Origin of the sequence: Hymenobacter negativus, assembly GCF_016056375.1 — a bacterium.
In the GTDB taxonomy this organism is placed as follows: Bacteria; Bacteroidota; Bacteroidia; order Cytophagales; family Hymenobacteraceae; genus Hymenobacter; species Hymenobacter negativus_A.
In genome coordinates this window covers 171,802-227,990 of sequence record NZ_JAEDAE010000003.1, presented here as the reverse complement: position 1 = coordinate 227,990, position 56,189 = coordinate 171,802, and the positions used below count along the sequence as shown (strand labels likewise).

Annotated in this window: 53 protein-coding genes and 1 tRNA gene (2 of these 54 only partly in view); 23 read left to right on the top strand and 31 right to left on the bottom strand. The window is 64.0% G+C overall.

The features are described 5' to 3' along the window. From I7X13_RS08955 to I7X13_RS08925, 7 genes are all read right to left on the bottom strand, one after another. On the bottom strand, positions 1–5 hold the 5' portion of the coding sequence (locus I7X13_RS08955; protein WP_198075469.1) for a radical SAM protein. It extends 982 nt beyond the left edge of the window; the window shows 5 of its 987 coding nt (coding positions 1–5); the start codon lies at positions 3–5; its stop codon lies beyond the left edge, outside the window. A gap of 110 nt (positions 6–115) precedes the next feature. After that, entirely contained in the window at positions 116–889 is a 774-nt protein-coding gene (locus I7X13_RS08950; protein WP_198075223.1) for an endonuclease III domain-containing protein, read from the bottom strand. Positions 890–1,033: 144 nt separating this feature from the next. After that, positions 1,034–1,750 carry an OmpA family protein gene (locus I7X13_RS08945; RefSeq protein WP_198067705.1) on the bottom strand — a complete coding sequence of 239 codons (717 nt, stop codon included), beginning with the start codon at positions 1,748–1,750 and terminating at the stop codon, positions 1,034–1,036. Between the two features lie 221 nt (positions 1,751–1,971). Further along, positions 1,972–2,214 carry a YMGG-like glycine zipper-containing protein gene (locus I7X13_RS22035; protein WP_394368582.1) on the bottom strand — a complete coding sequence of 81 codons (243 nt, stop codon included), beginning with the start codon at positions 2,212–2,214 and terminating at the stop codon, positions 1,972–1,974. A gap of 218 nt (positions 2,215–2,432) precedes the next feature. Next, a complete protein-coding gene (locus I7X13_RS08935; RefSeq protein ID WP_211531895.1) occupies positions 2,433–3,179 on the bottom strand; it encodes an OmpA family protein in 747 nt (248 codons plus the stop codon). Positions 3,180–3,291: 112 nt separating this feature from the next. Then, positions 3,292–4,200 carry an acetyl-CoA carboxylase, carboxyltransferase subunit beta gene (gene accD, locus I7X13_RS08930; RefSeq protein WP_198067703.1) on the bottom strand — a complete coding sequence of 303 codons (909 nt, stop codon included), beginning with the start codon at positions 4,198–4,200 and terminating at the stop codon, positions 3,292–3,294. A gap of 172 nt (positions 4,201–4,372) precedes the next feature. Next, the gene (locus I7X13_RS08925) at positions 4,373–5,419 is read right to left on the bottom strand and encodes a class I fructose-bisphosphate aldolase (RefSeq protein ID WP_198075221.1); all 1,047 of its coding nucleotides are present in this window, start codon (positions 5,417–5,419) and stop codon (positions 4,373–4,375) included. A gap of 189 nt (positions 5,420–5,608) precedes the next feature. On the opposite strand from I7X13_RS08925, the gene I7X13_RS08920 reads away from it, so the two are divergent. Continuing rightward, positions 5,609–6,637, top strand: a complete 1,029-nt coding sequence (locus tag I7X13_RS08920) for an OmpA family protein (RefSeq protein WP_317191553.1) — start codon at positions 5,609–5,611, stop codon at positions 6,635–6,637. A gap of 103 nt (positions 6,638–6,740) precedes the next feature. After that, the gene (locus I7X13_RS08915; RefSeq protein ID WP_198075219.1) at positions 6,741–8,174 is read left to right on the top strand and encodes a hypothetical protein; all 1,434 of its coding nucleotides are present in this window, start codon (positions 6,741–6,743) and stop codon (positions 8,172–8,174) included. Positions 8,175–8,259: 85 nt separating this feature from the next. Here I7X13_RS08915 and I7X13_RS08910 read toward each other — a convergent pair whose 3' ends face one another. From I7X13_RS08910 to I7X13_RS08875, 8 genes are all read right to left on the bottom strand, one after another. Continuing rightward, positions 8,260–11,031, bottom strand: a complete 2,772-nt coding sequence (locus I7X13_RS08910) for a TonB-dependent receptor (protein WP_198075218.1) — start codon at positions 11,029–11,031, stop codon at positions 8,260–8,262. Positions 11,032–11,757: 726 nt separating this feature from the next. Beyond that, positions 11,758–12,765 (bottom strand): MBL fold metallo-hydrolase, encoded by a 1,008-nt coding sequence (locus tag I7X13_RS08905; protein WP_198075217.1) that lies wholly within the window; start codon positions 12,763–12,765, stop codon positions 11,758–11,760. 186 nt (positions 12,766–12,951) lie between these two features. Then, on the bottom strand, positions 12,952–13,593 hold the full coding sequence (locus I7X13_RS08900; RefSeq protein ID WP_198067698.1) for a hypothetical protein: 642 nt from the start codon (positions 13,591–13,593) through the stop codon (positions 12,952–12,954). After that, positions 13,593–14,423: a metallophosphoesterase family protein gene (locus I7X13_RS08895; protein WP_198067697.1), complete on the bottom strand. Its 831-nt coding sequence runs from the start codon at positions 14,421–14,423 to the stop codon at positions 13,593–13,595. The genes I7X13_RS08900 and I7X13_RS08895 overlap by 1 nt, the downstream gene beginning before the upstream one ends. Positions 14,424–14,567: 144 nt before the next feature. Then, positions 14,568–15,269 (bottom strand): SGNH/GDSL hydrolase family protein, encoded by a 702-nt coding sequence (locus tag I7X13_RS08890; protein ID WP_211531893.1) that lies wholly within the window; start codon positions 15,267–15,269, stop codon positions 14,568–14,570. 78 nt (positions 15,270–15,347) lie between these two features. Further along, positions 15,348–16,190 carry a maleylpyruvate isomerase N-terminal domain-containing protein gene (locus I7X13_RS08885; protein WP_198067696.1) on the bottom strand — a complete coding sequence of 281 codons (843 nt, stop codon included), beginning with the start codon at positions 16,188–16,190 and terminating at the stop codon, positions 15,348–15,350. A gap of 1 nt (position 16,191) precedes the next feature. Beyond that, complete coding sequence (locus I7X13_RS08880; RefSeq protein WP_198067695.1) at positions 16,192–17,154, bottom strand: SIMPL domain-containing protein; 963 nt, start codon at positions 17,152–17,154, stop codon at positions 16,192–16,194. Positions 17,155–17,255: 101 nt separating this feature from the next. Continuing rightward, positions 17,256–18,395 (bottom strand): cystathionine gamma-synthase, encoded by a 1,140-nt coding sequence (locus I7X13_RS08875; protein ID WP_198075216.1) that lies wholly within the window; start codon positions 18,393–18,395, stop codon positions 17,256–17,258. A 186-nt stretch (positions 18,396–18,581) separates the two neighbouring features. Here I7X13_RS08875 and I7X13_RS08870 point away from each other — a divergent pair, with 186 nt between their 5' ends. The 16 genes from I7X13_RS08870 to I7X13_RS08795 all read left to right on the top strand — a co-directional run bounded on the left by I7X13_RS08870 (position 18,582) and on the right by I7X13_RS08795 (position 31,274). After that, positions 18,582–19,313 (top strand): TVP38/TMEM64 family protein, encoded by a 732-nt coding sequence (locus I7X13_RS08870; RefSeq protein ID WP_198075215.1) that lies wholly within the window; start codon positions 18,582–18,584, stop codon positions 19,311–19,313. A gap of 109 nt (positions 19,314–19,422) precedes the next feature. Next, a tRNA-Arg gene (locus tag I7X13_RS08865) sits at positions 19,423–19,496 on the top strand. Positions 19,497–19,853: 357 nt separating this feature from the next. Further along, a complete protein-coding gene (locus tag I7X13_RS08860; RefSeq protein ID WP_198075214.1) occupies positions 19,854–20,816 on the top strand; it encodes a coproporphyrinogen III oxidase in 963 nt (320 codons plus the stop codon). A 20-nt stretch (positions 20,817–20,836) separates the two neighbouring features. Beyond that, on the top strand, positions 20,837–21,538 hold the full coding sequence (locus I7X13_RS08855) for a hypothetical protein (RefSeq protein WP_198075213.1): 702 nt from the start codon (positions 20,837–20,839) through the stop codon (positions 21,536–21,538). Between the two features lie 313 nt (positions 21,539–21,851). Beyond that, complete coding sequence (locus I7X13_RS08850) at positions 21,852–22,685, top strand: universal stress protein (protein WP_198075212.1); 834 nt, start codon at positions 21,852–21,854, stop codon at positions 22,683–22,685. A 27-nt stretch (positions 22,686–22,712) separates the two neighbouring features. Further along, positions 22,713–23,654, top strand: a complete 942-nt coding sequence (locus I7X13_RS08845; protein ID WP_198075211.1) for a universal stress protein — start codon at positions 22,713–22,715, stop codon at positions 23,652–23,654. Between the two features lie 43 nt (positions 23,655–23,697). Further along, positions 23,698–24,111 (top strand): spore germination protein GerW family protein, encoded by a 414-nt coding sequence (locus I7X13_RS08840; protein ID WP_213019050.1) that lies wholly within the window; start codon positions 23,698–23,700, stop codon positions 24,109–24,111. 48 nt (positions 24,112–24,159) lie between these two features. Then, a complete protein-coding gene (locus tag I7X13_RS08835; RefSeq protein ID WP_198075209.1) occupies positions 24,160–24,426 on the top strand; it encodes a hypothetical protein in 267 nt (88 codons plus the stop codon). Between the two features lie 181 nt (positions 24,427–24,607). Further along, entirely contained in the window at positions 24,608–24,943 is a 336-nt protein-coding gene (locus I7X13_RS21740) for a cation:proton antiporter domain-containing protein (protein ID WP_198075208.1), read from the top strand. Next, on the top strand, positions 24,886–26,205 hold the full coding sequence (locus tag I7X13_RS21735) for a cation:proton antiporter domain-containing protein (protein WP_198075207.1): 1,320 nt from the start codon (positions 24,886–24,888) through the stop codon (positions 26,203–26,205). The genes I7X13_RS21740 and I7X13_RS21735 overlap by 58 nt, the downstream gene beginning before the upstream one ends. Before the next feature lie 117 nt (positions 26,206–26,322). Then, entirely contained in the window at positions 26,323–26,622 is a 300-nt protein-coding gene (locus I7X13_RS08820; RefSeq protein ID WP_198075206.1) for a TrkA C-terminal domain-containing protein, read from the top strand. Positions 26,623–26,860: 238 nt separating this feature from the next. Beyond that, positions 26,861–28,318, top strand: coding sequence for a BON domain-containing protein (locus tag I7X13_RS08815; RefSeq protein WP_198075205.1), 1,458 nt, complete (start codon positions 26,861–26,863; stop codon positions 28,316–28,318). 34 nt (positions 28,319–28,352) lie between these two features. Beyond that, positions 28,353–29,180 carry a universal stress protein gene (locus tag I7X13_RS08810; RefSeq protein WP_198075204.1) on the top strand — a complete coding sequence of 276 codons (828 nt, stop codon included), beginning with the start codon at positions 28,353–28,355 and terminating at the stop codon, positions 29,178–29,180. A gap of 67 nt (positions 29,181–29,247) precedes the next feature. Next, complete coding sequence (locus I7X13_RS08805) at positions 29,248–30,096, top strand: universal stress protein (RefSeq protein ID WP_198075203.1); 849 nt, start codon at positions 29,248–29,250, stop codon at positions 30,094–30,096. A gap of 60 nt (positions 30,097–30,156) precedes the next feature. Next, complete coding sequence (locus I7X13_RS08800) at positions 30,157–30,417, top strand: hypothetical protein (protein WP_198075202.1); 261 nt, start codon at positions 30,157–30,159, stop codon at positions 30,415–30,417. 83 nt (positions 30,418–30,500) lie between these two features. Continuing rightward, entirely contained in the window at positions 30,501–31,274 is a 774-nt protein-coding gene (locus I7X13_RS08795; protein ID WP_317191552.1) for an MlaE family ABC transporter permease, read from the top strand. Positions 31,275–31,349: 75 nt separating this feature from the next. Here I7X13_RS08795 and I7X13_RS08790 read toward each other — a convergent pair whose 3' ends face one another. Then, positions 31,350–32,204 carry a universal stress protein gene (locus tag I7X13_RS08790; protein WP_198075201.1) on the bottom strand — a complete coding sequence of 285 codons (855 nt, stop codon included), beginning with the start codon at positions 32,202–32,204 and terminating at the stop codon, positions 31,350–31,352. A 677-nt stretch (positions 32,205–32,881) separates the two neighbouring features. Between I7X13_RS08790 and I7X13_RS08785 the strand changes: the two genes are divergently transcribed. The 4 genes from I7X13_RS08785 (at position 32,882) to I7X13_RS08770 (ending at position 37,650) form a co-directional block, all read left to right on the top strand. After that, on the top strand, positions 32,882–34,492 hold the full coding sequence (locus I7X13_RS08785; RefSeq protein WP_198075200.1) for a sensor histidine kinase: 1,611 nt from the start codon (positions 32,882–32,884) through the stop codon (positions 34,490–34,492). Next, complete coding sequence (locus I7X13_RS08780) at positions 34,470–35,522, top strand: response regulator (protein WP_198075199.1); 1,053 nt, start codon at positions 34,470–34,472, stop codon at positions 35,520–35,522. The genes I7X13_RS08785 and I7X13_RS08780 overlap by 23 nt, the downstream gene beginning before the upstream one ends. 179 nt (positions 35,523–35,701) lie before the next feature. Further along, a complete protein-coding gene (locus I7X13_RS08775) occupies positions 35,702–36,640 on the top strand; it encodes a coproporphyrinogen III oxidase (protein ID WP_198075198.1) in 939 nt (312 codons plus the stop codon). Between the two features lie 53 nt (positions 36,641–36,693). Beyond that, the gene (locus I7X13_RS08770) at positions 36,694–37,650 is read left to right on the top strand and encodes a 1-phosphofructokinase family hexose kinase (RefSeq protein WP_198075197.1); all 957 of its coding nucleotides are present in this window, start codon (positions 36,694–36,696) and stop codon (positions 37,648–37,650) included. A 46-nt stretch (positions 37,651–37,696) separates the two neighbouring features. Here I7X13_RS08770 and I7X13_RS08765 read toward each other — a convergent pair whose 3' ends face one another. The 4 genes from I7X13_RS08765 to I7X13_RS08750 all read right to left on the bottom strand — a co-directional run bounded on the left by I7X13_RS08765 (position 37,697) and on the right by I7X13_RS08750 (position 42,292). After that, the gene (locus tag I7X13_RS08765; RefSeq protein ID WP_198075196.1) at positions 37,697–38,584 is read right to left on the bottom strand and encodes a universal stress protein; all 888 of its coding nucleotides are present in this window, start codon (positions 38,582–38,584) and stop codon (positions 37,697–37,699) included. A gap of 14 nt (positions 38,585–38,598) precedes the next feature. Continuing rightward, positions 38,599–39,486: a universal stress protein gene (locus tag I7X13_RS08760; protein WP_198075195.1), complete on the bottom strand. Its 888-nt coding sequence runs from the start codon at positions 39,484–39,486 to the stop codon at positions 38,599–38,601. 175 nt (positions 39,487–39,661) lie between these two features. Next, complete coding sequence (locus I7X13_RS08755; RefSeq protein WP_198075194.1) at positions 39,662–40,681, bottom strand: 2-hydroxyacid dehydrogenase; 1,020 nt, start codon at positions 40,679–40,681, stop codon at positions 39,662–39,664. A gap of 93 nt (positions 40,682–40,774) precedes the next feature. After that, positions 40,775–42,292, bottom strand: coding sequence for an amidohydrolase family protein (locus I7X13_RS08750; protein WP_198075193.1), 1,518 nt, complete (start codon positions 42,290–42,292; stop codon positions 40,775–40,777). A gap of 234 nt (positions 42,293–42,526) precedes the next feature. On the opposite strand from I7X13_RS08750, the gene I7X13_RS08745 reads away from it, so the two are divergent. Further along, positions 42,527–44,389, top strand: coding sequence for a pyruvate kinase (locus I7X13_RS08745; protein ID WP_198075192.1), 1,863 nt, complete (start codon positions 42,527–42,529; stop codon positions 44,387–44,389). A gap of 36 nt (positions 44,390–44,425) precedes the next feature. Here I7X13_RS08745 and I7X13_RS08740 read toward each other — a convergent pair whose 3' ends face one another. The 11 genes from I7X13_RS08740 to I7X13_RS08690 form a co-directional block, all read right to left on the bottom strand. Beyond that, positions 44,426–45,370 (bottom strand): radical SAM protein, encoded by a 945-nt coding sequence (locus I7X13_RS08740; protein WP_198075191.1) that lies wholly within the window; start codon positions 45,368–45,370, stop codon positions 44,426–44,428. Positions 45,371–45,424: 54 nt separating this feature from the next. Further along, the gene (locus I7X13_RS08735; protein ID WP_233454723.1) at positions 45,425–46,171 is read right to left on the bottom strand and encodes an ABC transporter ATP-binding protein; all 747 of its coding nucleotides are present in this window, start codon (positions 46,169–46,171) and stop codon (positions 45,425–45,427) included. Next, on the bottom strand, positions 46,168–46,821 hold the full coding sequence (locus I7X13_RS08730) for a hypothetical protein (protein WP_198075190.1): 654 nt from the start codon (positions 46,819–46,821) through the stop codon (positions 46,168–46,170). Before I7X13_RS08730 ends, I7X13_RS08735 begins: the two co-directional genes overlap by 4 nt. Next, positions 46,814–47,434 (bottom strand): hypothetical protein, encoded by a 621-nt coding sequence (locus I7X13_RS08725; protein WP_198075189.1) that lies wholly within the window; start codon positions 47,432–47,434, stop codon positions 46,814–46,816. The genes I7X13_RS08730 and I7X13_RS08725 overlap by 8 nt, the downstream gene beginning before the upstream one ends. Positions 47,435–47,461: 27 nt before the next feature. Continuing rightward, positions 47,462–48,223 (bottom strand): ABC transporter permease, encoded by a 762-nt coding sequence (locus I7X13_RS08720; RefSeq protein ID WP_198075188.1) that lies wholly within the window; start codon positions 48,221–48,223, stop codon positions 47,462–47,464. 89 nt (positions 48,224–48,312) lie between these two features. Further along, complete coding sequence (locus tag I7X13_RS08715; protein WP_198075187.1) at positions 48,313–49,179, bottom strand: ABC transporter permease subunit; 867 nt, start codon at positions 49,177–49,179, stop codon at positions 48,313–48,315. Then, on the bottom strand, positions 49,145–50,377 hold the full coding sequence (locus tag I7X13_RS08710) for an ABC transporter substrate-binding protein (protein ID WP_198075186.1): 1,233 nt from the start codon (positions 50,375–50,377) through the stop codon (positions 49,145–49,147). The genes I7X13_RS08715 and I7X13_RS08710 overlap by 35 nt, the downstream gene beginning before the upstream one ends. 144 nt (positions 50,378–50,521) lie before the next feature. Then, entirely contained in the window at positions 50,522–53,518 is a 2,997-nt protein-coding gene (locus tag I7X13_RS08705; protein ID WP_233454722.1) for a TonB-dependent receptor, read from the bottom strand. Positions 53,519–53,664: 146 nt separating this feature from the next. Then, complete coding sequence (locus I7X13_RS08700) at positions 53,665–54,348, bottom strand: TIGR04282 family arsenosugar biosynthesis glycosyltransferase (protein ID WP_198075184.1); 684 nt, start codon at positions 54,346–54,348, stop codon at positions 53,665–53,667. A 299-nt stretch (positions 54,349–54,647) separates the two neighbouring features. Further along, on the bottom strand, positions 54,648–55,958 hold the full coding sequence (locus tag I7X13_RS08695) for a BNR repeat-containing protein (RefSeq protein ID WP_198075183.1): 1,311 nt from the start codon (positions 55,956–55,958) through the stop codon (positions 54,648–54,650). A 29-nt stretch (positions 55,959–55,987) separates the two neighbouring features. Beyond that, positions 55,988–56,189, bottom strand: partial view of a family 43 glycosylhydrolase gene (locus I7X13_RS08690; protein ID WP_198075182.1) — the 3' portion only. It continues 1,952 nt past the right edge of the window; 202 of the gene's 2,154 nt are visible here — the last part of the coding sequence; its start codon lies off the right edge, out of view; it ends in the stop codon at positions 55,988–55,990.

The following is a 56,189-nucleotide window of genomic DNA, read 5'->3' as shown; positions in this document are numbered from 1 at the left end:
CGCATGGCGGTAGCGCGGACTTTTAGTCCGCGCATGAATTGATTTTTAATTGCGAGCTACCGAGCAGGCACCTGAATAGTTTTCAACTCGCGGACCAAAAGCCCGCGCTACAAAATTAATGCGGCAGCTTGCCCCAGGCCGCGGCGTCCCACTTAGCCGGCGTGGCCGCCAGCGCCTCGGCCGTGGCTTCGCCAAAATGCTCCTGATAGTAGTTGCAGAAGCCCTTAAGCGGGCAGCGGGCGCAATTGGGCTTCAGGAAAAAGCAAATCTGCTGGCCGTGCCAGTAATTGTGCTTGTGGAAGTTGAACAACGTTTCGGCATCGGCCGGCAGCAGGGCCAGCAACACACCATGGGCCTTCTCCACCGATACCTTAGGCCCCAGAAAACCCACCCGCTGCGCCACGCGGTGCACGTGCGTATCCACCGGCAGCACCGGCTTGTGGTAATTGAAAAGCAATACCAATGAAGCTGTTTTCAGGCCGATACCGGGCATATCGGTGAGCCAGGCCATGCCCTTTTCGGTAGGCCAGTCGGCCAGGAAATCCAGGTCGAACGGCCCGCCCGTTTCGGCCCGGATGCGGCGCAGGATTTCCTGAATGCGAGGCGCTTGGGTATCGGGCCAGCGCGTAGTCCGGATGGCGTGGGCCAGCTCCGGCGTGGGCGCGGCCTCCACCCCGGCCCAGTCGCCGAAGGCTTCCAGCATGCGGTCGTAGGCCAGCTCCTCATCGGCGTGGGTGGTGCGGTGCGAGAGGACCGTGGAAATGAGCTCGCGCATGGGCGTGCGGCGCGGCTCGGGCGGCAGGTGGCCGTAGAAATGGTCGAGAATCTGGTGGTCGGCCCAGGCTTTTTCGGCGGCGGGCGAGGCGTAGGTAGCGTCGGGAGAAGGCATGACGGGTTTACCGTTTAGCTCCGGGCAAAGTTGCCCAATTTCTACCGCATTGCCTCCGCGCTGTTTCATTGGCATAAAAAAAGGCGACCAAGCTGGTCGCCTTTTTAGTTGAATACCGGCGGCTCTTACACCACCGGCTTTGTCTTACAGCTGGCCTTTTTTAGCGGCTTTCTGCATTTTTTCGTTGGCGAAGATGGCTACTTCTACGCGACGGTTGGCAGCTTTGCCGGCGGCGGTGCTGTTGTCGCCCACGGGCTGGCTCGAACCGTAGCCTTTGGCCGTGATGCGGGCAGCATCTACGCCCTGGCCCTGGATTTCATTCGACACAGCCTGAGCCCGACGTTCCGACAGGGGCTGGTTGATGGCATCCGAACCCGAGCTGTCGGTGTGGCCTTCGATTACGACGTTGGTATCAGCGTATTTTTTCAGCGTGGTGGCCAGCTGGTCGATGTTGCCGGCCGCTTCCGGGGTCAGGCTCGACGAGTTAGTGTTGAACAGAATGCCCGAAGCGAAGGTGATTTTGATGCCTTCGCCCACGCGCTCTACGGTAGCGCCTTCTAGGTCGCGGCGCAGCTCAGCGGCGGCCTTGTCCATTTTGCGGCCGATGAGGGCACCAGCGGTACCACCTACCACGGCACCAATGATAGCGCCTTTGGCCGTGCCCGACTTACCGCCAATCAAACGACCAGCTACGCCACCAGCCACTGCACCGCCCAGGCCGCCAATGATGCCGCCTTTGAGGGTTTTGCTCATGCCTTTCGGCTTGTCAGTCGAAACGGTAGTGGTCTGGGCTTGCGCGAAGTTGTTTACCAGCAGCAGCAGGGCGAACAGGAACGCAAGGGATGAACGAAGAAATTTCATGTTTGAAAAAGGGTTTGGATAAAAAATGCCGGCCAGAAAGCACGGCTCGTGAATTGGCCGGCAAGTACGCTATTTGCAACCACCTTGCCAAACTATCCGGAACCGGCAGGGCCTTTGGCCCGTCCAACCCGGCACTTGGCTCGTTTAATCATAAAAAAAGGCCCCGCCGGGTGGCAAGGCCTTTTTTTATGATGTTGGCGCAACGTTGCGATGCACCAGAATTACTTCTTGTTTTTGTAGTTATAGTAACGGGCCGGGTCTTTCTTCTTGTCTTTGTTGCGGCCAATCAGGCCACCGCCAATGACGCCGGCAGCACCGCCAATCAAGGCACCTTTGCCGCCGCCGATTACAGCGCCCGTTACGGCACCCGCACCGCCACCAATGGCGGCACCTTTGGCTTTATTGCTCCAGCCCTTCTTGGGAGTTTGGGCCTGAACACTGGCGCCGGCTAATACGAAGAACATCAAAAGCAAAGCGAATACTACGCGCATGGATTTCATGATTCGGGAGGTTAAAGTTAAGTGGGAGGGATTATGGGATTTCAACGCACACCCAAAGGGTAGGGTTGCTAAAAAATCAAAACCTCGCGCTGACTTCTAATTTACCAGTCATAAAAAAAAGGCCGTCCCCGAGGAGACGGCCTTTCAACTTTTTCCGGCTGTTAGGGCCGGGCTTATTCTGCTTACAGACGGCCCTGCTCAGCAGCTTTTTTCATCTTCTCGTTGGCGTAGATGGCCACTTCTACGCGACGGTTGGCCTGCTTGCCTTCGGCGGTAGTGTTGTCGCCCACGGGCTGGCTCGAACCGTAGCCCTGGGTGGTAATGCGGCTCGAAGCCACGCCTTTGGCAATAGTGGAGTTAGCCACGGCCTGGGCCCGGCGCTCCGAAAGGGGCTGGTTGATGGCATCCGTACCCGAGTTGTCGGTGTGGCCTTCAATCAGCACGTTGGTGTCGGGGTATTTCTGAAGCACGGCAGCCATCTTGGTGATGTCGGCTTCCGAAGCCGGCCGCAGCGTGGCGGAGTTGGTATCGAACAGAATGCCCGAGTCGAAGGTGATTTTGATGCCTTCGCCCACGCGCTCCACACGGGCGCCTTTCATGTCGTTTTGCAGCTCGGCAGCGGCTTTGTCCATCTTGCGGCCGATGATGGCACCCGTGGTACCGCCAGCGGCAGCGCCTACGATGGCGCCAATGGCCGTGCCTTTGCCGCCGCCCAGCAGGCCGCCTACCACGCCGCCCAACACGGCGCCACCGCCGGCACCCAACAGGCCGCCTTTGGCCGTTTTGCTCATGCCGGTTTTGCGGGCGCCGGTGCCGTTGTTAGTCGAGAGGTCAGGCTGGGTGGTGCTGGCTTGCTGCGAAGTGGCGCAGGAGCTGAATAGCAGCACGAAAGCCATCAGCACAGAAAGAAGGGATTTGGAGGTGTTCATGTGAAAATGAGGGATTGGTGAAGTTGTTTTCGGCCCTTATACGGAAAAACCCGTCCCAGGGCTGGAAACGGGTTTTTCAAGAAGTGTGCCGAAAACGAAAAAGGCCTTTTCTTTATTGCTGGGCGGCCTTAGTGGTGGCGCGGCGCGGCGCGGGGGCACTGGCCGCTGCGGCGGGTGCGGGCTGCAGCATGCCCAGCAAATCGGCTAGGCGCTGCTTCAGTTCGCGGCGGTCCACGATGAAATCGAGGAAGCCGTGCTCCAGCACAAATTCGGCGCTCTGGAAGCCCTTGGGCAGGTCCTTGCCGATGGTTTCCTTGATAACGCGCGGCCCGGCAAAGCCGATGAGTGCGCCGGGCTCGGCAATGTTGAAGTCGCCGAGCATGGCAAACGAGGCCGTGACGCCGCCCGTGGTGGGGTCGGTCAGCAGGCTCACGTAGGGCACGCCGGCTTCGGAGAGCAGGGCCAGCTTGGCCGAGGTTTTGGCCATTTGCATGAGCGAGTAGCCGGCTTCCATCATGCGGGCGCCGCCGGAGCGCGAAATCATCAGGAACGGCGTGCGGTTCTGGCGGGCAAAGTCGATGGCGCGGGCAATTTTCTCGCCCACCACCGAGCCCATCGAGCCGCCGATGAACTTGAAATCCATGGCCGCCACCACCAGCGGCTGGCCGGCGCTCAGGCCGTGGGCGGTGCGCACGGCGTCTTTCAGGCCGGTGTTGCGCTCGGTGGCCGCCACGCGCTTGGGATACTCTTTGGTATCGACAAAATGCAACGGGTCGGCGGAGGTAAGATTGGCATCCAACTCCGTGAATTCGCCCTGGTCGAAGAGGAATTCGAAGTAGTCGGCAGCGTCGATGCGGTCATGGTGGTTGCAGTTGCCACACACGTACAGCAGGCGTTTATGCTCGGCCATAGTGGCCACCGTTTTGCATTCAGGACACTTGTACCAGAGGCCGTCGGGCGTCTCTTTTTTCTGGTCGGTGGGGGTCACAATGCCCTTTTCTACGCGCTTGAACCAGGCCATTTTTTAGTTGCTAGAAGCTGGGGCCGAGGCCCGACAGCTGATATTTTTTGGGAAGAAGAGCCGCAAGCTTCGGGCTTGCACAGACTAATACAGGGCGTCAAAGATAAGCCATAACCAACGCCTCATTTTGCAAAGAAAGCGGCCGGCGCGTGCGCCGGGCAACGGGCCCAGGTTAGGCCAGGCCGATGCGGTCGTCAAGATATACGTCCTGAATAGCATTGAGGAGGGCCACCCCCTCTGCAAAAGGCCGTTGGAAGGCTTTACGGCCCGAAATTAGCCCCTGCCCGCCGGCGCGCTTGTTAATGATGGCCGTGCGAATGGCCTCTTCGCGGTCGGTTGCACCGTGGCTTTCGCCGCCCGAATTGATGAGGCCAATGCGGCCGGCGTAGCAATTCAGCACCTGGTAGCGCGTCAGGTCGATGGGGTGGTCGGTGCTGAGCGTGTCGTACATGGCCGGGAAGGTTTTGCCGAATTTCAGGGTGGAGAAGCCGCCGTTGTTTTCTGGCAGTTTCTGCTTGATGATGTCGGCCCCCATGGTCACGCCAAGGTGGTTGGCCTGGCCGGTGAGGTCGGCGGCGACATGGAAGTCTTTATCCGCCGTCTTGAAGGCATTGTTGCGCGTGTAGCACCACAGCACGGTGGCCAGGCCCAGCGCGTGCGCTTCCTCGAAGGCGGCGGCTACTTCGGTAATCTGGCGGTTGCTTTCGGCCGAGCCAAAATACACGGTGGCCCCAACGGCAGTAGCGCCTAAGTCCCAGGCCTGCCGCACCGAGCCGAACATAATCTGGTCGAACTTATTGGGGTAGGTCAGCAGCTCGTTGTGGTTGATTTTGACCAGGAACGGGATTTTATGGGCGTACTTCCGGGCCACGATGCCGAAGGCGCCAAAGGTGGTGGCCACGGCGTTGCAGCCGCCTTCTACGGCCAGACGCAGGATGTTTTCGGGGTCGAAATACATCGGATTGGGGCCGAAGGCGGAGCCGGCGGTGTGCTCGATGCCCTGGTCGACGGGTAGGATGCTGACGTAGCCGGTGCCGCCCAGGCGGCCGTGCCCATAAATGGCCCCGAGGCTGCGCAGCACCTGCGGCGAGCGGCTGCCGGGCACAAAGCAATGGTCCAGAAAATCGGGGCCGGGCGCGTGCAGCAGGTCTTTGCTCACCACGCATTGGTGGGAAAGCAGGGCTTCGTTTTCGGGGCTTAAGGAGATGGAATCAGCCATGAGCAAGCGCAGATGCAGGCCGGGCCGGGCAGGCACGTAGCCGGGTGGGAAGCAAGCAAATATAAACCGGAAATGCAGGCCAGAAGTGGATTCCGAAGGATTGAGCGCGGGTTAAGCGCTACCTTGCCTCGCCAACGCGGCCGGGCAGTCCGGCGGCGAAAGGCGCGGTACTTCACCCCACTCTTCTCCGTGAAATCCCTCTCCCCTGCCCTGTTGGGCCTTTGCCTGCTGGCCGCTCCGGTGCTAAACAGCTGCGTGACGGCCAGGAAATACGACGACCTCAGCGCCCGCCAAAAGGCCGATGCCGAAGGCAAAGCCGCCGCCGAGCGCCAATACCGCGGCGCCACCGCCGAGCTGCAAAAAGCCTCTGACGAGTTGGCCCAGCTGCGCCTCACCCAAAAGCGCCTCGTGACCGACTCGGCCGAAACCGGCGCGGCCTACCGCAAAACCCGCAGCCTCTACAACGAGCTGAACAGCAGCTACGACAAGCTGCTCAAAAACAGTGACCGGGAACTGGCCAATAAGTCCTCCGACTACAACAAAGTGGCCAAAGACCTGGCCCGCCGCGAGGCCGAGCTGGGTGACCTGGAAACCACCCTCCAGAAAAGCAAGGCCAACAACGACCGCCTCGCCGCCGACCTGCAGGCCCGCGAAGTGCGCCTCGCCGAACTCACCAAAGCCCTGGCCGACAAAGACAAAGCCGTGGACGACCTGAAAGCCCGCGTGAGCAAGGCCCTGCTCAGCTTCAACAGCAGCGACCTTCAGGTAAAGCTGAAAGACGGCAAGGTGTACGTGTCGCTGTCCGAGCAGCTACTCTTCAAATCGGGCTCGACGAAAGTGGACCCCAAAGGCCAGGAGGCGCTGAAGAAGCTGGCCACCGTGCTCCAGGAGCAGAAAGACGTGAACGTGGTAGTGGAGGGCCACACCGACAACGTGCCTATCCTGCGCGGCACGGCCGGCATGACCGATAACTGGGACCTGAGCGCCCTGCGCGCCACCGAAATTGCGCGTTTGCTCACCACGGCGGGTGTTTCGCCGGAGCGCGTCACGGCCTCGGGCCGCAGCCAGTACGTGCCCGTGGCCGCCAACGACTCGCCGGCCAATAAGGCCATGAACCGCCGCACCGAAATTATTCTCACGCCCAAACTCAACGACCTATTTCAGATTCTGGACAGCAATTCCAGCACGCCAGCCACTCCGGCGGCAGGGGGCAAATAAATTCGTGCCAATCAGCACATTTTCAACTGGTTTAGACTACCTTCGCAAGGCCTCCGGAAACGCCGGAGGCCTTGTTTGGTAACTACCCTTTTCCAATTTGAGCATGCGCCCTTTTTTCCTTTCCCGCAGTCTCGCTATTATCGTCTGTTTACTGGGCACCTTCTCAGCGGCCCGGGCTTCCCACATTCGGGGCGCGGAGCTGACCTACGAATACGCCGGCACTGCCGCTAATCCCAACCAATACTACGTCACGGCCCGGCTTTTTCAGGACCTCAATTCGCCGGTGATGGATGGGCAAATGGAGTTGACCTGTGGCAAGAACGGATGTGCGGCTACGCTGCCCGGCAGTTTCACTACTTATCTGATGCGCACGGGGGGTGTGGTGGCGCCCCGGGCCTGCGCCAACTCCGAGTTCCCCTTTCAAGTCACCACATTAGCAGGCCTGGTTCAATTGCCACCCGCCCGCTGGACGTTGAGCATCAACTGCACGAACCGGACAGACGGGGTGGCCAACATTGCCCAGTCGATGCAGATGAGCACCTACGTGCAAGCGCTGCTGGATAACACCACGGGCCTGACCAATTCTTCGCCCCGCTTCACCACGGCCCAGCTGCTACACCTCACCAGTACGCAGCCGCAACGCTACAGCCTGAGCGCCTTCGACAGCGAAGGCGACTCGCTGGCCTACCAATTGGTGCAGCCCTTGGCCAACCCTACTACGGCGGCACCCTGCGCCCAACTCACGGTTGGGGCCATTGCGCCGCACTTCCAAATAAATGCCACCACGGGCGAACTCCTGACGGTGGCGGGCCCCACGCAGCAGGGATTTTATGCCCTGGCAGCGCGGGTTGATGAGTACCGGCGGGTGGGCGGGGCCTGGCAGCAAATCGGCAGCATCACGCGCGACATGACGTATCTGGTGTCGGTTGGCACCAATCAAGTGCCGGCGTTTACCCGCGTGGCCCTTGCCAGCAACCCAAGCGGCCAGCTGCTGGGCCAGACCATTCGCGTCAATCCGGGCCAAACCCTGGTGCTGGCCCTCACGGCCACCGACCCCGACGCCGGACAAACGCTCACGCTGGGCAGCACTGTGCCGGGCATCGTGCCCGGCACCACGTTTCAGGACCTAGGCAACGGCCAAGGACAGCTTACCTGGCAGGTTCCGGCCACGTTGCCGCTGGGGCATTATGTACTGCCCGTTACGGCAAATGATAATGCGTGTCCGGCCCCGGGTTTCGGCGTAGTGACGGTGCCCGTGCTGGTCACCCAGCAGGTGCTGGCCACCCGTTCGCGGCAAGCGCTGGCACAACCGCCCTTCCCGATGCCGTTTCAAGCCGAGGTCCGGTTTCAGCTAACGGGTCAGGGCCGTCAAACCGTGCTTATAACTGATGAAATGGGCCGGACCGTAGCGCAGCTAGCTTCCGCTGCGGATGGCAGCGTGGTGTGGCGGCCAGCCACCAGCGTGGCCGCTGGCCTCTATTTGGCCCGCAACCTAAGCGGCACCCAAGTGGCTCACTTGTCTTATAATGGTCGGTAACGACGGCTGTGCCACAATCTGCTTAGCAATAAAAAAACCCCTCCTGATGCAGGAGGGGTTTTTTATTGTTAAGCAGCCCGCTGATTTACAGCGTGAAATTCACGCGGCCGAAGTAAAACGCGCCGTTGAAGCCGAACTGGTTGGAGCCGTAGGGGAAGCGGCCCCGGTTGGTAGCGTCGAGGGTGGAGTAGGTCAGGCTCTGCTCGTTGTTGTTGGGGTCCTGGTAGAGGCGGTCGGGATACACGTTGAACAGGTTGTTCACGCCCACACTCAAGCCGATGTTCTTGATAACCTGCGCACTCAAGGTCAGGTCGGTCACCCATTTGGCCGAGAAGGTCTGGTCGATGAACGAGCGGGTGGGGTCGGCGTCTTTGGTCTGCACCTCGCCGAAGCGTACGGTGCGCAGGTTCACGCCAAAGATTTTGTAGCCGTAGTCGGCGCTTAGGTTGATTTTGCTGCGGGGCTGGCCGTTTTCGAGGCGGGCGCGTTGCGCGCGGTCAAACAGCGTGTTTTGCAGGCTGGGGTTGTTGTCGATGGTGCTGGAGCTGTTGAAGCTGCGCACGGTGGTTTCGTTGAAGTTGGCGGCGGCCGTCAGGGTCAGGCGGCTGTCGGGGCCGAGCGTGAGGCGCTCATTGGCCACAATGTCGATGCCTTGGGTGCGGGTGTTCACGGCATTGGCGAAGAACTGCACGCCCTGCACCGGGTTCTGGCCGGGGCGTGGGTTGGCAGCGAGAATGGCCGCCACGGCGGCGTTGTTGCGGCTGAACTGCGAGCTAAGCACGATGCGGTCGCGGATGTCAATCTGGTAGGCATCCACGGTCAGCGTGATGGTTTTGAAGAGGCGCGCCGTGAGGCCGAGGCTGTAGTTGGTCGACTTTTCCTGTTTCAGCGAGCCAATGCCGAATGCTTTGGTTATGGCGTCGTCGTTGTTGGTGGTCAGCACTTCGCGTAGCTCGCCGCTGGTAAATTGCGTGCTGGAGTTGGTGAAGTAGCGCTGCTGCAACGAGGGCGCCCGGAAGCCGTTGCTGAGCGCCCCGCGCAGCGCCAGGCCATCGAGAATGCTGTAGCGGGCGGCCACTTTGCCGCTCACGTTCGAGCCAAAGTCCGAGTAGCGCTCGGCGCGGCCAGCCACGTCCACCAGCAGCTTATCGGTCAGGTCGCTTTCCAAATCGAGGTAGCCCGATACGTTGTTGCGGCTCTGGTTCAGCGCATCCGACGGCCGGTAGCCGGCAAAACCCTGCGAGCCGGCGGCGGCCGGGTTACCGTTCACCAAACGCGGCCCGAGGATGTATGAACCCTCATCACCGGCATTAATCTGGAAATTATCAACCCGAAACTCGCCGCCAAACGCCACGTTCAGCGTGGCCAGCGGCCCTACTTCGATGAACTTACGGGTGAAGCCCAGGTTGGTGGTATTCTGCTGGAAAGCCAACTGGCCGGCGTAGAAGCTGGTGGGGCTGGTGCCGGCCGGCAGCGAGGCATTCAGGGTGTTGGTGATGTTGTATTTGAGGGCGTTGCGGCCGTAGGTGTTGCTCAAATCGGCCGCGAAGCCGAAGACCTTGCCGCGCAGGCCCACGATGGCCGAGCCGTCGTTCACGGTGCTGTTAATAAAGGGCAGGAAGCCGTTCGGGTAGATGCTGGCATCGGTTTGGGTAACCTGCGTGGGCAGCCGGTACAGGGCACCCGACGAGCCCGTGCGGCGCGTGAGGCCACCCGAGAAATAAGCTTCGAGGCCGATGCTGGGGGCCAGCGTGTAGGCTGCGTTCACGAAGCTGCCGTAGGTGCGCGTATCGGCGCTGCCCACCCGAATGTCTCGGCGATTAAAGCCGTTCTGGGCCACCAGGGCGTTATCGCGGGTTTTCAGGTCGAGCTTTTGCGCGTCGGTGAGGCCGGCCGGGTAGTTGCCGCTGGTGGTGCCCAGGTAGATGAGCGGGGCCGTGTCGAGCCCGCTGCGGTCCACGTAGCTGCGGTTCGAGAACTGGCCGCTCACGTCCACGAAGCCCCGGTGGCCGAGGCCGAAACCCAGGTTGGCATCGGCCTGAAACAGCTGGCCGTCGCTCTTGGTGGTCTGGCCGGTCGTGCTGCTCACGCTCACGCCGGTGGTGTCATCTTTCAGTTGAATGTTGATGACGCCGGCAATGGCGTCGGAGCCGTACTGAGCCGCCGCGCCGTCGCGCAGCACCTCAATCCGCTTGATGGCGGCGGGCGGAATCACGTTCATATCCGTGCCCACCGAGCCGCGGCCGGGCGTGCCGTTGATATTCACGAGAGCCGAGGTGTGGCGGCGCTTGCCGTTCACGAGCACCAGCACCTGGTCGGGGCCGAGGCCGCGCAGGGTGGCCGGGTCCACGAAATCGGTGCCGTCGGTCACGGTCTGGCGCGTGCTCTGGAACGAGGGCGCGATGTAGGTCAGAATCTGAGTGACGTCGGTTTGGGCATAGGCCTTGATTTCGCGGGCCGAAATCACATCCACCGGCGAGGTGGTGAGGATGTTGGAGCGGCCTTCGGTGGCGCGCGAGCCCGTCACCACCACTTCGTTCAGCTCGGTCTGATTGGCCGCCAGGCGAATTTCGAGGCTGGAGCGGCCATTCAACGGCACGGTTTGGGTGAGCGAGCCCACGGCGGAAAACACCAGCGTGGCCGTGCCGGGCACGTTGCTGAGGCTGAAACGGCCGTCGCCGTCGGTGCTGGTGCCATTGCTGGTGCCTTGCTCCAGCACAGTCACGCCGGGCTGGCTTTGGCCGGCGGCGTCGAGCACGCGGCCGGTCACGGTTATGTTCTGGGCCCAGGTAGCGGCGGTGGTCAGCCACAAAAGCAGCGTCACCAGCCCAATTCGGGTAGTTGTGGAGTGTATCATAAGAAAAAGGGGAAATAAAACGGGATGCCAACGGCCGCCGCAACGGGTTTTAAGGCCGGATAAACCCAGGAAAAAAGTCCACGGCGGCCGCTGGCCGGAGCCGACCACGCGGTAACCCCGACGCCAACAGGCGACCATTGAAATAAATAAATCATATATATCAGAATCAACCAAAAGGTTGCTGAGCAGCTTTCCCGCGGTGCGGCTATTGGCACCGGGGCAGCACTCCGCACTTTTCTGGTCTGGCATTCAGCCGGGCAAGGAACTCACTTGCGCACACCGGCTAATGCCCTATCCTAACAACAACAGCAACAGCACCCTACCACCGCCGCGCACAGGAGCACGGGCAGGCTGGCAAGGTTCGGGGAAAAGCTGGTGGAAGCCAGCCGATTTCCCGATAAAGGGGCGGCTGTGGGTAATTGCATCACGAGGTAAAAATAAAGTCAGATTGCCGGGCCACGGCGGCGGCCGGAATCGAGTGGGTATAAGCGGCGGGCGCCCGAATTGTTTACGGCCGGGCTTACTTAATCCAAGTTGCGGAGTGGCCGCATCGCGGCGGCCGGTTTGTAGCCTTCGGCTGAATTGCCTTGTAAAGCCGCGTGGCGGTGACAGACTCGCCGGTATTGTGTCGCCGCTACGCGGCTTTGGTCGCCCCGTGAACGGAATACTACAAACCGGTCGCCGCTCCCCGGCTAGTCCGCAACTTGGGTTATTTAATCGAGTCAGCTACCGCTCCCACCAGCGCGAGTTGAACGGGCCGGCGGCTACGTCCACGCGCTGGCCGGGGGCGGGCAGCAGCAGCGGTACCTCGGGGCCAGCCGCTTCGAGCAGGCGCTGCACAGGCTGCTGCCAGGCATGAAACGCGAGGTTGAACGTGCCCCAGTGCAGCGGCAGCAGCGGGCCGCCGCCCAGCAGCTGATGGGCCTCGAGGGCATGGTCGGGGCCCATGTGAATGTCGGCCCACTCGGGGTCGGAAGCCCCGATTTCCAGCATGGTCAAATCGAACGGCCCGTAGGCCTCCCCTATCTGCCGGAAGCCTTCGTCAAACGGGCCGGAGTCGCCGCCGAAAAACACTTTATGCGTGGGCCCCAGCAGGCACCACGAGGCCCACAGGGTATCGTTGCGGGTGAGGCCCCGGCCCGAAAAATGGCGGGCCGGCGTGGCCGCCAGCGTGAAATCGTCGCCCAACACGGCGGTTTCCCACCAGTTCAGCTCGGTAATGTGGGCGGCTGGCACGCCCCAGCGGCGCAGGTGCGCGCCCACGCCCAGCGGACAGAAAAACGGCACGCCCGTGCGGCCCAGCACCCGAATGGCGGCCGAGTCGAGGTGGTCGTAATGGTCGTGCGAGAGGATGACAGCATCCAGCTTCGGCAGCTTATCCAGGGGCAGCGGCGGGGCGAAAAACCGCTTCGGCCCCATCAGCTGCGAGGGCGACACCCGCTCGCTCCACACCGGGTCGGTAAGGAAGCGGCGGCCATCAATTTCGAGCAGCATGGTACTGTGGCCCAGCCAGGTGGCACGCAACGCATCGGCTGGCACGGGAGCGGCCAGCGCGGCGGCATCGGCCGGGAAAGGACCGAGCGGCTTTTTGGGCTCGCGCTCGGCTTTTTCGAACAGCCAGCGCTTCATGAGCACGCCGTAGCCCGAGGGCGGGCTGACGCTGGTGGACACGGCGTTTTGATAGATTTTGCCGTGGCGAACGGCTTGCAGGCGGGCGGAGGCTACTGGTTTCATTGAGGGCGTAGACGCAGCCGGCGACGCAATACTTGAAGCATCTCTAAAACGTCATGCTCATCTGGCGTCCGCGCAGTCGAAGCATCTCTACCGCAATGGCAAAATTAATTACTTCACCAGTAGAGATGCTTCGGCCGCGCGGACGCCAGATGAGCATGACGGTGGTTTACTTCCCTTTGCCGTCCTTTAAAAATCAGCTTTAATCCCCAACGCCAGCGTCAATAGCTGACCAAAACCCAGGCCGCCGTTGCGGTTGTTGAGGTAGCTGGCCAGATACAAGTCATTGCTGCCCAGCTCATAATACACCGACACCTTGCGCGGCTGGCCGGTGGCCGCCACGGGCGGGGCCAGAAACGTGACCCGGCTGCCCAGCAGCGGGCCATAGCGGGTATCGGTCGAAAACCAGTAGTAGTCGCTGGCGTACTGGCCCTTGAGCTCGTCGTTGATGGTGCCGTGAGTGTAGCTGAAATACGCGCCCACCGTAAGCGGCACCACCTGAAACTTCTCGCCCACCGGCAGATGGAACGGCGAATACATGAACTTCAGCGAGGCCAGGCTAAGCGTGGAACCGGCGTAATACTTCGGCACGTAGCCGATGAGAATATCGGTTTCGAGGTGGGTTTTCGAGAATTCGTAGCCGGCACCGGCGGCCACCATGCCCAGGCCGCCGCCGGTTTGCAGGGCTAGGTGGGTGGGCCGGTACCAGGGCCGCACAGCGCGCGCAGAAATGAGCGGGGCAGGGGCCGCAACGGCGGTGGTATCGGGCGGCAGGGCGAAGGCCGGAACGCCAGCAGCCAGCGAAAGCGCGGAGAGCAGGAGTTTTTTCATTAGAAGGCAACCCGTTTGATGCGAAACTGCTTGTCGCCCCACACGGTGACGACCATGTAGTGGCGTTCCGAAAAAGCGTCGGAATTGACGTAGGTTACCCCGTCGTTGTAGGGCTGCGTGATGCTGGCGGAATGGTTGTGCCCGTTCATTTCAAACACCAGGTTTGAAGCCTCGCGCAGGGCCTGCACGTAGGGCTGGCGCAGGGCGGGGTCGAAGTCGTCGTTGGTGGGCGGCACGTGCGAAATCACCACCTGCCGCCGGGCGCCGTCGTGGTTGCTAAGCTGGGGTTTCAGCCAGCCCAAATCGGGGGCCGTGCCGTCGAAATTATACTCGCGGCCGTTGGTATCCACCATGATAAACTTGGTGTTGCCGTACACGAACGAGTAGTTGAAAGCCCCGAAAATGTGCTGGTACGTGGGGCGGCCGTTGCCCACCAAATCGTGGTTGCCGATGACCGTGACGTAGGGCACCGTCAGGCGGCGCAGCTTTTCGTCCACCCACTGCATTTCGCGGGCCAGGCCGAAGTCGGAAATATCGCCGGCTACCACGAGGAAGGCAATGCCGGGCTGCTGGTTCACGCTGGCCACCAGCGCTTCAGCCTCGTCGTAGAACTGCTGCGAGTCGCCGGTGAAGACGAAGCGCAGGGTGTCGCCGGCGGGCAGCGGGCGGGCGGCCAGCCGGGCCAGGTTTTTCTCGGTGAGGTTGGTGAATTCTTCGGGGACGCGGTGGTCGTTGGGGCTGAACTCAATCAGGTTGCAGCCCGCCAGGCCCAGCAGGGCTAGGCCGGGCAGCACGCGCCCCCAACGGCGCAAATCAGTAAAGGAAAACATACACATAGACCCGGTCAGGGGCTGGCCAATAAAAACAGAATCAAAACAGAATTGCTCCTTAAACCCCTTCCATCGGGTTAGGGTTGGGGATTAATCCGCTTTTAATGCCTTAGCATTGGCGCCTTCGAATCGGCGGCAGAGCCCCTATTGCAGCCGCGCCTGCACCACGGGCAGCACCCATTCGGCCCACTGCCGCATATGGGCCTGGGAGTAGTGCAGGCCGTCGCGGGTGAACTGGCTACGGTCGGGCGTGGCGGCGCGGGTCAGGGCCGTGATGTCGACGTAGGCCACGCCGGCCTGGCGGCACTCGTCCTGCGCCACGGCGTTGAACTGGTCAATTTCGGCACCAATTGCGGCCGGGTCGCCACCCCGCTGTTGCCCAAACGGCGACTGCCCCCAGTCGGGAATCGAGAGCACCACCACCCGCCCGGGCCGCCCGCCCGCAAAGCCGATGGCCTGGTGCAGCAGCGCCCGAAACTCGGGGCGGTACCGGGCCACGCCCTGGCCCCGGTATTGGTTGTTCACCCCAATCAGCAGCGACACCAGGCCATACGTCGGGGCGGGCCGGGCGTCGGCGATGGCGGCCTGCAGCTCGGCGGTGGTCCAGCCGGTACGGGCAATGATGTTGGGTTCCTGCAAGGCCAGCCCCTGCTGCCGGGCCAGGGCGGCCAACTGCACCGGCCAGCGCGCGGCTTCCGCTTCGCCCTCGCCAATAGTGTATGAGTCGCCCAGCGCCAGAAACGCCACGCCGGAAGCCGCCACGCCGGGAGCCGACGGAGGCGAAACGGCGCAGCTATTGCAGCAAAATATTAGAAAAACAACCAGCAGCGGGCGCAGCGACATCATAAGCAATTGTGAGGTGACCGGCCCACCTACGCCGTGCCGTCGCCCGCAGATTGCCGGCCCGCACCAGCGCCCGGCCTCCTACCCCATCACGGCCACCATACGCAGGGCGGCCTGGGCCAGGGTTTCATCGCCGGCCACCAGGGCCCGCTCCCGCGCCTCGGCCGCACTCAGGCCCTTGGTGAACAACTGCCAGGCATCGGCCGGGGCCAGCGTGAGGGTAGCGGCCGGCGGAACAGCCCCGGGTGACTGCAAGTGCCACCCGCCGGCAGCGCGGGCCAGTTCCCAGCTACCGCCTGCTGCTCCGTCAATCACCACATGCACTAGGGTGCCGGCCGGGGCGGCAACTTCCCGGTAGGCGTGCGGCAGGCCGCGCATCATGGTTTCAATGAATGGCCGGAAAAGCGTCGGCTCCATCAGCGGGGCGGGCTGGCCCACAGCCTCCCGGATTTGCTGCTGGTGGTGCCATTTCTCGGTGTAGTCGCGGGCAATGTGGAACCAGTTCCACGACTCATTTTCGCCGGCCCAGGCCACCGGCCACGGCGCGGGCCCCCACGGGTCGAGCGTGTTCAGATAGGCCGTGTATTCGGCCCCCGACTGCGCCAGCCAGTCAATCAATACCGCCGGACTGAGGCGGCGGGCAGCCCGCACCCAGTCGGCATTCAGCCGGTTGAGGTAGGCCACCATCCCGGTATAGGAAAAATCATCAGGCGCTTCGCCAAAGTAGCCGTCGCGCAGCATGGAGAGCGTGCGCAGGTTGCCATCGAGCAGGTGGGCGGCAATGTCCTTCACCGTCCACTGGCGCGCCAGGGTGGGGCGCTGCCAGTCGGCGGGCGGCAGGTTCCGCAGCAGCTCCAGCAGCAGCCGGTCCAGCTCGGGGAAGAGCGGCAGGGTTTCGATGGGAACGAGCGGCCGAGCAGCCATATTATTTGCGCGCCGTGGTGTATTTGACCTGAATGGCCAGCGTGTAGGTTATGGCTGGCTCCGTCACAACGGGGTTGATAACCCGGTCGAAGCCGTCAGCGCTGGGCGGGCTGTAGTAATACGTGGTAAGCGTCCGCAGGCCCTTGTAACTGTAGTTCTGGCGGTAGTCATAAACGAACGGCGTGGCAATCACAGCCTCGTAGGTTTGGTACTGCCCGGCCGGTACAAACGACGAAAACTGCTCGGCATAGGGCTGAGCCGCGGGCCGCAGGCGGGCCGTTGTCAGCAGCAGGTACTTTTCTTTTTTACGGTTGATGACTTCCGCCGCTGCTTTAAACAGATTATCGTACACCTCTTCGGGTTTATTTACAATGTAATCCACCTTCACCAGGTCGAATACGCTGTCGGCGGCCGCGGCCACCAGCATGTCGTTTAGCAGGTTGATGCGGCGGAATGACACGACGACATTGCGCGTCGACTCGAAACCCCGCACGTATTCCTCGGCGTGAAAATTGACAAACGCATTCGCTTCGCGGTCCTTGATGGCCCGCAAGTCCTTGATGCGCTGCTGCGTGATGATGTCGGTGTAAACGTCTTTCCCTTCAATGCCCAGCTGCCGCAAGCGTCCGGTGAAATGCTGCACGCGGGCCGCCAGCCGTTTCTCGGCAGCACTCACCGTCGTGGCTTCCTGCCGCAGCCCAAACACGGCCACGTAGCTGTCGGCCCGCACGTGCTGCATCACATTGGCCCCCAGCACAAAAGTGCTATCGGTCAGAAACAGCTTATCAGGCAAGGTGGGCGCTGGCGCCGGCTCGCCGGAATAGCCGCGGCGGCGCGACTCCAGCACCGCATTGCCCGACACCTGCGCCCAGCCGAGCAGCGGGCAACCGCACATGACAAGCAATACCAGCCGCCGGAGCATTCCGGCAAGCAAACGGGCAGGCAACAGGAGCGGAAAGGGCATAAAGAAGGCTAAGTGGTTCGGCAAATGAAAAGCAAAAACGCCGAACCGCCCGCAAAGGCAGTCCGGCGTTCTCAACGCTTTTTCAGCAAGCCACCGGTCACTTACCCAATGGCCTGCGCCAAATCGGCAATCAAATCCTCAGCATCCTCAATGCCCACGCTCAGGCGAATGAGCGAGTCGCTCAGGCCCGACTTGCGGCGCTGCTCGGCCGGAATGCTGGCGTGCGTCATGGTGGCGGGGTGGCCGCTGAGGCTTTCCACGCCGCCCAGGCTTTCGGCCAGGGTGAAATACTGGAATTTCTCGAGCACGGCAATGGCGTCTTCCTGCTTGTCGCCTTTCAGAATAAAGGAAAGCATGCCGCCGAAGTCGCGCATCTGCCGGGCGGCCACGGCGTGGTTGGGGTGGTTTTCGAAACCGGGCCAGTACACTTTTTCCACTTTGGGGTGCTGGCGCAGGTACTCGGCCACGGCGCGGCCGTTTTCGCAGTGCCGCTGCATGCGGATGTGCAGCGTTTTGAGGCCGCGCAGCACCAGGAAGCAGTCCTGGGGGCCGGGCGTGCCGCCGCAGGCATTCTGGTAGAAGCTCAGGCGCTCGTGCAAGCTGTCGTCGTTCACCACCAGCGCGCCCATCACGGTATCGGAGTGGCCGGCCATGTACTTGGTCAGCGAATACATCACGATGTCGGCCCCGAGGTCCATCGGGGTTTGCAGGTAGGGTGTGCTGAAGGTGTTATCGACGGCCAGCAGCGCGCCGGCTTCCTTGGCCACAGCCGCTGCGGCGGCAATGTCGATGATATTCAGCAGCGGGTTAGTGGGCGTTTCGACCCAGATGAGCCTGGTTTTTTCGCTCACCACGGCCTTCACCGCTTCCATGTCGTGCATGGGCACGAAGTGAAATTTGATGCCGAACGGCTCGTACACTTTGGTGAAGAGGCGGTAGCTGCCGCCGTAGAGGTCGTTGGTGGAAATCACCTCATCGCCAGGCTTGAGCAGCTTCATCACGCAATCGATGGCGGCCATGCCCGAGGCGAAGGCGATGCCGTGCTTGCCGTTGTCGAGGGCAGCCACAGCGGCTTGCAGCTGCGAGCGGGTGGGGTTGTGCGTGCGCGAGTATTCGAAGCCCATATTCTTGCCGGGCGACGTTTGCACGTAGGTCGAGGTCTGGTAGATGGGCGTCATGATGGCCCCGGTGGCGGGGTCGGGGTGCACGCCGGCGTGAATGGCTTTGGTGGCGAATTTCATGGGTGGGCTGTGAAAGTTGAAGGGCCGCGCGGGCCGGCGGCAAAGGTCGGCGAATAATTGGAAACGGTCCGCCGGCTTAGCTCCGGCCGCTGGTTTTTGCGGCCGGGCGCGCGGCCCCGGCCCGCGTTTCTGCGTACTTGCAGCACGAAACCCCGCCACTATATGGCAGCGTTTCGCTCTTGGCCTATGTTCCGATTGCTGCGCGAGCTTTTCCAGAAAAACTTCTCCACCCTACTCACCATGTTTCTGCTGGTGGCCGTGCCGCTACTGGGCTCGGCCTCGCTGCTGACGCTGCTCTATGAAAAGCAGGATTTGCTGCAGCACCTCAGCGCCGGGCAGGCGGTGCTATATTTCGTAGTCATTGCGTTTACAATGGCGTTTGCCCTCACGCCTACCACGTTCGTGGCTATTGTCACGGGATATTATTTTGGTTGGGCGGGGCTGCCGGGCATGGTGCTGGCCTACGCGCTGGCCGCCGCCATCGGCTATGAGCTGGCCCAGCGCATCGACCACGGCAAGCTGCGCCACTTCCTGCACCTTTTTCCCAAGGCCGAAGCCGTGCTGGGCGAGCTGCAAAACCAAAGCTGGCAGCTCATCCTGCTCACGCGCCTCTCGCCGGTGCTGCCCTTTGCGCTCATGACGTTTGTGCTGGCCATCGTGGGCGTGCCGCGGAAGCGTTTTCTGGCCGCGTCGGTGCTGGGCATGCTGCCGCGCAGCCTGTTCTTCTACTGGCTCGGCACGAAAGCCTCCGACGTGCTGGCCCTGCTGAAAGACCCCGACCAGGGCACTCTCAGCAAATTAGTGTTGATAGGACTGGTAGCCGCATCGCTGTTCGGCCTGTATTTCGTCTTCAACCAGGCCTTGCAGCGGGTATTGCGCCAGGGCAGCGGCGGAAATGAGCAAAAAATCTCCAACTGATTATTAGCTACTTGCTGCTGCCCGCACATTTTTCTTACGGTAAAAAGTGCGCGTAGCTTGCACAGCCGCTTTTTTTCGTTTTACCTTTGTGCTCCCAACACGGGGAAAGGGTTGCATAGCTCAATTGGATAGAGCATCTGACTACGAATCAGAAGGTTTAAGGTTCGACTCCTTATGCGACCACAAAAAGGCTCTCAGCACACGCTGAGGGCCTTTTTTTATTACTGATGGTGGCAGTTTTTGTGGTGGCGACAGGCGGCTTGGACCGGCTCATGCCAGCAGAGCTCCACAGTTCAAGTACTAACGACAGTCCGGAGCTAACCACCTCACGGCCATGAACTACATCATGCCGCGCCATGATACTAGTCATTTTAGGGAAAAGAGTTGCTGCAGAATTTTGGTCTGCCGGGCTGATGACGCTCAGTTGCTGCGCGTGATGATTCGGCAAAGAATTTTGGCCGTCAGGCATTGATTGACAACCTGGTAGCCAAACCTTCCACCCATCTGCCTGCCCGCTGGTTCTCGTTTCCCGTTTCAGCCATGGCTGCCCCCGATACCCTGCTTAGTGCCCCACCGCGGACAGTTACAGAACGCTGGATGCAGCAGCTGCAGGACGAGCTTTGCCGCCAGCTAGCCCTGCTGGATGGCAGTGGCGAAGAATTTGAGCGCGACGACTGGGAGCACGCCACCGGGCACGGTAGCACCCGGGTGCTGCAGCAGGGCGATGTGCTTGAAAAAGGCGGGGTGGCCTTCTCGGTATTTTGGGGTGCGCTGGCGGCGGAAACTGCGCGTCAGTTGCACTTGCCCGGCCCCACCTGCTTCCTAGCCCGGCTGCACGCGGTGCAGTTTCCGCGCAACCCGTGGGTTCCCATCATGCATTTGAGCGTGCAGTATGTGGAGGCAGAAACCGGGGAAGGCTGGTTTGGCGGCAGCCTGGATTTGACGCCGGTGTACGTGGACCAGGCGCAGGCGCAGTGGTTTCATGCCCAGTTGGCGGCTCTGTGCCGGGCCCACAATGCCGACTATTACGTCCGGTTCAAGTCGGCGGCCGACAACTACTTCTACCTGCCCCACCGCCAGACCACGCTGGGCGTTGGCGGCCTGTACTTCGACCGCCTCGTGCTGGGTAAAGACGGCTCGTTCGCCCAGCTCTTTGCCTTTGTCCGGCAGCTGGGCCTCACTTACCCCCGTCTGTACAACGTGCTGGTGCACCAGAATGCCGACCGGCCCTTCAACACGCTCAACAAACGCTGGCAAGTGGTGCGCTGGGGGCATTACGCCGAGTTCAGCCTCCTGCTCGACCGCGACACCCGCCTGGGGCTGGCTACTGGTGTGCCGCTCAAAAACACCCTGCTGGGACTGCCACCCCAGGCCGAATGGCCCAGCCAGCTGCGCCGGGAGGCCAACCCGGCCGAAGCCCAGAGCCAGCAGTGGCTGCGCCCGAGCGTGGACTGGCTGGCTCCCAATCCGGAGCCGCCGGAAGGCCCGATGGCTGCTTCTTAACCCGCTTATTTCCTCCTGCCATGCGCGCTCAAATCTGGTTGCCCTGGGTGCTGGCCGCCTTGCCCTGGACCGGCTGCGAAACCCACCGGGCCGGCGAAGAAACCGACGCGCCCAGCCGGGCGGTGCCCGTGGCCACCCCGCTGCCGCCCGACACCAGCGGCCGGGCGCGCCGCCCGCTGCCATCGGCCCTACCCCTCGACACGGAAGTAGCCGACGCCTGGGCGCGCCTGCAAACCACCCTGCGGCGGCACGACGCCACGCAGCTGAACGCACTCATCGACCCCGCGCTGGGCCTGTGGGTGGTGGCGGATGGCGACACGAGCGTGGTTATCACGCGGGTGGCGGCGGGGGCGGCGTTGCGCAAGGCCATTGCCCGCGAACCGCTGATGCGCCTGGAGCAGCAGTTGCAAGCGTGCGCGGCGCTACAGGCGGTGGCTCAGTTTCCGGAAATTGACTGCGGCGAGTATGGCCACGGACGCTCCGGCTTTGCGCGGGATGGCTGCTTTGCCGGCCCGGCCGCCGACTTTCAGGCCCTGGACATGTGGTCCCGCGCCCGGTTGGTGGGCGGCACCGCTGCTCAGGGGCGGGCGGCGCAGGCGCGGGTGGGGCGCACGGTGCTTCACACGCGCAGCGGCTGGCGGTTTCACTTTGCCCAGGCGGCGGGCGCGAGCGGGCGCTGGTGCCTGGTGTTCGTCGACCTGCGCGCGCCCTGCATCAGCTGAAGCAACGTGCCCGCTCCTGGGTTCTATGACCATAATCAGGGCCCTGCACTGATTGGCATCATGCCTGGCTGCCGGGACCAGCCGGAACTTTGGCCTGCCTGCAATAGGCGGCGCCACGGCTGGTGGCGCAGGTGACATAAATGACGAAGTGGCCAGCCCCAACGGCCACTAAGCCGGAATGGACGGGCAGTCTGCGATGGCTGCCCGCCCTCCGGCAACGGCCGCAACGCCGATGCGCCAGGCTGCCGCCACGGTAGCCCCGGGCTGTCGGTAAATACCACTGGCTTTTCACTGCACTTAACACCCTTGTCATATGAAACCGGCTGTTGTTGTCCTCACCGATTTATCGGCCGCCTCCGGCAATGCGCAAGCCTACGCGGCCCGGCTGGTTGCCCGCCTGCACGGCCGGCTGGTACTGCTGCACGTGTACCAGAGCCTGGACCCGCTGCGCGCGCCCGAAGAGCTGGTATTGACCGCCGCCGCCGAGTTGGCCGGCCGCCAGAAAGTGCAGGCCGACTTGCAGCAACAGGTGCGCCAGCTTCCGGTACCCACCGAGGCCGAGCTGTCGTTTGACCCGCTGGCCACGGCCGTGGCCAATGCGGTGCGCCGCCACCATCCGCTGCTGCTGGCCATGGGCCGCGCCGTGCATTCCACGCCGCTCGAACGCCTGCTGCCCCACGAAGTGGAGCCCATCCTCCGGGCCGCGCACTACCCCCTGCTGCTGGTGCCCGAAAGCTGGGCCGAACCCGAGCTGCCGCAGCGCGTGCTGGTGGCTGCCGATGGGCGCGCCTTTACGCTGCCCGCCCCCACCCTGGCACTGCGCGAGCTGCTGCTGGCCTTGCAGCCCACTACTGCCGTGGGGCACGTGGCCCACGAAACGCACGGCCCCTCGCACGGCGACGTGGCCCTGAAATCAGTGCAGAGTACGCAGCTATTCGGGCACCTCACCAACAACAGCCTGTACGAAGTGCGCGAAGAAACCCCGGCCGATGGCATTCTGCACGCGGCGGCCGAGCTCAAGAGCCAGCTGATTGTGATGCTGGCCCGGCCGCACACCTTCTTCGGCGGGGTTTTCCATCGCAGCGTGACAGCGCAGGTGCTGCACCGCAGCCCCGTGCCCGTGCTGGTGCTGCCCACCGTGGCCTGATGCCGCACCACCATAACGCCCTGCGCCATGCTTACGCCCGTAACGCCGCCCCGTCGTCATCAGCCGTCACCCACGGAAGCGCATGCAGTGAAGGAGCCGGCCCCCACGCTGATTGTGCTGACCAATTTTTTTCCGGAAAGCCGCCGGGCGTTGCGGTTTGCCGCCGAGCTGGCCGGCCCGCTGGCGGCCCCGCTGGTGCTGCTGCACCTCGACGCGATGGCCGCGCAGTACCCCAACGAGCCCGTGGACACCACGCCCGCCGACTGCCGCGAGCTGCGCCACGACTTGCAGCAACTCGCCGATGAGCTGCCTCGGCCGGCCACCATCGAGCTGGCCAGTGGGCGGCTGAGCTGGGTGCTGGCCGACGTGGCCCAGCGCCACGCCCCGGCCCTGTTCGTGCTGGGCCGCCCCGCCGACGAGCAGGCCGATTTTGAGCTGAGCGAGGCCATCGTGGCCGAGCTGCGCGCCGCCCACCTGCCCCTGCTGCTGGTGCCCGAAGTGTACGCCGGCCCCGACCGGCCCCAGCACCTGGCCGTAGCCACTGACGATGAGCCCTTTGTCCTGCACACCGGGGCCCGGGCCGCCCAGCTCCTGCTGCGCCAGCTGATGCCCGGCCAGGTAACGGTGGTAACCGCCTCGCCCCTGCAGGACGACAATGTGTGCGCCGCCGCCCTGCACCACGTGCGCACCAGCGGCCTGCTGCCCGCGCCCGGGCCGGAGCCCACCGTGGAAGGGTTTTATGCTACCCAAACCGAACAGGGCCTGCTGCACGCCATTGCCACCACGCAGGCCGACTGGCTGGTGCTGCTGGCCCACCCGCGCCGTTACCTCGACCAACTGCTGCACCACAGCATCACGAAACGCATGCTGCACTGGAGCCCGGTGCCGGTGCTGGTGGTGCCCTCCCAAACGTCCCGCCGCCGCGCACCCAAACGGCCTACGCAGCTGGATAACGGCTTCCTCATTTAACAGCTGATATCATATACCAAACTGTTTTTAAACACCTTAAAGCATGGAATCCCTCACCTCTTCCGCCCCCGCAATGGCAATAGCCGAAACCACGGCCACCCTACACCCGCCGGCGCTCACGGCCTCGGTGGCCGAGCGGTTGGCACAGCTCCTGAGTTCGTCGGTGAATGCCCAGACCATCTACGGCAGCCCCGTGGAGCGCGATGGCGTGACGGTGATTCCCGTGGCGCAGGCGGCGTATGGCTTCGGCGGAGGCAGCGGCACCGGCCCCAACGCGCAGGGCGGCATCGGGGGCGGCGGGGGCGTGCGCCTCAGGCCCGTGGGCTTCATCGAGCTGAGCAAAAGCCGCAGCCGCTTCCGGCCCATCCGGCGCTCGGTGGTGCCGCTGGTGGCCGTGAGTGGGCTGATGGCGCTGCTGCTATTGCGCGCCGTGCCCAGGCTGCTGCCGGCCCGGTAACCAGTGCGTAGTGATTGATTTCCATTCATTTTCACCCCCCGTTTTCCTATGAAAACCGCCGCGCATCGAGAGCCGCAGAAGCGGGCCGGAAGTACCCAGCTCCACCTGACCGGGCTGAGTGCCAAATACGCCCGCAAGCTGGAAAAGCCCCTGGCAAATACGTTGCAGAAGCTCAGCCGAAAGTTCAGCAAGCTACTGGACAAGAACCGCAAGGCCACCCGCAAGGCTACTCGTGAGGCGGCCAAATTCCTGGTAAAACGGCTGTATAAATCCGTTGAGCGGCGCGGCTCAGACGCGGCCCTGCGGCTGGCCTGAGCCGCGACCGATAACGAAAAACCTGTTCCGGGTATGCCTCCAACTATCACCGAAAACCGGGTGGGCTGTTGATTACCGCTTCGGAGGTGGAAGCGGCACATGGTTGTCGTCCCCCCTATGGCCTGCCCCACACCGCCGTGTGCGTGACTGCTGTGTGGCGCGCCCGGCCCCGCTGCGTGCCATGAACCACTCGTTACTCAACGATTTGCTGGTTATCCTGCTGCTGTCGGTGAGCGTGACGCTGCTGTTCAACCGCGTCCGGCTGCCGTCCATCATCGGGTTTCTGGTGACGGGCATGCTGGCCGGGCCCTACGCGCTGGGCCTGGTAAAGCTGCCCGCCAAAGTGGACCAGGTGGCCGAAATGGGCATCATCATGCTCATGTTCACCATCGGGCTGGAGTTTTCGATGCAGAGCCTGGGCCGGCTGCGGCAGGCGGTTTTTCTGGGGGCACGCTGCAGGTGGGCCTCACGGTGGCAGACGTGGCGGTGCTGGCCATGGCCATGGGCAGCTCGCTGAGCACGGCCGTGTTTTGGGGCTTTCTGCTCTCACTCAGCAGCACGGCCATCGTGCTCAGGCTGATGCAGGAACGCATGGAAGTGGAGTCGGTGCACGGGCAGATTGTGCTGGCCATTTTGCTGTTTCAGGCCCTGGCGGTGGTGCCTATGATGCTGCTCATTCCGCTGCTGAGCGGGCAAGGCAGCGGCGGCAGCCAGCCACTGGTACTCGGCCTGATGCTGGCCAAAATCTTGGCCGTGGTGGCGGTGGTGGGGCTGGGGGCGCGCTACCTCATGCCGCGCCTGCTGCTGGCCGTGGCGCGCACCCGCAGCCGCGAGCTGTTCCTGCTCACCATCATCGGCACCTGCCTGGGCGTGGCCGTGCTCACCGAGCAGGCGGGGCTGTTGCTGGCGCTGGGGGCCTTTTTGGCGGGGCTGATTATTTCGGAGTCCGAATACAGCTACGAGGCCGTGAGCAGCGTGCTGCCGTTTCGGGAGGTGTTCGCAAGCTTCTTTTTCGTGTCCATCGGCATGCTGTTCGATGTGCACGTGCTGCTGACGCATCCCATTGAAATTCTGCTGCTCACCGTCGGAGTCATCCTGCTGAAAATGCTGCTGACGCCGGTAGCGACGGTCTTTTTGCGGGCGCCGGTGGGCGAAATCCTGTTTACCGGCATGGCCCTGGCGCAAGTGGGCGAGTTAGCGTTTGTGCTCTCGCGGGAGGGGCTGCGGGCCGGCCTCATCAAGCCCGACAGCTACCAGGTTTTTCTGGCCATTTCGGTGCTCACCATGTGCTGCACGCCCGGCGTGATGGCGCTGGCGCGCCCCGTGGTGGCGTGGGTGATGCGCCTGCCGTGGCCCCTGGAGATGGAGCAGCGCCTGCACCTGCCCCCCGCGCCGCGCCCGCCGGCCGTGGCCACGGCCGGGCCGCCGCTCACCGACCACCTCGTCATCGTGGGCTACGGCCTGAACGGGCGCAACCTGGTGCGGGCCGCCAAATTTGCCCGGCTCCCCTACATCATCCTCGAAGCCGATGCCGACAAAGTGCACCGGGGCCTGAAGCGCGGCGAGCGCCTCATGTACGGCGACGTAACCCACGAGCACGTGCTGGAGCACCTAGGCGTGGCGCGGGCACGGGTAGTGATGGTGGCCATTTCAGACCCCGCCGCCGCGCTGCGGGCCGTGGCGGCCATCCGGCGGCTCAACCCCGTGTGTGCATTCTGGTGCGTAGCCTGTACGTGTACGAGCGCAAAAACCTCTACCACGTGGGCGCTACCGAGGTAATTGCACAGGAACAGGAAACCTCCATGGAGGTGCTGGCCCACGTGCTGGCCCGCTTTCTGGTGCCGCAGGTTGACATTGAAAAGCTTATTGGCGAGCTACAGCACGGCAAGCCACACCATGCTGCGGCCCCATTCGCTCACCAAAGCGGCCTGGGCCAGGATTCACCTGGGGCTGACCGGGGCCGAGCTGGCCGCCGTACCCGTCGAGGCTGCCCCGCAAACCTGCCTAGCCGGCCCGCGCTTGTCGGAGGCCGAGTTGCGGCGGAGCTTCGGCCTGTGCCTGCTGGCCATCCGGCGCGACGGCGCAATGCTGGAACCCATTGCCAACGAAACGACTATCCTGCGGCACGATACGCTCTACGTTTTTGGCAAGCCGGCCCAGGTAGCGCAGCTGCTGCACGTGGTGGAAGCGGCCTGAGCCTGACGCGCCCGGTTTAGCCCCGACACCCGATGATGTGATATAAATCAAGCAGTAAGCTGATTGTATTCAATGTTCTGTTTACTGCAGCGGCAGAAATTTGCGAAGGGTTTGCCGCCCGCAGCCGCACCGGCCAGGCTCATCCAAGCGCGGCCCGGAGATGGGCTCATTTCAGGCGCCCCCGCCCCGGCCGGCCACTGCCCGCGCCGCTTTCTCCTCTCCTAATTTCCGTAAGCTCATGGAAACCATTGAACACCCGACCCAGACCGGCACGCAGGAACACGTAGCGGACAGCGACATCACGGCCGCCATCGAAACGCTGTTTCTCAGCAGCCGGGGCGTGACGCCGCACCTCATCGACGTGACTACCCTGCACGGCGTGGTGGAGCTCACCGGCTTCACCGACAGCCTGCTCTCCAAGCAGCGAGCCAGGGACATTGCCCTGGCCGTGCGAGGCGTGCGCAGCGTGGTCGACGAGCTGGAAATCCGCACCCCGGAGCTCACCGATGCCGAGCTGCGCCGCAACGTGGAGCGCGCCCTGGCCCACGACCCCGCCACCACCGACTACAAACTGAGCTGCGCCGTGGCCAACGGCACCGTGACCGTAAGCGGCGTAGTGCAAACCTGGCAGGAAAAGCAGCTGGTGCTGCGCGTATTGCGCGGGGTGCGGGGTGTGCGCCGCCTCGAAACCGACAACGTGAAGGTGCGCGGCGGCGAAACCATGAATTCGGACGAGGAAATCTCCACCGAAATCCGGGAGGTACTCGACTGGGACGTTCGAGTGAACAGCGCGCTGGTGGAGGTGCACACCACCGACAAGCAGGTGAAGCTATCGGGCACGGTGGGCACGGCAGCCGAGAAGGAGCGCATCATCGACGTGGCCTACCAGGCCGGGGCGGCCCGCGTGGATGACCACGACCTGTTTGTGGCCTACTGGGCCGTGGTGGGCGATTTGCGGCGCGAAAAGTTTGCCCACCGCTCCGACGAGGAAATTGCCAAAGCCGTGCACGACACCTTCCGCTACGACCCGCGGGTGCTGTCGTACGAGCCCGACGTGCTGGTGCACGACGGCTACGTCACCCTCACAGGCACCGTGAGCAACCTGCGCGCCAAGCTCGATGCCGAGCAGGACGCCCGCCACGTGGTGGGCGTGTGGGACGTGCAGAACCGCCTGAAAGTGCGCCCGCCCCGCCCGCTGCCCGATGCCGTCATCCGCCAGAACGTGCAGGACGCGCTGGCCTGCGACCCCTACGTGGGCGACTTTGACTTTATGGTGCTGGTGTACAACGGCAAGGTGTACCTGGACGGGCGCGTGGGCAACCACTTCGAGCAGGAGCACGCCGCCGACGTGGCCGCCGGCATCAGCGGCGTGGCCGAGGTGGCCAACCGCCTCGAAATGACCGGGACCACCTGCGCCACCGGGCTGCGGCCCTACGGCCGGCCCGCCGCCGGCCTGCACCCCGCCCCCCTCGCCAGCCCCGACTACGCCCTGGCCGAGCGCATTCGGCGGCGGCACTACTGGTCGGCCGGCCTCTACCACCAGGAAGTGAACGTGCAGGCAGAAAACGGGGTGGCCACGCTCACTGGCACCGTCGATACCTGGGTCGACCGCGAGCAGGCTGGTTTTGAAGCCTACGAGGCGGGGGCCCGCTTCGTGAACAACGAGCTGCAGGTGCGCACGCCCGCGCACGCCTAACCCCGGGTTTTCACCGTTGCTTTTCCCGCTTGCCATGTCGCCCTGCCTGGTTGTCCTCACCGATTTTTTCGCCGTCTCCAACCGGGCGCTTTCCTACGCGGCGGGCTTGGCTGTGCCCCTCAAGGCGCATTTGCTGCTGCTGCACGCCCGGCACGACCAGCTGCTGGCCCCCGACGAATTTGGGGACCACTACGCGCGGGCCGGCGAAGAAAAAACGCTGCACGCGCTGGAAAAACTGGCTGCCGCCCAGGTGGTGCCCACCGAAGTGGAACTCTCCGACGACTCAATTTCCGAAACCGTGCGCGAAATCATCGGCGAGCGGGATTTGCTGGCCGTGGTGCTCGGCCAGCCCGGTTTCGAGCACGCGCCGCGGGGGCTGGTGGCCCGCACGGCCATGGGGCTGATGCGCCGCGCGGCCTGCCCGCTGCTGGTTGTGCCGGCCATGGGCTGGGACAAGTTTCCGCCCCGCCGCCTGCTGCTGGCCGTCGATGGCGCCCCGTTCAGCCTCGGCCCGCACCACAGCGCCATCTACCGCCTGCTGCACGCCCTGCACGGTACCCTGGAAGTGGTACACATCACCGACGGCGAGCACGAGCGGCCCACCGCAAGCGCCCTGCTCGCCACCATCATCCAGAACGACCTCGTAGAAGACCCCGCCGATGCGCCCCTGCACCTGCACGAGCGGCACCACACCCGCGTAGCCAGTGGCGTGCTCACCGAAGCCGCGCAGCTGGAGGCCGACATGCTGGTGGTGGTGGCCCGGCACCACAGCTTCATGGGCAGCCTGTTTCATCGCAGCGTCACGGCCCAGCTCATTCAGGAAAGCCCGATTCCGGTGCTGGTGCTGCCGGCGGAGGACTGATTTGGTATCGATTATGCCAACCCTCATCCGCCGGAACCTCACCCAATTTTTTTGTTGATTCTCTCCCATGTCACCCTCCATTCTGGTACTCGCCAATGTGTCGGCCACCGCCGAGCGGGCGGCCCGCTACGCCGCCAGACTCGGCGCGCCCCTGCACGCCAATATCGTCCTGCTCAACCTACTTGCCCTCAACGCTTACCCCGTGATGCTAACGCCCGAGCTGGCCGAAATAGAAACCCGCGAAGCCGCCCTGGAGCGCAATGAGCGGCTGGAAGGCCTGTGGTCGATTGCGCGGCAGCTGCCCGGCCTGGCCGTAGTGGAAGAAAGCCCGGGCCCCATGTTCGACGCCGTGACCACGGCTGTGCGGCAGCACCAGTCCCTGCTGCTGGTGATGGGCCTGAGCGCCGAGCACGGCCTGCTCGACCACCTGCTGCACAACCAGATACTGCCCGTGCTGCGCGCCACGCATCTGCCCTTGCTGCTGGTGCCCGAGGCCGCCCCGCCGCCCGTGCTGCCCCGGCGCGTGCTGCTGGCCCTCGATGGCGACCCCTTCACGCCCAACATCGCCGCCCGGCACCTAGCCCCGCTGCTGGCGGCCTGCCCGGCCACCTTCACCATCGCGCACCTGGCCGAGGCAGACGAGTCGCTCGAATTCTCCAACCAGCTGGTGCGGGCCGAGCTGCGGGCCAGTATGCTCCTGCCCACCGATACCCCGGTTGAGCTGTACCAGATAACGCACCAGTCGCCCGCCGACGGCATTCTGCAAGCCAGTTTCGATACCCAGGCCGATTTGGTGGTGCTCGTTGCCCGGCCGCGCAGCTTCCTGGGGCGGCTGTTTCATCGCAGCGTCACGGCCCGGGTCATCAGCCGCAGCCAAAAGCCCGTGCTGCTGCTGCCCGCCGAGGAAGCAGACTAGGCCCGGCAAAATTTCCAGTTGCTTTAGTCCGGCATTATCCACTGCTGTTTCTATTTTATCATGAAAACGAAGCGCAAATTCACCAATCCCGCCGCCAGCGAGCCGGCCACCCACGCCCACGCCGGCACCCCGCACTATGCCGCTTTCGGCAAGGAAACCGACAAGCCCGGGACGCCCGCCGACCCGGCCCGCGAGGCCGCCGCCGCCCTCATTGCCGAAGGTGGCTCTGAAACCAAGCTCCACGCGGCCTACGCCGCCGAAGACCCGCGCTACGCCGGCGGCGACGTGTTCGACCTGGACAACGAGCAAACGAGCTTATAAACAAGCGCTTCAGCCCAAACAACCCCGGCGCACGCCCGTAAAACCAGCGCGTCCTTTCCCCTGTGTACTAGCCGGCACGCCGCGTGCAGTTAGCCGTGAATGAAGACTCGTTGCTGAACCAGACCGGCTTGTTGACCCGCTTTGCCGGGCGGTTTTTTCGCGAGCTGTTCCGGCCGCATTTCGAGTGGGCCGAGATGGTGCACCAGTGCTTCGCGGTGGGGTATCAGTCGCTGCTGCTGGTGGGCGTCACGGGGTTCATTATGGGCCTGGTCATCACCATGCGGCTGCGGCCCACCATGGTGCAGTTCGGGGCCGAGTCGTGGATTCCGACCATGGTGGGCATCACCATCATCCGCGAGATGGGCCCCATCATCACGGGCCTGATGGTGGCCGGCAAGGTCAGCTCCAACATCGGGGCCGAGCTGGGCTCTATGCGCGTGACTGAGCAGATTGACGCCATGGAAGTATCGGGCACCAACCCATTTAAGTATTTGGTGGTGACGCGGGTGGTGGCCACCACGCTCATGGTGCCGGTGCTCTCCATCTTGGCCGATGCCATCAGCTTGAGCGGCGCTTACCTGGGCGTGCGGCTGCACGGCGACACCTCCCTGGCGCTCTTCGCCAACGATGTTATCAACAAGCTCACCCTGGCCGCGGTGGCAGAATCGCTGGTTAAATGCATTTGTTTCGGCTTCGCCATTGGCCTAGTGGGCTGCTACAAAGGCTACTACGCCAAGGAAGGCACCGAAGGGGTGGGCCGGGCGGCCAACTCCGCCGTGGTCGTCGCGTCGCTCGTCGTCTTCGTGCTCGACTTGCTGACGGTGCAAATGAGCACCATCCTGGGCATCGATAAGTAATTGGCGGACTGGCGGATTGATTTTTATTAGGAAATAATGGCGCGGCCAAGCGCGGAACCGCCGCGGCCCCAGGCGCTACGCCACGGCGGGCAGCACCAGCACGGGCACCGGGCTGCGGCGCAGCAAATCGGCCGTTACATCGTGATGAAACAGGTTGCCGGGGAAGAAATGGGGCCGGGGCATCACCACGAGCAGGTCGGCGCCCACCTCATTCGCGGCCTGCAGCAGGCCCGCCACGGGGCCCACTTCGCGCTCTTCATACAGGCTGTTGCCATCCAGCGGCCCAAACAGTCCGGTTTCCCGCACGGCCTCCAGCGCCTCGGCGGCGCGGGAGGGGCCGTGGGCGTGGGCCGCAATGTGTACCACCGTGACAGCGGGGTGCAGCCGGGTCAGCAACGGGGCTAGGTCCTGGGTGGCGGGCGTCAGGGCCAGGGGCGCGCCATCGGCGGCCACCACCAGGTGCTGCGGAAGCTCCGGCCGGGGCCAGTCTTCGGGCACCAGCAGCACCGGAATGTGGGTGGCGCCTAGGGTCGCGGCTTTGTGGGACTGCGTGAGCAGATGCGCAAACCAAGCGTGGGCGTGGGCCCGGCCCAGCACCAGCAGCTGCGGGTAGCGGTGGGCCAGCAGGTGGTGCAGGGCATCCCCCATGGGGGGCTCCATCAGCTCGACCTCGGCGGGCACAGGCAGCAGCTGAGCCTCGCGGGTTAGCTCGGCCAGCACGGCCTCCCGACTGACCCGATGCCGGGTGAGCGTCCCGGACTGGCCGAAAGCCGGCCCGGGGGCAAAATTCACGGAGTTCATCGCGTGGTCTTCGAAGACGTGCAGCAGCAGCACCTGCCCGTCCACCAGCGTGGCCAGGCGAGTGGTGTAGGCCAGGGCGGCCTCGGCTGCCGCCGAAAAATCGGTCATCACAACAAATGTCGGTTGCATAGTAGCAGAGGAAATGGCCCACACCGGGCGATGTTGAAAACCAGCTTGCAAGCGGGCAAAAGCGCCAATAGGCGGGGCGCTACTGGGGCTACGCCGTTGCTGAATAGTTTGGCAGCCAGGATGTAAAGCTGCACCGGGTCCGGGCAGAAAACCATGATTTACATCAGGCATCGGGCTGTCCCTCCACAGCAGCCCAGGGAACGCAGCATCAGCCCGTTGGTAAGTCTGATTACTTATGAAAATGCACGGCGAGGCTCTGTTTTTCGGCTGCTGCTCATCATCACCGCAATACCGCGTCCCGGCTGCAATGGGCCAGCCCACCCGTCTGAACCAAACGCTCGCCTACCCAGCGCACCGTGATTTTAATCAAGCCCGGCCGTGACTAGTGTCAATTCCCTTCTTTGGGCAGCCCTCTACCTTTGCGCTGAGCACTCACTCCTACTGCGGGCGGGAAGCACTGGGCTTTCTGCTCGCAGTTTTGAGAGAGCTGGATGCGCGCGATGCGCCGCCGCGGCCTGGTCGCCGTGCCGGAAGGCACCCGGGCGCGGAGCGCCTACCCCCCAGACACGGCCTTGGGCATTTTGCAGAAAGCCGCTGGGAATTAAGCTGAGCTTTATTGCATTGTTAATATATTTATGATTATTGCAAAAACGTAAGGCCCCAGCCTGCGTTTGCATATGCCGGCCACGCTATACCGCAATCCGCTGACGGACATCCTCTTTGAGCAAAGCAAGGAGTTTGTGGGGCTGTATCATGTCGAACGGGGCTGGTTCACGCACGTCAACTCGGCGGGCTACCGTCTGCTGGGCTACCCCTCGGCCCAGGCCCTCTACGACGAGCCCACCCGCACGCTGCGCGCCCAGCCCCTGCCCCCGGCCGAATGGGCCGCGCTCCGGGAGCGGGTGCTGCGCGAGGGCTCGCACGAGTTTGAGGCCGAAATGCGCCGGCAGTCGGGCGAGCTGTTTTGGGCCCGGGTCGAGCTGACCAGCCTCGTGGTTGAGCAGCAGACCTATTTCCTCGTGCGCCTCACCGATACCACGCCCCTGCACGTGGCCGAGCACCGGCTGGCCGAAAGCATGGACCGCTTCGAGGCCGTGGTGAGCCACGCCACCATCGGGATTGTGATGTGCAACCGGGCCGGCGAAATTGTGCTGGCCAACGACAAGGCCCGGGAATTATTTGGCTATCAGAGCAATGCCCTGATTCATCAGCACATCGAAGCGCTGGTGCCCGAAGCCGTGGCCCGCTACCACGAGCAGCTGCGCGAATCCTTCAACGCCCGCCCCGAAATGCGGGCCATGGGCCAGAACCGGGACCTGCTGGCCCGCCGCCGCGACGGGTCGGAATTCCCTGTGGAAGTGAGCCTGAGCTATTTCCGGCTCGAAGAGGAGCTGTTTGTGGTGGCCTATGTCATCGACATCACCTTCAAAAAGGAGGCCGAGCGGGAGCTGCGCGCCCAGCACCAACGCATCGCCCGCCTCAATGCCGAGCTGGAGCAAAAAGTAGCCGAACGCACCCACGCCCTGGCCGATACCCTGCGCCAGCTGGAACAGCGCACCCGCGAGCTGGCCCAGGCTCTAGCGCAGGAGCAGGAGCTGGGCGAGCTCAAGACGCGCTTCGTGGCCATGGCCTCGCACGAGTTTCGCACGCCGCTCACGGCCGTGCTCACCTCGGTGGCGCTGCTCGAAAAATATGCCGGCCCCGAGCAGCAGGACAAGCGCCAGCGGCATTACGACCGCATCCGGACCTCGGTGATGCACCTGACCGATATTCTGGAGGAGTTTCTGTCGGTGGGCAAGATGGAGGAAGGCCGCCTGGAGGCCCACCCCACCCGACTGGAGCTGGTCCCGCTGGTGCACGAAACCGTGGCCGAAGTGGACGGCCTGCGCAAGCCCGGCCAGCGCATTGTGTTGCAGCTGCCGCCCCTGCCGCCGCTGTGGCAAGATGCGTCGTTGCTGCGCAAAGTGCTGGTCAACCTGCTGTCCAACGCCCTCAAGTATTCGCACGAAAACACCACCGTTACCGTGCAGGCCACTGCTCAGGAGCACTCGTTCCGCCTTGTGGTGCAGGACCAGGGCATGGGCATCGCCCGCGACGACCAGACGCGGTTGTTCCAGCGGTTTTACCGGGCGCGCAACGCGGCCAACATGCCCGGCACGGGCCTGGGCCTCTACATCGTGGCCAAGTACCTGGAGCTGATGGGCGGCACCATTGCTCTGCAAAGCGAGCTGAACGTGGGCACCACCGTCACCATCACCCTGCCCTATGAAAACCATCCTGCTGATTGAGGACAACGACATCCTGCGCGAAAACACGGCCGAGATTTTGGAGCTGGCCGGCTACGCCGTGCTCACGGCCGAAAACGGCAAAGTGGGCGTGGAAAAAGCCCTGGCCACCCGGCCCGATTTGGTGGTGTGCGACATCATGATGCCCGTGCTCGATGGCTACGGCGTGCTGCACATCTTCAACCAAAACCCGCACCTGGCCGGCGTGCCCTTCATCTTCCTCACCGCCAAAACCGAGCGGGCCGACCTGCGCCGCGGCATGGAACTGGGAGCCGACGACTACCTCACCAAGCCCTTCGAGGAAACCGAGCTGCTGAGCGCCATCAGCAGCCGTCTGAGCCGCTTCGGCAAGCTGCAGGCCGACTACGACCTGCGCGCTTCCGAGGGACTGGGCCGCTTTCTGGACGATGCCAGCGCCGTGGGCAACTTGCACAGCCTCACCCTGGACCGCCGCCCGCACGCGCTGCGCAAAAAGCAGGTGCTCTATGCCGAAGATGAGGAGGCCAGCCGGCTCTATTTTGTGGAGAGCGGGCGGGTAAAAACCGTGCGCCGCACGGCCGGCGGCAAGGAATTAATCACGGGGGTATACGGCCCGGGCGAGTTTTTTGGCTACCTGCCGCTGCTCCAGCACCGGCCGCACAGCGACTCGGCCGTGGTGCTCGACGATGCCCAAGTGCTCTACATTCCGCAGAAGGATTTTGAGCTGCTGCTCCATTCGCACCCCGATGTGGGGCGGCAGTTTATTCGGCTGCTGGCTGGCCAGGTAGAAGAGCGGGAACAGCAGCTGCTGGGCATGGCCTACGACTCGCTGCGCCGCCGCGTGGCCCGCACGCTGCTGCGCATGCAGGAGCAGGCCGGCGATGGCACGGCCGCCATCCGGTTTTCGCGCGATGACCTAGCCGCCGTGGTGGGTACCACCCCGGAATCGCTGATTCGGACCCTGAGCGAGTTTAAGCAGGACGGCCTGATTGAGCTCACGCCCAAAAGCATTCACGTGCTTCAGCCCGAAAAGCTGCACTCGCCCAACTGGTAGCGGCCGGCGGTGGCCCCGCAGCCAGCAAACCTGACAGGAATCAGCCGGTAAGGTGATGCCTGTCAGGGCGGTGTTGGCGCACAGGCAGGAGCTTTACCCCACCAACTGGGGCAGCCTGGCCGGGGTTGCCGGGTGGGCTTATCGCAGTTTCTGTTACCGACTAAGTGCATTGCGCAGCCATGAAACAGCAGGCTATTCCGTCATCGGCTTTTGCGCCGCGCCCGGGGGTTGAGAATTGGATGCGGCAGTTTCAGGACTGGCTGTGTCATAGGCTGGAGATGGCAGATGGCGGCAGCCGGTTTGCGCACGAAGAATGGACGCACCCCGGCGGCGGCGGGGGCATCACGGCGGCCCTGCAGCATGGGGCCGTGCTGGAGAAAGCGGGCGTGTCGTTTTCGGCCGTGTGGGACCAGCTGAGCGAGCCAATGGCCCGCCAGCTACGCGTGAAAGACCGGCACTATTACACCGCCGACGTGAACGTAGGCCTGCATCCGCACAGCCCCATGGTGCCCATCTCACACCTCAATGTGCGCTACTTCGAAGCCCGCACGGGCGAGGCCTGGTTTGCCGGGAGTCTGGACCTGACCCCGATTTACGTGGATGTGGTGCAGGCCCGCTGGTTTCACGAGCAGATTCGGGCCATGTGCCAGCGCCACGATACCGGCTACTACCCGCGCTTCAAAGCAGGGGCCGATGCGCACTTCTACCTGCCCCACCGCGGCGAAACGCGGGGCGTGGGCGGCCTGTTTTTCGAGCAGCTCATGGTGGAGCGCGATGGCCTGTTTGAGGAGTTGTTGGCTTTTGTGCAGGACGTGGGCGAGGTGTTTGGCCGCACCTACGGCACCCTCATGCGCCAGAATGCCCACCTGCCCTACTCCGCCCCCGAAAAGCACTGGCAGCAGCAGCGCCGCGCCCGCTGCGCCGAGTTCAACCTGACCGTGGACTGCCCCGGCCGCTCTGAGCTAGCCGCCCACGGCCCGCAGCAGTTCGCCCTCGGCCTGCCTCCACGGGCCGAGTGGCACCACAGCCCCGCCCCCGCCCCGGGCTCTGCCGAAGCCCGAACCCAGCAATGGCTGCGCCCCGGCGTGGACTGGCTAGCGCCCACCGGCGCAGCCTGAGCCCGCCAGTCGTTAGCGCACCTCTCATTTCATTCCACCTCAACCCTAAGCTCATGTCTCTGGTAGCCACCCTCACCCTGAACCCGGCCCTGGACACGAGCACCTCCGTGGCGGGCATCGTGCCCGACCAGAAACTGCACTGCGCCGCCCCCAAAACCGAAGCGGGCGGCGGCGGCATCAACGTGTCGCGGGGCCTGCACCGGCTGGGCACGCCGTCGGTGGCCGTGTACCCGGCCGGGGGCCACACCGGGGCGCTGCTGGAAGCGCTGCTCACGGCCGAAGGCATTGCCTCCTGCGTGATTCCGACCCAAAGCGCGGTGCGCGAAAACCTTGTGGTAGTAGACAACGCCAGCCACCAGCAGTACCGCTTTGGCATGCCCGGCGCGCTTCTCACCGCCGCTGAGCAAGGCGAAATACTGGAGGCGCTGCACCGGCTAACGCCCCTACCCGATTTCGTGGTGCTGAGCGGCAGCCTGCCGCCGGGCATGCCGCCCGAATTTCTGGCCCGGGTGGCCCGGCAGGCCCGTGAGGTGGGCAGTAAAGTGGTAGTCGATACCTCGGGGCCGGCCATGCTGGCCGTTATCGAAGCCGGGGCTTACCTCATCAAGCCCAACCTGGGCGAGCTGAGCCAGCTGGCCGGCGTGCCCGAGCTGGACAATGCCGGTGTGGTAGCCACTGCCCGGCAGCTCATCAGCGCAGACCGCTGCGAAATCGTGGTGGTGTCGATGGGCCCGCAAGGGGCCTGCCTCGTCACCTGCGACCTCGAAGACCACATTGCAGCCCCGGTAGTGAAAAGGCGCAGCACCGTGGGCGCCGGCGACAGCATGGTGGCCGGCATGGTGCACGCGCTGGTGCGCGGGCAGTCCCTGCGCGAAGCCGTGCGCCTGGGCGTGGCCTGCGGCACGGCCGCCACCATGAACCCCGGCACCGAGCTGTTTCACCCGGCCGATGTGGAAAGGCTCTACCGCTGCCTGCTGCAAGCCATGTCCGCGCCGCACCCTACCGCCTGAGCCGCTGCTGCTTCGCGTTGCCTTCGCATTTGTCCATCGTTGCCCGCTACGCCTCGGCGGCATCTGAAGCAACGGAGGCATCCTGCGGCATCTCGGCGGCGGTGGGCAGTACCAGCACGGGCACAGGGCACTGCTCCACCAGCCGGGCCGTGATGCTGCGATGAAACAGGTCGCTCATGAAGCTGCGCTCGCGGGCCAAGGTGATAACCAGGTCGGCCCCCACTTCCTGCGTGGCCGTGAGCACGCCCTCGGCGTAGTCGCTGTCGAGGTAGCCGCGCAGCTCGGGGTGGGTGAAATCGACCAGGCCACTGGACCGCACGGCCCGCAGGGCGGTCGCGCAGCCATCGTCGTCCACCACCCCGTCCGACACGTGGGCCACCACCACGCCTCCCGTCCCAAGCTGGGCCAACAGGGGGCGCAGCGCCTGGGCGGCCGGCCTCAGGACAAACGGCTCGCGGTCGGCCGCAATCAGGAAGCGGTGCGGCGGCTGGGTGGTGGGCGCAGTGGTGGGCACGGTCAGCAGCGGGTAGTGGCCGGCGCGCAGCAGCTCGGCGCACAGGGCCGTCATGCCGGCATAGTCGGGGTGGTCGGCATCGGGCTGGCCTAGCACAAACAGGGCCGGGGCGTAGCGGGTGGCCAGCTCGCGGGCAATGTCGGGGAGCAGGTCGGTAGCCATTTCCACGGCGGCGGGCGCGTGCAGGCTTCGCGCCAACTGGTGCAGGGCCACCACCGTATCGGACTGCCTGGCCAGCTCCTGGCGGTGGTACTTCTCCCCCACCGCACCCACCAGCTCATAGGGGTCCAGCAGCGACGCCCGGTTGGCGTGCAGCAGCACTAGCTGGGCCTGCACGGCCTGTGCCAGCTTATCGGCGTAGTGGATGGCATGGCGGGCGGGCTCGTAGAAACCAGACAGCACGATGAGCGTGAGGAGCATGGCGAAAGCGGGTTTTAGTGAGCGACGGGGATGAAAGCCCGCTTCTCGACCGAGTCAGAAACCAAAGCCGGAATATGGGCCGAGAGCAGCAGCACGGGCACCGGCGTGCGCCGCAGCACGTAGTCGATAACACTGCCAATGAAAGCCTTGTGCGCCAAGCCGTGGCCCCGGTCAAGCAGGGCCACCAGGTCGGCCTCCAGTTCGTGCACGGCTTCCAGAATGCCCGGGCCGGCGGGCTCCTCGCCCACTACTTTGTGCAGGCCGCAGCTGGCCATGCCGTCGGTGAGGTCGCTGTGCTGCGCGGCCCGCAGGCCATGCCAGCCGCCCAAGCTGTCGGCCTCCGACAGCACGGTGACGGCCACCACGTCCAGGTCCAGTCCTTCGAGCAGGGGCGCGACGACCCGGGCGGCCGGGACCAGCCGGAAAGGTCGGTCTTCTACGGCCAGGGCCAGGCGGCGGGGCTGGTGCAGGGCGGTATCGGGCAGGTGCTCGGGCACGAGCAGCAAAGGGCAGCCGGTTTGGCGCGGCAGCGGCGCGGCGCGGTTGCTAAACCACTCATCAAGAAAGCCATTGGTGGCCGTGAGCCCGGCCACGATGAGCATGGGCTGGTATTTCTCGCGGGCCTGCGCAATGGCCCCCAGCCAGTCGGCTTCCAGCACCTCGGCGGTGGTGGGCACGGGCATGGTTTCGGCCACGTGGCGGAGGCAGCGGCAGGTTTCGGGCACGTAGTCCTCGTCCCTGGCCGGCAGCACCAGGCCGTATTCCGTGACGACGGGCACCGGCAGAAATACGTGCACGAGGTGGAGCTCGGCATCCAGCGGGGCGGCCAGCACCGCGGCATAGGCTCGGGCCCGCTCGGCAGCGAGCGAGAAATCAGTCAGCACAACGATGTTGGGAACCATGGCAGATAAGTAGCTAGAAGTGAGGTTGCGACTGGCCGCGTGGCTATGACCGTGGCCGGAATCCGGGCCCCAGAAAAGAATTAGCGCACGGTAAAATTCGCTTTTCCCCACAGGCAAAGCCCTGACGCCGATTAGTTCCGCCAATGACTTTCGTCATGGACAGGCCGCGCCGCACTCAGGCGACGGGCTGCTTCCGGGCTACCGGTGCGGCCAGCTCGTGCGCGGCGGGCTGCCCCAGGGCCCAGGCCGAGAGGCTGGCCAGGGTGGCATCGGCAATGTTGGTGAGGGCCTCGCGGGTGAGATAGGCCTGGTGGCCGGTGAGCAGCACGTTGGGGAAGGTGAGCAGGCGGGCAAACGTGTCGTCGAGCAGCAGGTCCTGGCGGTGGTCAACGAAAAAGAGCGGCTTTTCCTTCTCGTACACATCGAGCCCGAGAAACCCCAACTGCCCGCTTTTGAGGGCGCGCAGGGCGGCTTCGGTATCGAGCACGCCGCCCCGGCCGGTGTTGATGAGCATCACGCCGCGCTTCATCTGGTGCAGCAGCTCGTCGTCAATCAGGTGCTGGGTTTCAGCGTTGAGCGGGGTGTGCACCGAGATGATGTCGGCCTGGGCGCAGAGTTCGGCCAGCGGCACGTAGCGCAGGCCGTACTGCGAGGTCAGGTCGGGGTTGGGCTGCACATCCACCCCCAACAACCGGCACCCAAAGCCGTGCAGAATGCGCGCCACCACCCCGCCAATACGCCCCACGCCCAGAATGCCCACCGTTTTGCCGTGCAGGTCGAAGCCGATGAGGTGGTCGAGGCAGAAGTCGTTGGCCCGCAGCTGCTGGTCGGCCTGCCGCAGGTGGCGGCACAGGGCCAGCATGAGGGCCACGGCGTGCTCGGCAATGGCGTAGGGCGAGTATTCAGGCACGTTGGCCACGCGCAGGCCCAACTGGCGGGCGGCGGCTAGGTCCACGTTGTCGGTGCCGGTGGCGCGCACCGCCAGGTAGCGCACGCCCAGGTCCCAAAGCTGGCCCAGCACCGGGGCCGAGGCATCGTCCCGCGTGAAGATGCTCACGGCCTGCGCCCCCTGCGCCAAGTGGGCCGTATCGGCGGTGAGGGGCGTATCGAGCAGCGTGAGTTGGTGACGGGTTTGGTTGGCGCGCTGCAAAAAGCTGCGCTCAAATCCTTGCGTACTGAAAGCAGTGACGTTCATATGGGGCTTAAAAAGGTCTTCCACTCCATCAGGGAGGGCAATTTTCTGGCGGTGAGTAATTTCTGCCAGCGAGAAATCAGGTCTGAAAAACAATCAGCGAATGGCCGTGGCGGCGTGGGTAGCCACAGCCTGCCGGGCGGCTTCCTGCTCGGCTTCGGCCGCCAGCCCGGCCAGGGCGGTCATGCTAAACAAGCGGCCGCGCAGCACCACCGCCTCAATCAGGCGCAGGTTGTGGATGTCGTCGAGCGGATTGCCGTTGAGCAGCACCACATCGGCCGCGTAGGCGGGCTGAATACGGCCCGAATCGAAGCCGTGGCCTGTGGCCATAGCGGGGTTCGCGGTGCCGGCGCGCAGAGCCTCGGCTGGCGTGAGGCCAAGCGCCACCAGGTGCTCCAGCTCATCGTGCAAGCTGCCCCCATAGAAGAGGTTGGGTGTGCCGGAGCCGGCATCGGAGCCCGCTACCAGGCGCACGCCTAACAGCCCAAACGTGGCCACCATACCGCGCTGCAACGAATCGGCGGCGTGGATTTTGGTTAGCCTGGAGGCCGACAGATGCGGCCGGTCGTGGGCGGCCTGCGCCCATTGCCGGCGCACGTTGGCCGGCACCGAACGCAAGCGCGGGTCTTCCGGGGCGGGGTCGTGCCGCAGGTCGAAGTCGTGCGCCACCAGCCCGGTCATCACGGCGGTGCGGCTCTCCATCAGGGCCTGGGCCAGAGCCGCGCAGCGGCTGGGGCTGAAGCTGGCCACGATGTCCTTTTGCTGGGCTTTGATGCCGGCCTGCAGCGTGGGTAGGGGCCGGGGGCCGGCCAGGGCCGTGGCCCGCGCCGCCACCAGTTCGGCCTCATGGCCGGAGCAGCCCATCAGCAGCTTGTCGGCGTGCTCGATGCTGCGCTGGCCGGCCGCGATGGCATCGAGCACCGGCACGGCCTCGGGCACTGCGCCGGCCAGGTGCACCCGCCCCAGGCGGGCAGCGGCAGCTATTCCCGCAAAGGCCTCGGGCGACAGATATGGGCCGACTTGCAGGCTGCACCAACCCGTTCGCATCAGGGCTTCGGCCCGGGCGTAGCCCTCGGCGCGGGAGGCCGTGAGGGTCAGGCTGGTGCTGGCATCGGCCGAGCCGTCGAGGACGGGGCCGGCCAGCTCGATGCGTGGCCCCACCCGCTCGCCGGTTTCCAGGGCCTGGTAGGTGCGCAGCAGGTCGGCAAGGGGCCGGGCCGCGCTCACGTCGCGAATGCTGGTGATGCCGTGGGCCACGTACAGCGGCAGGGCCAGCTGCTCCTCGGCGGCCGAAGCCAGGGCGTGGGTGTGGAAGTCCCAGAGGCCGGGCACCAGGTACTTTCCGGTGCCATCGAGGGTGGGCACGCCCCGGCCGGCGGGCACCCATTGGCCCACCGATACAATGAAGCCATCGCGCAGCACCACGTTGCGGTGCGGCTCGATTTCGCCCAAGTCAACGTTCACCACGTTCACGTTGGCAATCACCAGCTCATCCACCGGCAGAGGCGCGATGACTGGCGGAATAACGACGACCGCCGGTCGCTGCCCGGTGGCCAGGTGCCCGGAGCAGCTCAGCCCCAGCAGCAACCACAGAAATCGCAGGTTGATATTCATCGCCTTGAAATAGAGATGCTTTGAGTTGCAATATTCATCAACTCAGGCGCCCGAATTCATGACAAAAATCAAGGCCTCGGCTAATAATGCGCAGGGCATTGGAGCCCGGCGGCCCAGTTCTTTGCAGGCGGATTTCACCTTTTTCCGGCTGAATTCCAAACTATTGCCCGGTACGCGCGCAACCCCGCTGGCAGCAGGGCCCCTTCGCATTCGTGTATTTTCCCTGCCGATGTTATGGCTGAGCTCGACCTGCCCGTTTCGGTTGCCTCCCGGCGCAGCCCCGACCTTGCCGGGCTGCTGGCTGAGCTCAGCACCGTGCGCGACGAGATGACCGACTTTGCCGCGCAATGCGCTGGCTACCTGACGCCTATTCACCCAAATTTTCAATTAGGAGCCCGCAACTTGCTGCACTACCTGGCCCTGCGCCAGCGCGACCTGCGCCCCCTGCAATACCGCCTCGCCGAACTCGGCCTGTCATCGCTGGGCCGGGCCGAGGCCCACGCCCTGGCCAATGTGGAGGCCGTGCGGGCGGTGCTGCACACCCTGGCCCAGCCCACCGCAAACGGCCTGGACCAGTCGGCCGAAACCTTCCCAACCTTCAGCAGTGGCCCGCGCCTGCTGGCCGAGCACAGCACCGCCTGCCTGGGGCCGGTGCCGGCCGGGCGCAACGTCCGCATCATGGTGACCATGCCCAGCGAGGCCGCCACCAATTATGCGTTGGTAGAAGAGCTGTTGCGGCAGGGCATGGACTGCCTACGCATCAACTGCGCTCACGACGACGTGGCGGCCTGGCAGCAAATGATTGGGCACCTGCGCCGCGCCGAGCAGGCCTTGGGCAAGCCCTGCAAAGTGAGCATGGACCTGGCCGGCCCCAAGCTGCGCACCCAGGGCCTGACGCCCGGCCCCGCCGTGCTGCAAATAGGGCCAGCCCGCGATGCCTTTGGGCGGAAGCTGGCCCCCGCACGGGTGTGGCTGTGTGCCGCCGAGCAGCCCACGGCGGCCACGGCGGCGGCCGCCAATCTGGCCTTTCCTGCCGCCTGGCTGTCGGGCCTGCGGGCCGGCGAGGCCATTGCGTTTGTCGATGCGCGGGGCCGGCGGCGCAAGCTGCACATTAGCAGCTGCAGCCCGCAAGGCTGCTGGGCCGAGCTTGGCAAAACGGCCTACCTCACGCCGCTCACGCAGTTTCGGGCGGCGGGCGGCACGGCTACGCTTCAGCACCTGGCTCAGCTGGAGCCGTTTATTCTGCTGCGGCCCGGCGACGGCCTGCTGGTGCTCCGCCGGGCGGCGGGCAGCGCACCAGCGGCGGCCGGTGACGAAGCCACGGCGGCCATTGGCTGCGCGTGGCCCGAGGCGTTCGACTACGTGCGGGTCGGCGAGCCAATCTGGTTCGATGATGGCAAGATTGGCGGGGTCATCGAGCAAGTCGCGCCCGAAGCCGTGCGGGTACGCATCACCCAGGCCCGCCCGCAGGGCGAAAAGCTGCGCAACGACAAGAGCATCAACCTACCCGAGAGCCAGCTGCCCCTCGCGGCCCTGACGGCGAAAGACCGCCGCGACCTCGCCTTCGTAGCTCAGCACGCCGACCTAGTGGCCCTCTCCTTCGTCAGCTCGGCGGCCGATGTGGAGCAGCTGCGGCAGGAAATCAGCCGCCTCACGGACCGGGAGCTGCCCATTATCCTCAAAATTGAAACGCGGCGGGGCTTCGAGCAGCTCCCGGCCTTGCTGCTCAGCGCCATGCAGGCCAGCAGCTGTGCGGTGATGATTGCCCGAGGCGACCTGGCCGTGGAATGCGGCTTCGAGCGTTTGGCCGAGGTGCAGGAAGAAATTCTGTGGCTGTGCGAGGCCGCCCACGTGCCCGTCATCTGGGCTACGCAGGTGCTGGAGAGCCTGGCCCGGGGCGGCATGCCCTCCCGCGCCGAAATCACCGACGCTGCCATGGGCGACCGGGCCGAATGCGTGATGCTCAACAAAGGCCCACGCGTGGTGGAAGCCGTGCACATTCTCAGCGGCATTCTGCGGCGCATGCAGGCCCACCAGCGCAAGAAAAGCGCCATGCTGCGCGGCTTGCGCGTGGCCCAAACGTGGCCGGCAGCCTGAAACCCAGCTTATCAGCTCATGCAGCGGGCCGATGGTTTAGGCCGGCTCCGGGTTCTCTGCTCCCACGATGGGCAGCACGCTTTGGTGCTGCTCGAAGAACTCATCGCACCAACGGCACACGTTCTGCAGCTCTTCGCCACGGGCCAGGGCGTGGGCCTCGCTCACCCCAACAGATTCGCCCATTTTCCACGGTTCGCCCTGGTTGAGGCGCTGCATGATTTCGGATTGGGAGGCGCGCAGCAGCACGTCGGCCACTTTTTCCTGGCGGGCATCGCCGAGAGGAAATTTGGTGCCGGGGCAGCAGGGGTTAATTTTCCAGAGTTGAATGCTGATTTCCTGCGGTAAGTCGGTGCCGCCCAGAAAGCCCTTGGCCCCGGAAAGAATGGCGCAGAAATTATGGGTGGGGTCGCGCAACCAGATGTTTTTTTCGAGGGCGCGGCCCCGGGCCCAGTTGCCGCCCAGCCACATGTCCTCGGTGGCGCCCCAGTAGCCCCAGCTCAGACGGTGGCCTTCCACAAGGAGGTGCTCCTTGTCGATGAGTGGGTCGTGGTCGTCGCCGTTCACGCCCCGGCTTTCGAAGAGGTCGGCCAGGGTCATCAGGCGGGAGCCGGCCATTTTATGGTAGCGGTCGATGCTGGCGATGTCGAAGCGCGTGACGCCTTTGGCAATCAGCAAATCGAGGATTTCCGGGGTCAGCAGGTCACCGTTGGTTTGGAGCATGACCTGCGTGCGGCCCTGATATTTTTCCTGCACGGCGTCCAGAATCAGGTAGAGCTTGGCGCGGTCGGCAATGGGCTCGCCGCCGGAGAGGATGAGGCGGTCTACTTGGTCGGGCAGGTTGCGCACAATGCGCAGGCAGTCCTGCGCGCTGATGCGCGTGCCCTGCGGGCCGGAGCTGTTGTAGCAATGGTCGCACTTGTCGTTGCAAAGCTGGGTGAACACCCAGTACACGGACTCGCAGTGGTTGAAATCGGTTTTCATGCAGTGGGAATATTTCGCAGCTGAAATGGGCGTCAGGCTATGCTTCGAATGCACTCAGCCTGACGAGCGGGAGGTTTGTTGAATGCTCTCCCAAAAGGCCAACTCGCTGCCAATGGCCGTGCGCGCGTCCTGCACGAACTCGGCCACCGAGGCGAAGCTGGTGAGCGCGCCCTGGTCGAGGTAGCCGAAGCGGGTGCCCACGGTGAGGGCCTCGCGGCTGTCGTGGGTAACAAAAAGGGAGGTAATCTGGTGCTGCCGGCTCACGCGCAGAAAGAGCTGCTGCATGTCGGCGCGGGTTTGGGCGTCGAGGTTGCCGAAGGGCTCATCGAGCAGCAGCAGGCGCGGCCGGATGATGAGCGCCCGGCCAAACGACACCCGCTGCCGCTGCCCGCCCGAGAGCTGATTTGGCGCTTTTTGGGCGTGCTGGCGCAGGTCCAGCTCATCGAGCATTTCGCTGACCTGCTGGTCGATTTCGGCTTTCGCTACCTTGCGAATGCGCAAGCCAAAAGCCACATTCTCAAACACGGTGAGGTGCGGAAACAGCAGCGGCTCCTGGTAGAGGTACACCATCTGGCGGGCATTGGGCGGCACGGGATGCAGGTCCTGTCCTTGCAAATGCAGGGTGCCGGCATCGGCCGCTTCCAGCCCGGCGAGGATTTTCAGGAGTGTGGTTTTGCCGCAGCCCGAGCGGCCCAGCACCGCCAGCACCTCGCCCTGATTCAAGGCAAAAGAGATGTCGCGCAGCACCGGTTGGGCCGCGAACTGCTTGGATAGATGGGCGACGGTCAGCAGCTCGCTCATACGAGGGCCCCCGGGCCGTACGCGGCGGCGTCGATAGTCAGGCGGGTGGGTTCGGGCCGCACGCCGCACAGCCATTCGGTAAGGCGGTCCATGTAATTGTCGAGGTGGGTGATTTGCTGCACGCCGTGCTCCACAATTGGGTCGAGAGTGGTGGCCAGCAGAGTGCCGCCGTGCTCGTGGGTTTGCCAGGTGATGATGTCGCCCTCGGCGTTGGTCTGGATGATTTCAGCCGACGCCGGCACGCGGGTATACACGCCGTGGGTGTGCCAGCAGGCCTGGCGCGGGGTGAGGCCCTGGTACACGGGGTGGTCGTAGTTCGTGTCCGACACGGGCGGCTTGGTGGGGTCCGTCACCCACCAGTAGTTGTTCACCGGCCGGTCTTCCCACTGCGCATCCAGCCAAGCAGTAGACGAGTCGCCTTCCAGAAAAACCTTCTTGCCGGCGCGCAGGAAATCGTAGATAAGGGCCTTTTTCTCGGTCAGCACCGCTTGGTTCGACTGGAAAGGAATGGCCAGGGCATCCAGGTCACGCACCGCGGCGGCATCAAGGTCGTGCACGTAGAGCAGTTGGTACAGGTCGCGGTATTTCGGAGCTGTAGCCAAGGCGTAGTGCGACCACACGCCGTTGAAAATCAAGCCAATCTTAGCCATGCGCGGGGTCGGAAAAGGTAGAAATCAAGTTCAAAAAATTACGGTACATCGTCACGAGGGCACTATCGGAGCGGCCGGCATATGTTACGTCGGCCAGTGGGCCGCTGGCAGTCAGCAGCATCCGGCCGTTGGTACTCACCTCATCCAGCACCACTACGGGACGCTGCCAGGTATCGGCCAATAGTACCTCGGCTCCCGGCGCGGCCTGGATGTAGCCGCAGGCCCACCAACCGCTCATGCCGTGCGAGAAGTTCAGCTCGGCTAGGTCGAGGTTGCGCAGCAGGCCGTGGCGGTCGGGGCCCGGGAAGTAGCGCACATCCTGCGTCCGGCGCGAGTTATCCATCACCCACTGGTTGCCGGGCACCCAGGCCGTAAAAAATCCGTCGCAGCATACCAGGGCCTTGCCCGCATCCAGAAATGCCCGCACTTGGTCCTTGATTTTCAGCATCGCCACGTGGTCGGAGCCGTTGGGTATTACCAGCAGGTCGTACGGTGCCAAGTCGGGATTGAAGTCTTTGGTGATGAGGCAGGTGGTGTAGTGCACCAGCTCATTCGAGACGTAATATTTCTCCAGGCCGGCGAGGCCGTTGGATATAAGCAGGGCGTGCAGCATACGGGCGGCGGGGGTTAGCAGGAACAACTACGGCTTACGCAGTAGGGCAGATTTATTGACCAGCAAAAGCACAGCCGGCGGCAGCACCAGCAGCAACGACGCCACGGCGGCCAGCGGCGCATTGGCCTCGCCCACGTAGGTAAACACCTGCACCGTGAGGGTACGCACCTTGCCCACGCTAAGCACATTGGTCAGGCCAAAATCGAACCAGCTCAGCAGGAACGTCTGCACCAGCGCCGTGCGCAGCCGCGGCCACGCCAGCGGCAGCAGCACCTGCCGCAGCGCCTGCCGGGGCGTGCAGCCCAGCGTACGGGCCAGGTGCTCATACTCGGTGGTTTGCCCCGACCAGAAGCTGCCCAGCAGCAGCGTGGCAAAGGGCAGCGCCACCAGCAGCAGCCCCAGCAGCACACCGCCCACCGACCCCGACAAGTGCAGCCGGATAATAAACGGCTGAATGAGCACCGCCAGCAGCACCGGTGGCAGCGCATACGGCAGGTAGCTGGCCGCTTCCAAACGGGCCGCCCGGCGGCTGCGCGCAATGGCGCGGGCCAGCACAAAACCGCCCGCCGTGGCCGCTACTGCCACCGTGCCGGCCAGCAGCAAGCTACGCCCCAGGCCCGCCAGCAGGTCATTATCGGCCGCCAGGAGGCTGCGGAAGACGTTGAGCGAATACACAGGCGGCAGCGCGGCCGGAAAGCGCCACCCCTCGCCCACCGCCAGCAGCCCAAGCAAGCCAAAAGGCAACCCAAAGAGCAGGATTAACAGGAAAGCAAGGAGTCTGGAACGCATTGGTGTAGAGACGCATATTTGCGTCTCATCGTTGAACAGTGACGTGTTAAGGGAGATAAGAGCTAACGACGAGACGCAAATATGCGTCTCTACTCCACGCGCACCCGGCGCGTGAGGCGCAGCAGCACGCTAATCAAGCCCAGCAGACCCACTGCCACCAGAAAGCCCGCCAGGTAGGCGGCGGGCAGCTCGCGTAGGTCGAAGCGCTGGAGGCGGGTGGCGATGTACACACTCAGCATCTGCGGATACGGGCGGCCCAGCAGCAACGGAATGTCGTAGGCTCCCAGCGTGGCAATGAAGCTAAGCAGCAGCGTGGGTGCCGCCCGGCGCAGCAGCACCGGTACCGCCACCCGCCGCCGAAACTGCCCCGCGTTGGCCCCCAAAGTGAGGGTGAGCTGGCGGTAGTCATCGAGCCGGCTTTCCCGGTAAATGGCCAGGAAAAGCAAGGTCAAAAACGGAAACGTGAGCAGCACGTGCGCCAGGATAATGCCAATACCGGCTCCGTCCTGCACCAGCTCAGGGAAGGCTTCGAGGCGCGAAATAAGCCCCAGCCGAAAGCTGATGCGCGCGAGCCACCCCGCCCGGCTTAGGAATTGGAATAGGTAGAAGCCCACCACCAGCGCGGGCAGCAGCAGCGGCACGTAGAGCAGGCCCGGCAGTGGCCAGCGCCGCAGCGTGGGCTGCGCCCGCAGCACCAGCAGCAGCGCCAGCCCGGTCGAAATACCCAACGAAGCCAGCGCCACCCAGCCGCTGAAAAGCGCGGCGTAGGGCAGCCCACTATCGGCCCCCAGCGCCTGCCAGTAGCGCCCGGTGAAGCCAGCGGCCAGCGGCCCGGCCAGCCCCACGCTGCCCAGCAACGCATACGCCAGCCCGGCCAGCGGCAGGCCCGCCACCAGCAGGCCATACAGGCCCAGCAACGGGCTAGGAAGCCGGAACGGGCGTGCCTTCGATGACATAGGTGCGGAAATCCTTGAACAGGCGCGTCATGTATTCCGGGTCGGGCTCGGGCAGGGCCAGGCCCTGGATGGCCTCGCGCCGGGGCGCGTAGCGGCGGGTGGGCAGCTGCTCGAACTGCTGGCGCTGGGCAGCGGGCAGGGCCTTTAGGTTGAGTACGGTATGGTCGCCCCACACGTTGGGGTCCATCTTTTTGAGCTGGGCCTCGGGCGAAATCAGGAAGTTGATGACCAGCATGGCCGCCTCGGGGTGTTGGGCGTGGCGCACAATGCCCAGATAATGCGAATTCTGGATGGTGCCGGGGGCGGGCACGTAGGCGCGGGCCGTGGCCGGAAATACCTTTTGATTAACCTTGTTGTCGACCTCCGCGTCGTTGTTGGAGAAGGTAAAGGCAACCTCGCCGTTGGCAAAAAGCTGGTGCAGCGGGGCCAGCTGCTCGGGGAAGGTCTGGCCTTGCTTCCAGAAGTAAGGCTTGCTCTCGTTTATCTGCCGCCACAGCGCGCCCGACCACTTCTTATACACGGCCTCATCGAACTTCCCTTGAAACAGCTTCGGGTCGCCCGACAAGGCCATCATCCACGATTTCAGCAAGGTCATGCCCGTAAACTCGTTCGGGATAGTGAACTGGCCGGGGTGCGCTTTCACGAAAGCAGGCAGCTCGGCAAACGAGCGGGGCGGCTGCGCCACACGGGCCGAATCATAGATAAACGTGAACTGCACGTTGCCCCAGGGGCACTCCATGCCCGCCACCGGCTGCTGAAAATCGGTATTGATGAAAGGGTTTTGCAAGTCGAGCAGAGGAGCGTTGGGCAGCTTCGCCACGAACGGACCGAGCAACGCATCTACCTGCCGCAGCTGGTAAAATGTCTCGCCGTTAATCCAGACCATGTCGGCCTCGCTGGGCTGGTTGGCCTGCTGCTCGGCGGCCAAAGTCTGGACCAGGCCCGCGCCCTGGCCGGCCGCAATTTGCAGGTCGATACCAAAGCGGCGCTTCACCTCGGGCTTCACGTAGGTGCTCATGTATTGGTTGATGAGCGGGTCGCCCTGCCACATCATCAGGCTCACAGTATGGCTTTTGCCGGTGGCTTCGATTTGCGGCCAGGTTTGGGCGAGTACCTGTTGGGGCTCGCGGAGCTTGTCGGAGCCGCAGGCAGTGAGCAGGGCAAGCGCGGTGAGGAATGGAAGGAGTGTTTTTTTCATTATCGAAAACGAAAGAACGATGTAGAGACGCAATATTTTGCGTCTCGTCGTTGAATGGTGACACCTGAATGGCTCCTCACCGGCGCGGTACCGCCCGTTCAACGCCGAGACGCAAAATATTGCGTCTCTACATCGCTCCATGAATTACAGCGCGTAGCGCAGGCCGAACTGGAACTGGCGCGGCGCACTCGCATTGCGCCGGATGATGCCCGAGCCCGCCGCACCGGTCTGAATCTGGTTGCTCTGGGTAGCGTTGTTGGCGTAGCCGCTCAGATTCTGGGTGTTGAAGACGTTGAACACATCGGCAGTCAGCTCGATGCGGCTGGTTTTCTGGCCAAAATGCAGCGTGTACTGCGCGCCCACGTCAAACGTTTTCGACCAGGGCAGCCGGTCGGAATTGCGGCCTTCGCCGGGGAAGCGGTCGGCGTTGCCGAGGTAGGCGCTGCTGAAGGAGCTGCCGTCGCCGTTCAGGTCGTTGGTGAATACGTTGGTGGTACCGGGCACCAGGTAAGCCCCCGCCACGCGGTTGATGGGCTGGCCGCTTTGCAGCAGCGCGGCCAGCGTAAAGCGCAGGCTTCGAATGGGATAATAGCTGCCAATGGCGTTAATAACGTGCGTGCGGTCGTTGATGGAATTGGCGAACTCAGGGCCGTAATTATTCGCATCGGCGGCGCGGAAGTTTACGTCTTCGGTATCATTCTTCAGGTTCGAGAGCGTGTAGGACACGCGGTAGCCGTACTTATCCTCGGCAGCATCTTTCTGCACGTTGAAGCTGGCGGCCATGTAGCGCGAGCGGCCCGCCGATTCGGTTTCGACCACGCTACGGGCTACGCCGTTCACCCGCTGCCCGTTGATAACGGCGTAGGAGCCCGTGGCATCGGTGAAAATGGGCACCGGGCGGGTTGCATCAGCCAGGGTGGTGGTGCGCACCACTACGTTGTTGGGGTCGTTTTGCTGGTAAGACGACACCGCGTTGACGTTGCGCAGGCGGAACAAATCGTAGGACCGGTTATACATCAGGTCCACGTAAAACAGCGTTTTCTGGTTCACTTGGTACTGGTAGCCCAGCGTGGCCTGGTGCGAGTACGGGTTCTGGAAACCGTCCGGGTTCAGAATGCGGCGCTCGCCGCCAAACGTCGTGGCCCGCTGGCCCTGCAGGCTGGCCGCCGACGGCCCGTTGAGGTAGGTCACGCCGCTCGTGAGGCTAGCCCCCTGGTTGCCATCGAAGGTGATGCGGTCCACGTCAGTATTGGCGGGCAGGGCGCCCACGCGCACCAGCTCGCGAAGCTGGGTTTTGTAGTCGGCCGAGTTGGTGTTCTGGCCAATGGCGTCGCTGTACACCGTGTACAGAATCTTGTCGTAGAAGATGCCGTAGCCGCCGCGCAGGCTGCTGCGCTCGCTCAGGCGCAGGTTGAAGTTGGCGCGCGGTGCAATGTTGTTGCGGTCGCCGTGGGCGGCCCCGCCTTGCGAGAGGTTGTCGTAGTCGTAGCGCACACCCAGAGTCACGTTCAGGCGGTCGGTCACGGCCACCTGGTCTTCGAGGTAGATGTTGTAGAGGTTTTGGGTGGTACCGTAGGCGGCCGGTCGCAACTCCACGTTGTAGTAGGTGACGGCGGCACTGGCCGGAATGTCGTTGATGCTCAAGCCTGCGCCGAGGTTGCGCGCCCGCAGCGCGTCCAGCTGCGGCTGCGTGAGCTGCACGGTGTAGCTGCCGTTGGGGTTGCCGCCGCCATACAGCAGGTGTTCGGTGCTGATGATGCCGAAGCCGCCCTTGAAAGTGTTGCGGCCCTTGAGCAGCGTGAATTTCTGCTGGGCCTGCCAGGTACTCTGGTGCGAATCGAAGAGGTAGCCGGGATGGCCGAGGTAGGCAATGGCCGCGCTAGCTGGGCTGAGCACCGTCACGTCGGGGCTGCTGGCGTTCTGGGCGCGGGCGTAGTTCCAGCGGAAGCGGGCGTACTGCACATCGGTTTGCGACGTGAAGTTCTGGCCCACGTATACGTTCTGGGTGGCAATGTTGAGCGAATTACGGTCCTGCTTGTTGCCGCTCGATGGGAAGGCAATGCCGCCATCGAGCCCGCCACCCTGGCGCTCGATGTTCACGATGCCCACGTTGGCCCGCAGCGAGGAACGGAACCGCTCCGTCCAGCGCTGGTCGAGCTTGCCCGAGAGGTAGGTAAACTTATTCTGGCCGCGCACCGTGGCGTTGATGCCCAGCTCGGGCGAAGTCAGCACGTTGTCCTTGAAATCGAAGGTTTGCTCGCCGTTCAGGTAGAAAAACGTTTTATCCTTCACCAGCGCACCGCCCACGCCGAATCCGAATTGCTGACGCTGGAAGCCGCTTTTCACTTGGTTGCCCGAAAGGTCGCGCTGCGCAAAATCCGTCTTGCCATCAATGCCCGGGCCGGGCCGCGTCAGGTAGAAAGCTTCGGCCGTGAGGTCGTTGGAGCCCGACTTGGTAGTCACGTTCACGATGCCGTTGGCCGAGTTGCCGAACTCGGTGGAGAAGTTGTTGGTGAGCACGCTCACGTTCTGGGCAAAGCCCACCGGAATGGCGAAACGCTGCCCACCCAGGAAGTTCTCGTTGTTGTCGAGACCGTCGATGAGGTAATTGGTGTAGAGGCCGTTGGCGCCATTGATGCTCACGTTGGGCGCTTCGGAGAAGAAGCCGGTGGCCAGCGTCACGTTGGGCAGGCGGTAGAGGGCGCGGGTGATGTCGCGCGCCTCAATGGGAATCTCGCGCAGCTCGCGAGCCGACAGCTCGGACGCCACTTCGGCGTTCTGGGTGTTGAGGGTGGTGCCGTTGTGCGGAGCGCGCACCACCACGCCTTCCAGCGTCTGGGCGCTGAGCTGGGGCAGCACCAGCGTTACGCTGGGGCTGGAGTTGGCGCGGAGCGTGAGGCCGGCTTCGCGCACGGCCTGGTAGCGGTCGGTCACGGTGGTGCTCACGGCGTAGCTGCCGGCCGTGCTCAGGCCCCGGAAGCGGGCCTGGCCCTGGGCATTGGTGGGCTGCTCGGCACTGAAACCGATGGCGGCGTTGTCGAGGTGCACGGGCAGGTTGGCGATGGGCTTGCGGGCATTGTCAAGCACCGACACCACCAAATCGACTTGTGCGAAAGCCCGCTGCAGGGGCGAAAAAAACAATAAAACGAATGCAAAAAGGGATAAAACCTTCTTCATAAGAAAGAGAAAAACAAGCTAAAACAATGCATACAGGCTACCTCGGCCACGGCCCGCTGTCCAACAGGACAAACGTAGTCGCATTGCCAGGGTGACAAATCCAGGAAGTTTTAAAGGGCCGGCGGCCCACGACGGGGACGTGCCGCCACATCGGCGCACTGGCCGACGGTGATGACTGCGGCCGGCTGGGCCACTGACTGAGGGCCACGCAGCCGCCGCAGCCGCCGCAGCAACGGCCGGGTCAGCCGCTGCCGCAGGGCCACGGCGAGGCCCTGCTCGTCATCGACATCGGCCAGCACGGGCAGCACTCCAGCGGCGAGGGGCAGCTGCCGCCGTAGGACAACCCCGAGCTGCGCCGTTTGCCAGGGCAATTGGTCCCAGTCTTGGCTTTCGAACACGGCGCGCGACATGCCCAGCAGGTACACGCCGCCATCGGTGGCGGGGCCAACCACGGCCCCGGTTTGCTGCACGGCGGCCGCGGCCTGCCGCAGCAGGTGCTCAGTAAGCTGCGGGCAGTCGTTGCCCATCACCAGCAAATACTCGTACTCCTGGCCGAACACGCGCCGCATGGCGTTGGTGAGCCGCTCGCCGAAAGTAGCTCCCGTTTGCCGGGCCGAATCGACCCGCACAAAATCAACCTCAGCCCTACTTGCAATAGTCTCGGCCAGGTGAATAAGCTGGGCCGCTACGGCGGCATTACCGGCCCGGGTGCCGTGGCTGATGAAGCGCTTGTGTACCGCCTCCTCGCCCGCCGAGCGGGTGAACAATAAGACGGCAACAGGCGAGCGGGACATATGAAACGGACCCAACTCCTAAGCATTAGGGAGCAGGGCGCAACGCTGGAATACGAAAAAACCTACAACCGAGCTAAGCCCGGGCTGCCACATACGGCAACCATGGCAACTCAGATTCCCGCGAAGGTGGGGGCAAAAAACCGGGAAGCCGGGTTATTTTCGTTCTAATCCGGATTACAGGGTGCGAATAGTGCCTGAAGCCAGATTGCTGCGCAGGGCAAATCGCGCCGTTTCGTGCGCTACCTAATTCAAGCTGCGGAGTATTCCGGCCAGCCCCGGTGGGGGCTGAATCAGCTGGATTAGCGGTGGCCGGGCCGCCATTCCAGCACGTACACGGGCTGCGGGGGCAGGTTTTCGAGGGTTTCGCCGTCGCCCTGGCCGGTGCGTTGCACGAAGAGGCTGAGGGTGCCGTCGGTTTTCCAGCGCTCGGTGTCGTAGCTGGGCTCCCAGTTGCCCACGCAGGTAGTGGTGAGGTCGAGGGACGTCCACTGATTGGTGGCGAGGTCGGGGCACTGCAGCACCGAGGCACGGTCCTGGCGCTCGGCGTCGCGGTAGAGCAGGAAAGCCGCCGTTTTGCCTTTCTGCGTCGAAACCAGCAGCTGCGGGCGCGAAATCGGAATCTTCTTCGTGCCCACGCCGCTCAGGCTAAAGGGCGTGGTGCGCTGGCTGATTTGCGTGGTTTTCCACTGGCTGCCGCTCAGGTAAATCAGCTGATACTGCGGCACCTGGGTGCCAGCCGGCCGCCAGTAGGTGGCGATGTAGGGCCGGCCCTGAGCATCGGCCGTGATGCTGGTTTGGTTAATCAGCTCGCTGTTCTGGGGGATGCGGGCGGCGTACTCGGCGGTTTTTTCGGTGATGGGCAGGGCGTACTTTTCGCCGGTGCTGCGCTGCCAGGTCAGGCCGCCGTCGCGGGAGCAGGCGTAGGCCATGTCGTGGTTAGAGGCCACGTTGGGCGACTCGCGCCACACCCACGAGACGTGGATGGTGCCCCGCGCATCAATACAGGCCTGCCAATAGGCGTTGCGTTGGCCCTCGCCGTCGATGAGCACGCTGTGCAGGCGGGTCCACTTTTGGGTTTTGGGGCTATATCGGTTAAGTACGAGGTTGCCGTTGCCGGAGCCACCGTCGCGGTACATAAACAGCACGTCGCCGCCGGGGAAGCGGTGAAATTCGGGGTAAGAAACCTTCTGCTCCTGCTGGCCGGTCATGGGCTGAAGCGGGCCCATTTCAAGCGAGCCGGGCGCTTTGCCGCGGCAGTAGTGCAGGGGGTTGTTGTGATGGTCGAAGGACAGGTGCATGTAGCCTGCACCGTCCACCATCAGGCTGATGACGTTGTGAGCGTCTTTCACATTGCCCTGGTATGGTGTGCGTTGCACCTGCCACGGCCCGGCCGGCAGCCGCCGCTTGGCCAGCACCACGTAGGCCGCCGAGTCATACCAGGCCACGTACTGGTCGCGGCCCTGCGTCACCACGGAGTTTTTGCGGAACACTGCGCCGTTCACGTTATTCTTCGCCCAGCCCAGGCCCACCGGCGTCTGGGCGCGGCTGTTTGGGGCTGGCAAAAAACCTCCCAGCCACAGCAGGCACAGCGCAAATCGAAACATCGGCATGAGTTGATTATTGATTTTTGAGCGCGAAGCTATTTCACCCGCACCAGCGGGATGCCGGCGTGCGTGGGCGTCACGGGCTTGATACTGCCATCCGCATTGAATTCCAGCTTGTCGATGCATACTTCGCGGTGGTAGCCGGCGGCGCGGCCCATCGTAATGCCTTGCGGATAGGTGAAGCGGTGGTAGACGAGGTACCATTCGTCGCGGCCCGGCACCTGGATGGTACTGTTG

Excerpts from the sequence above, each read along its gene's own strand:
- I7X13_RS08950 (WP_198075223.1), bottom strand. The coding sequence starts at position 889 with ATGCCTTCTCCCGACGCTACCTACGCCTCGCCCGCCGCCGAAAAAGCC.
- I7X13_RS08945 (WP_198067705.1), bottom strand. The coding sequence starts at position 1,750 with ATGAAATTTCTTCGTTCATCCCTTGCGTTCCTGTTCGCCCTGCTGCTG.
- I7X13_RS22035 (WP_394368582.1), bottom strand. The coding sequence starts at position 2,214 with ATGTTCTTCGTATTAGCCGGCGCCAGTGTTCAGGCCCAAACTCCCAAG.
- I7X13_RS08935 (WP_211531895.1), bottom strand. The coding sequence starts at position 3,179 with ATGAACACCTCCAAATCCCTTCTTTCTGTGCTGATGGCTTTCGTGCTG.
- accD (WP_198067703.1), bottom strand. The coding sequence starts at position 4,200 with ATGGCCTGGTTCAAGCGCGTAGAAAAGGGCATTGTGACCCCCACCGAC.
- I7X13_RS08925 (WP_198075221.1), bottom strand. The coding sequence starts at position 5,419 with ATGGCTGATTCCATCTCCTTAAGCCCCGAAAACGAAGCCCTGCTTTCC.
- I7X13_RS08915 (WP_198075219.1), top strand. The coding sequence starts at position 6,741 with ATGCGCCCTTTTTTCCTTTCCCGCAGTCTCGCTATTATCGTCTGTTTA.
- I7X13_RS08910 (WP_198075218.1), bottom strand. The coding sequence starts at position 11,031 with ATGATACACTCCACAACTACCCGAATTGGGCTGGTGACGCTGCTTTTG.
- I7X13_RS08905 (WP_198075217.1), bottom strand. The coding sequence starts at position 12,765 with ATGAAACCAGTAGCCTCCGCCCGCCTGCAAGCCGTTCGCCACGGCAAA.
- I7X13_RS08900 (WP_198067698.1), bottom strand. The coding sequence starts at position 13,593 with ATGAAAAAACTCCTGCTCTCCGCGCTTTCGCTGGCTGCTGGCGTTCCG.
- I7X13_RS08895 (WP_198067697.1), bottom strand. The coding sequence starts at position 14,423 with ATGTTTTCCTTTACTGATTTGCGCCGTTGGGGGCGCGTGCTGCCCGGC.
- I7X13_RS08890 (WP_211531893.1), bottom strand. The coding sequence starts at position 15,269 with ATGATGTCGCTGCGCCCGCTGCTGGTTGTTTTTCTAATATTTTGCTGC.
- I7X13_RS08885 (WP_198067696.1), bottom strand. The coding sequence starts at position 16,190 with ATGGCTGCTCGGCCGCTCGTTCCCATCGAAACCCTGCCGCTCTTCCCC.
- I7X13_RS08880 (WP_198067695.1), bottom strand. The coding sequence starts at position 17,154 with ATGCCCTTTCCGCTCCTGTTGCCTGCCCGTTTGCTTGCCGGAATGCTC.
- I7X13_RS08875 (WP_198075216.1), bottom strand. The coding sequence starts at position 18,395 with ATGAAATTCGCCACCAAAGCCATTCACGCCGGCGTGCACCCCGACCCC.
- I7X13_RS08870 (WP_198075215.1), top strand. The coding sequence starts at position 18,582 with ATGTTCCGATTGCTGCGCGAGCTTTTCCAGAAAAACTTCTCCACCCTA.
- I7X13_RS08860 (WP_198075214.1), top strand. The coding sequence starts at position 19,854 with ATGGCTGCCCCCGATACCCTGCTTAGTGCCCCACCGCGGACAGTTACA.
- I7X13_RS08855 (WP_198075213.1), top strand. The coding sequence starts at position 20,837 with ATGCGCGCTCAAATCTGGTTGCCCTGGGTGCTGGCCGCCTTGCCCTGG.
- I7X13_RS08850 (WP_198075212.1), top strand. The coding sequence starts at position 21,852 with ATGAAACCGGCTGTTGTTGTCCTCACCGATTTATCGGCCGCCTCCGGC.
- I7X13_RS08845 (WP_198075211.1), top strand. The coding sequence starts at position 22,713 with ATGCTTACGCCCGTAACGCCGCCCCGTCGTCATCAGCCGTCACCCACG.
- I7X13_RS08840 (WP_213019050.1), top strand. The coding sequence starts at position 23,698 with ATGGAATCCCTCACCTCTTCCGCCCCCGCAATGGCAATAGCCGAAACC.
- I7X13_RS08835 (WP_198075209.1), top strand. The coding sequence starts at position 24,160 with ATGAAAACCGCCGCGCATCGAGAGCCGCAGAAGCGGGCCGGAAGTACC.
- I7X13_RS21740 (WP_198075208.1), top strand. The coding sequence starts at position 24,608 with ATGAACCACTCGTTACTCAACGATTTGCTGGTTATCCTGCTGCTGTCG.
- I7X13_RS08820 (WP_198075206.1), top strand. The coding sequence starts at position 26,323 with ATGCTGCGGCCCCATTCGCTCACCAAAGCGGCCTGGGCCAGGATTCAC.
- I7X13_RS08815 (WP_198075205.1), top strand. The coding sequence starts at position 26,861 with ATGGAAACCATTGAACACCCGACCCAGACCGGCACGCAGGAACACGTA.
- I7X13_RS08810 (WP_198075204.1), top strand. The coding sequence starts at position 28,353 with ATGTCGCCCTGCCTGGTTGTCCTCACCGATTTTTTCGCCGTCTCCAAC.
- I7X13_RS08805 (WP_198075203.1), top strand. The coding sequence starts at position 29,248 with ATGTCACCCTCCATTCTGGTACTCGCCAATGTGTCGGCCACCGCCGAG.
- I7X13_RS08800 (WP_198075202.1), top strand. The coding sequence starts at position 30,157 with ATGAAAACGAAGCGCAAATTCACCAATCCCGCCGCCAGCGAGCCGGCC.
- I7X13_RS08790 (WP_198075201.1), bottom strand. The coding sequence starts at position 32,204 with ATGCAACCGACATTTGTTGTGATGACCGATTTTTCGGCGGCAGCCGAG.
- I7X13_RS08785 (WP_198075200.1), top strand. The coding sequence starts at position 32,882 with ATGCCGGCCACGCTATACCGCAATCCGCTGACGGACATCCTCTTTGAG.
- I7X13_RS08780 (WP_198075199.1), top strand. The coding sequence starts at position 34,470 with ATGAAAACCATCCTGCTGATTGAGGACAACGACATCCTGCGCGAAAAC.
- I7X13_RS08775 (WP_198075198.1), top strand. The coding sequence starts at position 35,702 with ATGAAACAGCAGGCTATTCCGTCATCGGCTTTTGCGCCGCGCCCGGGG.
- I7X13_RS08770 (WP_198075197.1), top strand. The coding sequence starts at position 36,694 with ATGTCTCTGGTAGCCACCCTCACCCTGAACCCGGCCCTGGACACGAGC.
- I7X13_RS08765 (WP_198075196.1), bottom strand. The coding sequence starts at position 38,584 with ATGCTCCTCACGCTCATCGTGCTGTCTGGTTTCTACGAGCCCGCCCGC.
- I7X13_RS08760 (WP_198075195.1), bottom strand. The coding sequence starts at position 39,486 with ATGGTTCCCAACATCGTTGTGCTGACTGATTTCTCGCTCGCTGCCGAG.
- I7X13_RS08755 (WP_198075194.1), bottom strand. The coding sequence starts at position 40,681 with ATGAACGTCACTGCTTTCAGTACGCAAGGATTTGAGCGCAGCTTTTTG.
- I7X13_RS08750 (WP_198075193.1), bottom strand. The coding sequence starts at position 42,292 with ATGAATATCAACCTGCGATTTCTGTGGTTGCTGCTGGGGCTGAGCTGC.
- I7X13_RS08745 (WP_198075192.1), top strand. The coding sequence starts at position 42,527 with ATGGCTGAGCTCGACCTGCCCGTTTCGGTTGCCTCCCGGCGCAGCCCC.
- I7X13_RS08740 (WP_198075191.1), bottom strand. The coding sequence starts at position 45,370 with ATGAAAACCGATTTCAACCACTGCGAGTCCGTGTACTGGGTGTTCACC.
- I7X13_RS08735 (WP_233454723.1), bottom strand. The coding sequence starts at position 46,171 with ATGAGCGAGCTGCTGACCGTCGCCCATCTATCCAAGCAGTTCGCGGCC.
- I7X13_RS08730 (WP_198075190.1), bottom strand. The coding sequence starts at position 46,821 with ATGGCTAAGATTGGCTTGATTTTCAACGGCGTGTGGTCGCACTACGCC.
- I7X13_RS08725 (WP_198075189.1), bottom strand. The coding sequence starts at position 47,434 with ATGCTGCACGCCCTGCTTATATCCAACGGCCTCGCCGGCCTGGAGAAA.
- I7X13_RS08720 (WP_198075188.1), bottom strand. The coding sequence starts at position 48,223 with ATGCGTTCCAGACTCCTTGCTTTCCTGTTAATCCTGCTCTTTGGGTTG.
- I7X13_RS08715 (WP_198075187.1), bottom strand. The coding sequence starts at position 49,179 with ATGTCATCGAAGGCACGCCCGTTCCGGCTTCCTAGCCCGTTGCTGGGC.
- I7X13_RS08710 (WP_198075186.1), bottom strand. The coding sequence starts at position 50,377 with ATGAAAAAAACACTCCTTCCATTCCTCACCGCGCTTGCCCTGCTCACT.
- I7X13_RS08700 (WP_198075184.1), bottom strand. The coding sequence starts at position 54,348 with ATGTCCCGCTCGCCTGTTGCCGTCTTATTGTTCACCCGCTCGGCGGGC.
- I7X13_RS08695 (WP_198075183.1), bottom strand. The coding sequence starts at position 55,958 with ATGCCGATGTTTCGATTTGCGCTGTGCCTGCTGTGGCTGGGAGGTTTT.